The sequence below is a fragment of the Erwinia oleae genome (genome assembly GCF_000770305.1).
Classification (GTDB): domain Bacteria; phylum Pseudomonadota; class Gammaproteobacteria; order Enterobacterales; family Enterobacteriaceae; genus Erwinia; species Erwinia oleae.
On record NZ_JNVB01000032.1, the window covers coordinates 1 to 45,527 of the forward strand.

Below are 45,527 nucleotides of genomic sequence, written 5' to 3' on the forward strand. Positions count from 1 at the left end.
AATGCCGTCAGCATGGCGATAACGATTGGGGTCAGGATCAGCGCGGCGCCGTCATTGGCAAACAGCGCCGATACCGCCGCGCCAAGCAGGATCATCCAGCTGAAAAGCAGGCGTCCACGCCCGTTTCCCCACCGCGATACATGCAGCGCCGCCCACTCGAAAAAACCTGACTCATCAAGCAATAAGCTGATGATGATGATTGCGACAAAGGTGACGGTTGCGTTCCAGACGATATGCCAGACGGCTGGAATATCATTGAGATGCACCACGCCCGTCGCCAGCGCCACACCCGCGCCGAGCATGGCGCTCCAGCCGATCCCCAGCCCTTTCGGCTGCCAGATAACCAGTACAATAGTCAGAACAAAAATGGCTCCTGCCAACAGCATGAATATTCTCCGGGGATGATCGCGGCAGCGCGGATGCTTAATTTAAGCAGAGAAGCGCCAACCCGGACAGTAAACTCTGCCAGCGCTTGCCGATAACATTATGCAGGTTGTAAAGTTGTGCGCCTTTTCCCTGTGCTTGTCCTGATACTAACAATAAGCAAACCGGCATCCGCGCTGAGAAGCGATGCCTTTACCGCAAGGAATGATTTTTATGCCTGATTTTGACTGGCACCGTTTTTTTCTCAACGATCAATCAATGACTTTTCTCGCCGAAGTCGCCGTACGCGTGCTGTTTGCCTACATCATTGTTTTTATCTTTTTGAAAGTCTCCGGCAGGCGCGGCATCCGGCAGCTCTCGCTGTTTGAACTGGTGATTGTGCTGACGCTGGGTTCAGCCTCCGGCGACGTCACCTTTTATCACGACGTGCCGATATTGCCGGTCGCCATGGTTTTTATCGTCCTGCTGGTGCTCTACCGCCTGACGACTTTTTTTACATCGTTCAGCCCGCGTTTCTCGAAATGGATTGAAGGCGATGTGGTGACGCTGATTAAAGAGGGATTGTATGAGCTGAAGAGCCTGGACAATCTGAATATATCCGAAGACGAATTTTTTATGGAGCTGCGTCAGCAAGGCGTAGAACATCTGGGCCAGGTGCGGCTGGCGCTGCTTGAGGTGGATGGCGGGATCAGTACTTACTTTTACGATGCCGATGACGTCCGTCCCGGTATGTCGGTGCTGCCGCCGGAGCATCGTCAGGAGTATACGCGCGTGCCGAAGACGGGTTTATACGCCTGCAATCACTGCGGCCTGACGCAGCAGCTCAACGCGCAGCAGACGCTGGCCTGCCCGCGTTGTAAAAGCGAGCTGTGGTCGGTAACGCTAAGCACCAAACGACCGCAGTGAGCAACAGTTTTTCGTCATGCCGATCAACCTGCCGATATATTCTGCCCGGCATCGGCGGGTTGAGCCGCTTGTCATATCCTGCCGCACGGCCCGTAAACTTTCTGCACGAAAACGTTTATTACCCACGGCGTTGTGTCACTAATGAATCAAAAACGGGCCGTTTTAATTGTCTTTCAACCATCAGTTAACAACGTCGGGAGCACGTCGACGAGAGGTTTAGCAGGGATGAACCAGAAAAGAGCAACGTTAATCGGCCTGATCGCCGTTCTGTTGTGGAGCGCTGTCGTCGGCCTGATCCGCAGCGTCAGCGAAGGCTTTGGCGCCGTGGGCGGCGCGGCCATGATCTACACGCTCAGCGCAGTACTGCTGCTGTTTACCGTAGGTTTTCCTGATCTCAGACGCTTTCCTCGTGCGTATCTGATCCTCGGCAGCCTGCTGTTTGTTAGTTATGAGCTCTGTTTATCCCTGTCGCTGGGCTTTGCCAACACCGGCACGCAGGCCATTGAAGTTGGCATGGTGAATTACCTCTGGCCCGGCCTGACCATCGTACTTTCGGTGCTGGTTAACCGCCAGAAAACCAGCCTGATGATCGTCCCCGGCCTGCTGATCGCCATTGCCGGCATTGGTTGCGTGCTGGGCGGCGAGCGGGGCTTTGCCGCCGCACACATTGTCGGGAACATTAACAGCAACGTCTTAAGCTATGGGCTGGCGTTTACCGGGGCAATGATCTGGGCAATTTACTGCGTGGTAACGAAGAAAATTGCTCAGGGTAATAACGGTATTACGCTGTTTTTTATACTGACGGCGATATCGCTGTGGGTGAAATACCTCTTAAGTCCACAGCCGGAATTTACCCTGACGATAGCGACCACCATCAATGTAGTCCTGGCCGCCTGCGCAATGGGATTTGGCTATGCCGCCTGGAACATCGGTATTTTGCACGGCAACGTTACCGTATTAGCCACGGCATCCTATTTTGTCCCGGTGATATCCGCCCTGCTCGCCACGTTTATTCTCGGTTCAGCGCTGACGGTAACTTTTTGGCAAGGCGCCGCCATGGTGAGCTTTGGCTCATTACTCTGCTGGTGGGCTACCCGAGCGGCTGAAACCGGCACGTAAAATGTAAAGTCATGAAACCTCGCCGCGTGCTGTTTTTTACGGAGTACAAAAACAGCCATGGCGTGCCAGGCAGTTCTCCATCCGCGGCCAGCTGTCGGCATCTCACCCTCATATTAATTACATAATAATGATAATTATCCTCATTATCATTTAGTCTTTCTGTGCTAGCATATTGCCGCGCGACAAAAGCGCAGTGGCAAAGACCTTACTAAAAACAGTGGGTTACTAATAAAAACAACATCACAGAAAGGAAGTAGCATGCCTTTTCACATCAGAGGAACCCGTTCGCGCGCGGCAGGTTCTCGTCCCGTATTTGCCGTTTCCCTGTTGGCACTGGCCGTCCCGGCATTAATTAACCTTCAGGCGCAGGCGGCAGATGCCGCCACCTCTTCGCAGGATCTGGTGGTTAACGCCACCACCGACAGCGGAGAAGCCGTGAATGAAAATCAGGACTACAGCGCGAAGACCACCCGCGCCGGAACAAAAATGCTGCTGACGCCGCGTGATGTGCCGCAGTCGGTGAGTATCATCACCAAACAGCGCATGCAGGATCAAAACCTTCAGACCGTGGGCGACGTGCTGGCGAATACGACCGGCGTGTCCGCCAACGTCGTGGACAGCGAGCGAAACGGCTCCTACTCACGCGGTTTCTATATCGATAACTACACCTTTGACGACATTCCCACTACCGTTTCGGAAGCCTGGAACTTCGGCGATGCCGGTGGCGATACCGCCATCTATGACCGCATCGAAGTGGTGCGCGGCGCGACGGGCCTGATGACCGGCGCGGGCAACCCGTCGGCGTCCGTGAATATGGTGCGCAAGCACGCCGACAGCCGCGCATTCACCGGTAACCTCAGCGCCTCTTACGGCAGCTGGGACAAGCAGCGCTATGTGGCGGATCTCTCCGCGCCGTTGAATGATGCGGGCACCGTGCGCGGCCGCGTGGTGGCAGGCTATCAGGATCAGGATAGCTGGCTGGATCGCTACCATAAGAGCAAAAAATTCCTTTACGGCGTGCTGGATGCGGACGTCACGGAAAACACCACGGTATCGCTGGGCTACGACTACCAGCGCAGCGCCACGGGCAATCCGACCTGGGGCGGCTTACCGACCTGGTACAGCAACGGTTCGCGCACCAGCTTCGATCGCAGCACTAACCCCTCGGCGGACTGGACGCACTACAACATTAACTCGCGCAAGGTTTTTGCCAACGCCACGCACAACTTTGATAACGGCTGGACGGCGCGCCTGAACGGCACCCATGCGGAAACCGATTTCGATACCAAGCTGATGTACTCCTTTAATTTCCCTGACGCGGCCACCGGCGAGGGTCTGCAAGGCTACGGCGGCTGGTTTAAAGGCTCGCGCCGTCTCGACTCAGTGGATACCTTCGCCAGCGGCCCGGTGGAATTATTCGGTCGTCAGCATGAGCTGCTGGCGGGCGTCAGCTACAGCCGTCAGCGCAATCTGTATTACAGCGCCTCGAACTCGATTGACGTTACCGATATGGGTGATATCAATCACTGGGACGGCGATATTATCGAACCGGCCTGGAGCGATTTCGAGAAATCGTCTGACGACATGATCAGGCAAAAATCGGCCTACAGCGCCGCGCGCTTCTCGCTGGCCGATCCGCTCTCGTTGATTGTTGGCACGCGCTACACCCAGTGGAGCACCGTCGGCAGCAGCGGCAAAATGAGTAAAAACAACCTGACGCCGTATGGCGGACTGGTTTATGACATTGACGACACCTGGTCCGCCTACGCCAGCTATACCTCAATCTTCAAGCCGCAGGATAAGCGCGATCGCAGCGGCAGCTATCTGAAACCCGTTACCGGCAAGAATTATGAGACCGGCCTGAAATCGGACTGGCTGAACGGCCGTCTGACGGCAAACGTCGCCGTGTTCCGTATTGAACAGGAGAATGTCGGACAGGAAGATGGCAGCAGCTTCGTCGGCGGCACCAGCGAACAGGCCTATAAAGCCGCGAAGGGCGTGGTCAGTAAAGGCGCGGAGTTTGAGCTGAACGGCGCACTCACGGACAATCTCCAGATGACCTTCGGCGCAACGCGTTACGTGGCAAAAGACGCCAACAACGATCGCTTTAACAGCCAGCTTCCGCAAACGCAGTTTAAGCTGTTTACCCGTTACCGGCTGCCAACGCTGCCGGAACTGACGCTGGGTGGCGGCCTCAACTGGCAGAATCGGACTTATCAGGACGTGACCGGGCCGGAAGGCGCCACGCGCATCTACCAGAGCAGCTATCCACTGGTTAATCTGTTTGGCCGCTACCAGGTCACCAAACAACTGGCGGTGCAGGCGAACCTTAACAACCTGTTCGACCGGACTTACTATTCCACCCTCAGCGACTATGAAGTTTATGGCGAGCCGCGTAACTACTCCGTGAGCCTCTCCTATAATTTCTGAGGGCTGCCTCTCCGGCTATCTGACGTTCACTCATTCACCTCGCCGCTGACTTTTCAGCGGCTTTTCCCCTTCGCCACACATTTTTTTGGCAATATTTCCGTTGCTGATTCGTCTACCTCATTACACAGACTAAAACACACAACGAGGAGCGTTAAAGATGAGAGATTTTGAACTGCATGAGCACGGGCGCGGTCGCCATTTTGGCGGACGTTCAGTGGCAAAACCGCTGCTGATTGGCGTGGTGCTGTTTGTGGCGCTGGGCCTGCTGGTGATGTCGCTGTGGAATGCGCTGCTGCCCGCGCTGCTGGGCGTAAAGAGCATCGGCTTCTGGCAGGCGCTGGGCATGCTGATCCTGTGCCGTATCCTGTTTGGCGGGCTGGGTTTGCGTCCCGGTATGTTTGGCGCGCGTCGCCGGATGCATGAACGCTGGATGCAGATGACGCCGGAACAGCGTGAACAGTTTTCCCGGCATCGTCATGATGGTTTCAGGCATCGCGGTCATCACCGTCGCCGCGACTGGCCGCACGCCCATGAAGAACAGGCCCGGCCCGAACGTCCGGCGGAAGAGCACGCCCCTAAAGCGCCGGACGCTGAGTGACGTTAATGGTGGAAGACTCTCTGGTGATGTCGGCGCTCAGCGCCTGCCGTTCACGGCTTCAGGCTTTTATTCGCGGCCGGACGGCCACGCGGGCCGATGCCGATGACATCTTACAGGACATCACCGTTCAGTTGATGAAGGTGGAGCAGCCGGTGGAGAACGTCGCCGCCTGGCTGTTTCGCGCCGCGCGCAACGAAATGATCGATCGCGGACGTAAAAAACGCGAGCTGCCGTTTTCCGACTTCTTCGCCAGCGACGATAGCCTGCCGGAAGAGGAGCTGTCGGAGATCCTTTTCGGCGAGGCGGAAACCCCGGAAGAGGCGTATCTGAGCGAGTTGTTCTGGGAGGAGCTGAGCGACGCGCTGGCAGCGTTACCGCCCGCGCAATACGAGGCGTTCGTTAAAACCGAGCTTTACGACTACAGCGTTAACGCGCTGGCGCAGGAAACGGGCGTCAGCGTGCAGGCGCTGTTGTCGCGTAAGCACAAGGCCGTGCGCTATTTGCGGCTCCGCCTGCGCGCGCTCTATGAAGAGATCGTTGCGGACTGAATACGTTCCGCCAGCCAGCATTAATAGCTGACGATGGTCACCCAGTTGGCGTCGCGTCCCGACGGGGCTTCTCCGGCGTGAACGAGTTCACCGCTCTGCGTATTAATGGCATAGCTACTCACCACGCGGCTTTTCTCGCCACTGACCACCAGCCAGCGTCCATCCGCCGTTACGGCCATGCCGCGAGGCTGCTTCTCAACCGGCCAGGTGCCAGTCAGCGTCAGCCTGCCGTCGTCCTGTGCAATTCGGTATCCGCTTACCGTACTGCTGGTGCGTTCTGATACGTACAGAAAGCGATTATCCGGCGTGATGTTAATATCGGCGGCCCAGATACGCGGCGTGGTATCGCTGAAACCAGCAGGACGCTCAACGCCATGCTGCAACTGATATTTTTCCGCCACCGCGCTGGGATAGTCCGCAACTTTCTTTAAAGCGCCATCACTCAGACGCTGGAACTGAGTTATAACGCCACCCATTTCACCAATGTTATAAAGAAAGCGGTTATCAGGCGATAACACCGAGTGGCGCGGGCCATTTTTTTCTGCTGTTTTTACAAAGCCAGCGGCGATTGGCGTTAATTTTCCGTCCGACTGCAAATTAAGCTGCAATACGCGATCGGTACCCAGCGAGCCAATATAAACGGAGCGGTTGGTCGCGTCGGTAATAATTGAGTGTGCGGCATGGCCGGTTTGATATTCCGCGATACATGGCGATGCCACGCTGCCGCTTTTATTGATGCGGTAAACATGCGCGACGCCGCCATCATAGGAGGCGGCCAGTAAAAAGCGCCCTTTTTTATCGATGCTGATATAGGGATAGCTCGCGGCCGCAGGGGTTTCTGTCGCTGGCGTCAGCGCGCCCGATTTTGAATCAATACGCCAGCCAGCAATGCGCAACGGCTGGCTGCGTATCGCAGCATAGAGGTGCCGTTTATCCGGCGAGACGACCATTGGCATGACTTTGCCGTTGGCATTTGTTCGCCCCGAAAGTTGCAGAGCGCCGTTTTCCTCGTCCAGCGTATAGCGGGCGATAGTCCCGTCGTCTGCTTCCGAGACGTAAACAAACGTCCGGGCCAGTGAAGGTGTGCTGAATAATAATCCCCAACAGACAATTGAACCGCAAAGAGTAAAATTATTTTTCATTTATTACCCCTGGAATTAATGTTTCCTGATTAATGAGATTTTTAAAACATTTTTAATCAACTCAACGGCAGGAACGCCCTGATATTTGAATAACTTTTTGAAAAAGTAACCGACTCCTGCGAATGCCCCGTCAGAAATAATGCGCACAGCCTTAAATTAATGGTGAGAGTTCAGTGGAATGCCAGTTTATGGTGTAAAACTTTGAGCCATGTGGCAGTTTTTTTGGCTTTTACGTTGTCGCGTTAATAAATACGTTAACCGGCATCTTATAAACGGTAAAAAAAGAGCGTCATAAAGCAATATTCAGATGAAAGCAGCACGCGAGGCGTGTTTTTTTGCCGCACCTCTCGCAAAAAGTTTATAAACCGTTTGACCTTGCTGAATGGCGGGTTATTGTGAACACACAGTAATACTGGACTGTATTTAAAAGGATTTTTACTCATGAAGGGACGCAATCACCCTCCCCTGAAGCTGCATTTGGGCCATCTGTCCGCTTCGGTCGATACCTGCGGCCAGGCCACTGGCGAGCCCATGCGCTGGTATCAACGACTTCTGAATATGTCGCCATCAGAGCGGGCGACACCGTTCGATACTTTTTATGGAGTGCCGCGAAATGCGCGGTCATCCCACTGGCGACCTCATAATATGCCGGCCTGCTGCATAAATTTTTGAAACCCGCAGGCGAACAACAGCCAACAATACTGGCCCCTTTAACGGTAAAGAAGATGCCAGCCAGATCGCCGGCAAAATCTACTTTACGCGATTCCCTGAGGCACAAAATACGGAAAGCAGTCCCGACAGACAGGGTGCCTTGCCGTTGCCACAGAGACGAGCGATGAGGCATCGGGCTGTCAGCCGTATAGCGATCAGTGTGAAATAAATCTTAACAGGCGACATGCGCAAGAGATCGGTCTTATGGGGGCTTCCGCCTGATGATCAACATGGAGAGCGGGCAAGCGCGCACTAAAACAATTAACACCATAAAAACAATCATATATGTTGTTATTTCGTCATTCTTAATGACATATATATTCACTACGATGCCTCAGGAAACTGATTAAGGCATTTCTCATAATGTGAACAGATGTATCTGAAACAGGCGGTTTTGCTTGATTACTTTACCCAAACATTTAGGATAATTTATGCATGCCGGAGGTAACAGATCTGGATGCCTTATATACGCTTAGCCTCTTTCGCAAAAGAAGCAGTCCGTTACGGAAGAAATTGCTCCAGATATAGGTGATGAATCAGGAAGGAATTTTATGGTTAACCGCATAACCATTCTGTCGTCTGTTGAAAGCGCCTCGCTTTTATTCTGGAAATTCAGCGGGAAAGAAGACCTTTCCCGGCCTTTCCGCTTTAAAGTCGATTTGCTGAGTGAAGACTTTACTCTCGACCGGCAGGCCATGCTGGGGCAGAACATGGTGGTGATTGCCCCTGGGTTGTGGGGTCATGAACGCTGTTTCTCCGGCAAAGTCACCGCCGTTTCCCTGCGTTCAGAAGAACTGGACGGCGCCCGCTACGCTGTTTATCAGGTCATTCTTGAGCCCGACTTCTGGCCCATGATGCGCGACCGCAACTTCCGTATTTTCCAGCAGCAGCGCGTTCCGGATATCGTCAGAACGCTTTTCTCTGAATATAACGTCAAGATCGAAGACAGGCTCACCCGTAGCTATCGGCTGTGGGACTACTGCGTACAGTACGCGGAAAGCAGCTTTCACTTTATTAGCCGGCTGCTGGAGCTGGAAGGCATCAGCTATATGTTCCGTCATGATAAAGACGGGCACACCCTGGTGTTAATGGATGATTATTCTCATGCGGAGGCGTTTGTCGGCTATGAGACGATCCCCTGGCATACGCAGGCCAGCGGCGGTGCGGTGAACGAAGAAGGCATCAGTCAGATGATGCCGCGCCACGTAGTGACGCCCGGCCTCTACAGCACCGACGATTACGATTTCCGTAAACCCAATGCCTGGATGCTACAGGCGTTACAGAATCCGGTCTCGCCCACGCCGGGGAAAATTGACGTTTACGACTGGCCGGGGCGCTTTGTAGAACATGGCGAAGGGGAATCCTACGCACGCATTCGCCAGCAGGCCTGGCAGGCAGAACAACAGCAAACGCAGGGAACGGCCACGGCGACCGGCGTTGCACCGGGGCATCGTTTTACCCTGACAAATTCGCCCAACCCCGCCGACAACGCAGCCTGGCTCGTCACAGGCGCGCGTTATGCTTTCGAAGAAAATCAGTATGCCTCCGGCGATGCCGGCACCGCGCAGCACCGCATCCACTTTACCGTGATCCCTGCCGCAACGCCGTTTCGGCCGAAAACGGTCACTGACTGGCCGCGTACTTATGGACCGCAAACAGCCCGCGTGGTGGGGCCGGCAGGGGAATCGATTTGGACGGACAAATATGGCCGCGTGAAGGTGAAATTTCACTGGGACCGTGAAAGCCGTGGAGATGAAAACAGCTCATGCTGGGTACGAGTTTCCAGCGCATGGGCAGGCCAGGGCTACGGCGGCGTGCAGATCCCGCGCGTCGGAGACGAAGTGGTGGTGGACTTTATTAACGGCGAGCCGGACAGGCCGATCATTATCGGGCGTGTCTATAACGAAGCCAGTATGCCGCCCTGGGCGCTTCCGGCAGCGGCGACGCAAATGGGCTTTATGAGCCGCTCGAAAGATGGCTCGCCGAATAATGCCAACGCGCTACGTTTCGAGGACAAGGCCGGTGAAGAACAGCTCTGGCTTCACGCCGAACGCAACATGGACACCGAGGTTGAAAATGACGAAACCCATGACGTCGGCAGCAATCGCACCAAAATCGTTGGTAAGGATGAAACCAGCCATATCAAGCAAAACCGTACACGCACGGTCGATGGCAACGAAACCGTCACCGTGGGTCAGGATCGTAGTAAAACCATTAACGGCAACGAAACCACCACGGTACAGCAAAATCGTACTGAAAGCGTAAAGGGCAATGAAACCCTTACCGTGGAGCAGAACCGTGATGAAACCATTACCGGCAACCATACGACAACGGTAAAAAGCAACAATAACGGCCGCGTCGAGGGTAACCAGACATTGGCGGTGGTGCAGGATCGTACCCGCACCGTGCAGGGCAATGAAAAGGTCAGCGTGCAGCAAAACCGCACCGTGCTGGTTACCGGCAACCAGAAACTGGGCGTGACCGGTAACCGCGATGTCACCGTCAGCAGTAGCGAAGCGCATACGGTGGCGCAAAAACAGGAAGTCAACATTGGCGCCGGGCGTACGCTGAGCATCACCGGCGGCGATACCCGTTTCACGCAGGGCAGCGTGGCGGACAGCGCAACCGACACCTTCCATATTAACGTCGGGGAAAGCGGTATTATGATCGGCAACGGCAGCGTTGAAATCACCGCAGGCGGATCGACCATCACCATTAACGCAGCAGGCGTAATGGTAAACGGTAAGAAAATCGAGCTTAACGCCTGACAGGGAGAGTGAATGAACGCCGCGAAAAACCCTACCGAAAAAGTGATGAGCGAGCTGGAGCTGAGCTGGCTGGATGCCAGCGAAGAGGCGGCAGATAGTCGGCTGTTTATCTGGCGCGTTCCGGCAGGAGGCGAATCTCTGCTGGATGGTTTTCTCGCGCTGCAACAGCATCCGGAAGGTCGCACGCTGCCGGATCTCTTTCTGGGGCTGACGACACCGTTCGAAACAGGCTACGGCTACAGCGAAGCGCTTGGACGTGAATTTGTCGAGCACTATGAAGCCACGCCAGATGTCGCTGGCTGGCCTGCCGAAAGCTACCTGCCCTGTTATTCTCCCGGACAGCTGAGCAGATTATTACAGTGCTTCGCGGAACAATTTACCGACGATCTGCGCTATCTGGTGCTGGTTCTCAAGCCTTCTGCCGTAAGCGATGAACATGCGCTGATGCGCTGGCTGAATGGCTGGCTGACGCAGGGCGAACCTGCACCGCGATTGCTGCTGATCGACACGCTCGAACAACCGGTGTGGCAGCCTCTGTATGAGGCACACACCCGCCAGGTGCGGCTGATTGTGGATGACATTGACGGGATGAAGGTGATGCATCAAACCGCGCAGCAGCAGACCGATCCCAACCCTGACCGTTTGCTGTTCCGCCGTTACCTGGCAGACGCCATGCTACTGTTGGAGAAAGGCAGCGCCGGACAGGTTGCCGCACGCGGCGGCCTGGCGCTGGCCATCGCCCGACAGCGCGGCTGGCCCGATCAGCAGGCGATGATGCACAATCTGATCGCCGGTGGCTGGCTGAAAGGTAATGACCACGCGCAAGCGGTAGAGCACTACCGGCAGGCACAAAATATCTCTGGCGACATCACCGAGCCGGCCGTTAAAGGCCAGCTGCGCACACAAAGTACATTTGGCGAGGCGGGAGCGTGGTTCGCGAAGAAAGATTATATACAGGCTGCGAAAGCCTATCGCCAGGCGGCGCGTGAAGCGCAAACTATCCCGCATGCGGTGTTTGAAATCGAAGGCTGGCGGATGTCCGGCTTTTCGCTCTGGCTGGCAGGACACAGACCGAAGGCAATGGAAGAGTATGCGCGCGCTATTCAGGCGGCAGAAAGCGTGCCGCCGTCGGAGCGCGGACAGACGACGCTGCCGCTGGTGTTTCAGGATCTGTTACGCGCTTATGACAAACGCCGCACCGAGGCGCTTGAAGCCTGCGCCGCGCGCTGGCAAAAGGACAGGCAGCGGCTGATCGCAGAGGCAGAAGCCCGTTTGCCGGTACGGCCTGACAGCGCTCAGGTGCAGCAGACAGAACATCACCTGCAACTGTCTCTCGAAGCGGCCTTTATTGCCATCCGTGAAGAACGCGAGAAGCTTATTCAACACGGCGATGAGAGTTTCCATCGCACTATTCAACTGGCACGCAAAACCTTGCACCCGCACTGGAACGGCCTGCCGGATATCGCCCATCCCTTTGATGCGCCCCCGGGTGAATGGCAAAGCCTGCCCGCGTGGGGAACGACTGACGCATCGTTATTCGATAATGCAGGAAGCAATACGCTATGAAGAGTCGCATTATTATTATTATCGTTGTCACGCTGCTCGCGCTGCTGTTCCTGAGTTTCTCCGATGGCGAACTTGCCACCGAAGTGCGGACATTCCTGCGCGCGCTGCTGCGTGCGATGTTCTGAGGCGGCAGCGATGCACTCCGGCGCTCACTTCGATCCACAGCTCGGGCTGGATATTCACACGTATCCATGGCCGTTGCCCACGCCCCATATCGGCATTGTCTTCGACGTGTTCGATTATTTGCCGCTGATTGGCACCACGGTGCACGTCAATGGCATCAGGCGCGCCAGCGCCGGCACGGGCGGAATGGCGGTGCATATTCCGGTAGGCGGGATGTGGATCCCGCCGCTGCGAGCGCCGGGCGGCCCGCAAATCGAAGACGAACTGTTTATGGGCAGCAAAACCGTCTCCGTCGACGGCGAACCCTTTTCGCGCATCGGGATGCCGGTGCTGAGCTGCAATATTCTCGGCATGATCCCGCCGTTTCGATTGAAACGCGTTGCCAAACCGAAGCCGCTCTCGCTGACCCTGCCGCTGACCTTTAACCTGGCTATCCCGAACAATGTGATCGTGGGCGGCCCGCCAACCATTAACCTGATGGCGCTGCTAATGCGCGCCGGGTTAAGCGGTCTTGGCAAGGGGCTGAAAAAGCTAAAAAAAACGCCGCAGTGGCGCCTGTTCATGCGCCGATTTCGGCAGATTCGCAAAAAACTGTTCCGCAATATGGACCCCGGATTCCTGAAGTGTCGGGTGCTGCGCGCCGAGCCGGTGGATATTCGCGACGGCAGCGTCAGCCTTGAACATCAGGATTTCCTGCTGCCCGGCCGCCTGCCGCTGGCATGGAACCGCACCTACTCCTCCGCCGACCTTGATGTTGAAGGGCTGTGCGGTTACGGCTGGTCGACGCCCGCTGACATCCGCCTTGAGGTGATGGCCGATGAGCAGATCGCCCTCCTCACCCAGCCGGAAGGCATGACGCTGTTCGCCACGCTGCCGCAGTTGGACGGGCGGGAGCACGCCATTTCAGGGCTGCCGGACGGTAGCCGACTGTGGCGTGAGACCCGTGATGGCAATACGGCCTGGCGCGTGGAACAGGAGAGTGGCTCGCAGATCTGTTTCAGCGGCAAACAGGGTGGGCTGAAGGTGCAGGCGCTTGTCGATCGTAACGGCAACGGCTGGCGATTCGACTGGAACGGCAGCGAACTGGCGTGCCTGCGCGAGTTTACGCATGAAGGCGTGACCGGACGCGAGATCCTCGTTACGCAGCAGGGGAACCGCCTGCATGCCCTGCGTCTGCATAATACGACAGACGGCGAGATCACGCCGCTGACCCGCTATGAATATGATGCTGACGGACAGCTCAGTGCGGAAACAGATGCGCTGTCGCATCCGCGACGTTTTTATTATCAGCAGCGCCATATGGTCAGCCATATCGATCGCAACGGGCAGGGCTTTCACTATCAGTACAACGAGGCCTGGCAGGTGGTGCATGCCTGGGGCGACGGCGGCGTGTGGGACTACCACTTTGCCTTGCACGACCTGCTCGGTGAAGTGGAAATCACCGACTCGCTGGGTCATATCTCGCGCATTACCTTTGATGAAAATGGCCTGCCGGTATCGGAAATCGATCCGATGGGCGGCAACACGGTATTCCGTTACGATGACTTTGGCCGCACGGTTGAAGTGACCGCGCCGGACGGCAGTACGCACCGCTGGGACTACGATGAACAGGGGCGCATGATCGCCGAATATCAGCCCGACGGCAGCGTCATTCGCGGCACCTGGGACGACGCGGGCGAACTGGTGTCAGTGACCGATCAGAAAGGCGCGAACTGGCGCTCGGAATATGATGCGCGCGGCAATCTGCTGGCAGGTATCGACCCGACCGGCGTGGCCGCCCGCTACGGCTACGACCGCTTCGGCCAGCTCAGCGACGCAGAGGTGCCCGGTTCACCGCAGGCGCAGTATGCGTACGATCGCTTTGGCTTTCTCGCGGCCGCCATCCATGCTGGCGCGGGCACAACACGCTTCCAACATTCGGCACGCGGCACGCTACTGGCGCGGCTGGACCCCGGCGGCGGCGTCACCCGCTACTACCGGGACGTCAAAGATCGCCTGGTAGCGACCGTCGACCCCGCGGGCAGCGAAATGCGCATCGCCTGGGATCGGGAAGACCAGCCGCTGAACGTTACCGACGAGCAGGGCCGCGTCACCCGCTTCCGCTATTCCGGCACCGGCATGCTTACCGCCTGTGAGACGCCCGACGGCGCGACGCTGGGTTATGAGTACGACCCGGAAGATCGCCTGCTGGCGGTGATCAACCAGAACGGCCAGCGCTGGCAACTGACCCGCGATGCGCTGGGCCGGGTGACGACAGAGCGCGACTATTATGGTCAGGCAACACATTACGGGTGGGACAGGGGCAGCCGCCTGATCCGCCGCGAAGACCCGCTGGGACGCGAAGTGCGCTACGGCTATGACAAAGCCGGACGACTGCGCGAGCGGCGCAGTGGCGATACGTTGCAGGCCACGTATCACTACGATCCCTGCGGACGGATGGTGCTGTGCGAGAACCCGTGGCGTCGGCTGACCTGGCGCTACGACGAGGCGGGTCGCGTACTCACGGAGGAGCAGGACGGCTTCCAGCTTCGCTATGGCTACGATGCGCGCGGGCTGACAGTCGGCCGTGACAGCGACAGTGGTCACCGGGTGCGCTACGGTTACGATGAGCATGACCGACGGGACAGCGTGCAGCTTAACGACGATGTGCCGATACGTTTTACTTACGACGACGCCGGACGCCGTACCGGCGAGCAGCTTTCCGACGCGGTGACGCGCAGCTTCAGCTACGATCGGCTGGGACGACTGACCGGCCAGCAGGTGCTGGAGAATGATTTACCGCTGTTCAGCAGCGGCTTCGTTTATGACCGCGCCGGCAACCTGACGTTGCGCGAGGACAGCCTGTGGGGCGACGATCGCTATGCTTACGATCCGATCGGTCGTCTGACCGCCCATACCGCGCCCGATGGCGTGGTGCGCCGTTTCGTGCAGGACGCGACGGGCAGCCATCTGCAAACGGAAACCCGCGGGATGAACGACAGCGCGGACGGCTGGTTCCGAGAGGGTATTCATCACGGCGTGCGCTACGTGTTTGACCGCGCCGGGGAGCTGCGCCAGCGCCGTGACGTACAGAACGGCGGCGAAAAAGAGGATTTTGTCTGGGACGACAACCGCCAGCTGGTGGCCGTGCGCAAAGGCGACTGCCTGGTGCGCTATGGCTACGACGGACTGGGGCGACGCGTATTCAAACAGACCGCCACGGAAACGCGCTGGTTTTACTGGCAGGACGACGCGCTGGCGGGCGAAACGGTCACCGCCACCGGCGCGCCGCTGGCAGCGCTGAGCCTGTTCGACACCGGCGGCAGGCTGGCGCGGCAGAAAGCCCAGGCGGCGCTGTTCGGCGGCATGCGCGAATATATCTGTTACCCCGGCGGCTTCCGGCCGCTGGCGCTGCTGACGCAGGACGCGGGCGAAAAGCAGAGCTGGCACTATCACTGCGACCCGAGCGGCGCACCGGTGCGGCTGACCTCGCCGGCGGGTGAAATCGTCTGGTCAGAGAAAACCGGCGTCTGGGGCGAAAAAGGCGCGGCTCACGCCAGCCGCATCGACAATCCGCTGCGCTTCCAGGGGCAGTATTTTGACGCCGAAACCGGCCTGCACTATAACCGGTACCGGTACTATGATCCGGCCATAGCGGGCTATATCAGTCAGGATCCGATTGGGCTGGCGGGTGGGTTGAATGTTTATGCTTATGGGCCGAATCCGTTGGGTTGGGTTGATCCGCTGGGGTTGAGTGAGGAAGTAATAGGCAGTGAGAATAATCCATTCCACTCCTCGCGGGCTGCTCGCAGGGAGGCTATGAGACAAGCTGGAATACCAACCAGTCAGCAACCAGTGAGCCAGTCAGTAAATAGTTCGGGACGGGAATATTTATATGAAATGTCAGCACCGGGAGGTGGCACTGGTTTTTCTTCTGTGCAAGAACAAACGATGGATGTTAGTCATCCAGATAAGCCACACTGGGAAGCTGGCCGTGTAAAAATTGATGACGCAGGGAACATTCGTATAAACAAATATGGACGTCCTCAATTACGCAACGGTAAAGGTAAAGCGTACTATCGGAAAACCGGAGGTAAATGTTAATGACAATTTCCACATATAAAAAATCACTTCTATTCAGAAAAGCTCAAGGAAAGGTTCATCATGATAATTACAAAAATAAAATAAATTATTTTCTTGGTGAATATATAGATGATAATTATTTTTTGGGTCTGGAGGAGACGGACAAAATTATCGATCACTTACGTGCTCTTGACCAAGGTGAAAAAAAAATTATTGTAATAGATACCATCTCTGAGTTGGTGGATATTCTTAAAGAGAAAACTGGCAATCTCCCCTTCTATTTACTAATTGATGAAGAATGGAAATTCTGCGGCGCGTATAAAGTAATCAGCAATGTAAAATACAATTATAGTTTTGATTTTGACAAATATGCCAGTGATGAAATAAGAATTATTTCATTAGACTTCACTTTTCAGATCAAAATTGATTATGATTCTGCTGACATAAATTTTATATATATTGAATATGAATTTAAATAGCTGTGGTAGATACCGATGGATTTTTGCCAAATCATAGCGCGCTGCAATCTGCTGACATGTATCGACTCAACCAGTATCGCCGCCCGCTACGGCTACAACGGGCCGTTTTACTGGCAGCGCAGGCTGGCGCGGCAGAAAGCCCGGGCGGCGCTGTTCAGCGGCATGCGCGAATATATCTGTTACCCCGGCGGCTTCCGGCCGCTGGCGCTGCTGACGCAGGACGCGGGCGAAAAGCAGAGCTGGCACTATCACTGCGACCCGAACGGCGCACCGGTGCGGCTGACCTCGCCGACGGGTGAAATCGTCTGGTCAGAGAAAACCGGCGTCTGGGGCGAGAAAGGCGCGATTCACGCCAGCCGCATCGACAACCCGCTGCGCTTCCAGGGGCAATATTTTGACGCCGAAACCGGCCTGCACTATAACCGGTACCGGTACTATGATCCGGCCATAGCGGGCTATATCAGTCAGGATCCGATTGGGCTGGCGGGTGGGTTGAATGTTTACCAGTATGCGCCGGATCCGGTTAACTGGGTTGATCCGTTGGGGCTTTCTGGTTGTAATACCTCTAAAAGTTTTTCTAGAAAAGATAAAATCACACAACGGTGGGTTGATAAATTATCAGGTAAAAAACCTAAGGATGTTGATGCGTTCTTGACTAGCCACGGTTGGACTAAACATTACCCTCAGGCAGGAAGACCCGATGCGATTCAACATACTCAATATGTACGCACTACTAAATCTGGGGCAACATATAAGCTAGATTATCACCCGGGAGGAAATGCAGGTCAGCCTAATATCCATGGCAATGATTACTGGAAGGTATATAGGGTTAAGAATGGTGAAGATATTGTCTTTGGAAGGATAGGTCATGGTGAATTTAAAAATTACGATCTAATAAAAGATTCTCCAGTTTACATTGATGGTGCATTAAGAAATGGTGGGTTTTAATATGATAGACTTTAATGCTGAAATAATATCTGGTTTTTCCCTAGGAAATGTCAGGCTGAATGAAAACATATCTTCATATACGAATGAGATATATTCTTGCTTTGATGTTGAGGTTAGGAGCTACTCTATCCCTGATGGGAGTAAAAATAATGCATACATACTAAATAAAACTTTAACGATAGCGACCAATCATGATGGTTTTGTGTTTTCAATAGGTTGCAATCAAGAATATAAAGGAAGGTATAAAAATATATTACATACAGGGCAATCTATGAAAGAGATTATTGCTTTAACTGAAAGACTACGCATATTTAATGGATCCGTAATCATTGATGATGATTTTGGTTTCTCGCTTATATTGCCATCACCTTATGATGAAATAGCAGATAGTATCGAGAATATACCTAATGATATAATATTTAATCAAATATATGTTTCAGATTTTTCTATGTGGCGTTCAGGTCACTAATGAGGTTGGGTTTTACTCTATTAACAGTAGCAAGCTATTTCAGAAAAAACACCAGAGATGATGATTATGATCCTGTTACTTATAAAGACATAATGCAGCTTATTAAGCTGAGAGCACATCAAAAGATCATTTACTCTGGTATTATTAGTTAATATAGCGCACAACCTACGGCTACGACGCCTTCGGCCGCCGCAGCTGGAAGCGTGACCGCTTCGGGGTGACGCATTTTGTCTGGGACGGCAACCGGCTGCTGAGCGAGGTGCGCGGGTCGCGCAGTTACACGTGGGTGGATGTATGAAGATGAGAGCTTTGTGCCGCTGGCGCAAATCAGCGCGACGGCGGGTGAGCCAGCTGAAACGGCGGATATATGCTGTTATCACACAGACGCGTCGGAGTTGCCGCTGGAGCTGACCCGGGTCAGCGGTGAAGTTGGTAGATATTCCTAAAGAGAAAACTGGCAATCTTCCCTTCTATTTACTAATTGATGAAGAATGGAAATTTTGCGGCGCGTATAAAGTGATTGATAATATAAAATACAATTATATTTTTTATTTTTAAAAAATACATCAGTGATGAGATAAGAATTATTCCATTAGACTTCAATTTTCAGATAAAAATTGATTATGATTCTGGTGACATAAATTTTATATATATTGAATATGAATTTAAATAGCTGTGGTAGATACCGTTGGATTTTTTCCAAATCATAGCGCGCGGCAATCTGCTGACATGTATCGACCAACCAGTTTCGCCGCCCGCTACAGCTACAACGGGCCGTTTTACTGGCAGCCCAGGCTGGCGCGGCAGAAGGCCCGGGCGGCGCTGTTCGGCGGCATGCGCGAATATATCTGTTACCCCGGCGGCTTCCGGCCGCTGGCGCTGCTGACTCAGGACGCGGACGAAAAGCAGAGCTGGCACTATCACTGCGACCCGAACGGCGCACCGGTGCGGCTGACCTCGCCGGCGGGTGAAATCGTCTGGTCAGAGAAAACCGGCGTCAGGGCGAAAAAGGCGCGGCTCACGCCAGCCGCATCGACAATCCGCTGCGCTTCCAGGGGCAATATTTTGACGCCGAAACCGGCCTGCACTATAACCGGTACCGGTACTATGATCCGGCCATAGCGGGCTATATCAGTCAGGATCCGATTGGGCTGGCGGGTGGGTTGAATGTTTACCAGTATGCGCCTAATGCTCAGATGTGGTGTGATCCATTAGGTTTAATTAATGAGTTTGGAATTGCGGGCTACGGAAGCGCTTTACATGTAAAAGACGGACTGACAGCACATGAGTTACTACAAAATGCCTGGTTAAGAAATAATGGTGCAATTTCTGGTAGGATGTCCGGAATTGCGACATCTAACCCGGCAATAGCTTTGCAAGAAAATATGATGCATAAAACGATATCAAAACTGCAAGCGAAGTATGGCCTACATAATCCAAACTTTTTGAAGAGCCAGACTGCGCTACAGAATATCAACATGAATACTGCGATAACTCGTAGAGGCATTTACGAAGATCTCGTAAGTAGTAGGGGATGGGAATCTAAAAATGCTAAATTTTTTGCCACTAAGGTAGCAATGGCTCTTAGAGATGAAGCTATAAACTTCGCCAATGAAAATGGGTTAATAAAATGCAAAAAATGAAACTGTTAGCTACTATTGATAACTTGGATGATGGGAATATCATTGGAAGGATTGGAGGTAACATTCCTGATATATTTCAGGATAAATTAGAGCAGATAAAACTTATGAAGTTCTATTTGACATTCCAGTCTCCTGATAACCCATTAATCTTTGTAACTGTTTTTGTTCCTGAAGACTATGAAGATATGATTAATAACAATATTTATCCAAATTGCTCGGTGAAAGTTTTTTTACATGAACCGTCGAGAGAAAGTAACAATGCGGACTATACTATCGAGCATATTAATAAAAGTAATATTGTAGGTTATAATGAGGCAGGAGATGATGAGTTTGATTTTATTACTAAAGCTAGCGCGCCTTCCTTAGTACAAGATGAAAGCTATTATTACGAGAATCTCGAGAAAGATGGTTTTAATTTCTGGATTCAAATTGATGAAGATTTTTATCCAAATGGTTTAATCGATGGAAACTATATATTCGGATACGGTGCATTGTATTTGTATAGAAAAAACATGGATGAAAAAATTGTGGCAGGTTTTTGGCAATATTCGTAAATATAATAACATTAATAAAATTTAACGATATTAATTTTTAAACATATTTCATTATGTATGCCAATGACGATGTATTAATAATATCTCTCTAAAGTGACGCCGGATGACGTACCGGCAAGCAGCTTTCCGACGCGATGACGCGCAGCTTCAGCTACGATCGGCTGGGGCGACTGACCGGCCAGCAGGTGCTGGAGAATGATTTACCGCTGTTCAGCAGCGGCTTCGTTTATGACCGCGCCGGCAACCTGACGTTGCGCGAGGACAGCCTGTGGGGCGACGATCGCTAGGCTTACGATCCGGTCGGTCGTCTGACCGCCCATACCGCGCCCGATGGCGTGGTGCGCCGTTTCGTGCAGGACGCGACGGGCAGCCATCTGCAAACGGAAACCCGCGGGATGAACGACAGCGCGGACGGCTGCTTCCGTGAAGGCATTCATCACGGCGTGCGCTACGTGTTTGACCGCGCCGGGGAGCTGCGCCAGCGCCGTGACGTACAGAACGGCGGCGGAAAAAAGGATTTTGCTGGAATATGCAAAGACAAAGAGTGGCGGAAGATCACAGGAGTCGAACCTGCCCGGGACCGCTGGCGGCCCCAACTGGATTTGAAGTCCAGCCGCCTCACCGGAGACGACGATCTTCCTTTGGGAAGCGGCGCTGATTATAGCATCGTCGTCGCGCTGAAATCAGCTTTTCTGTCCGATCGCACGCTGCACGGCGGATTGTCCTGCCCGTGTACTATCGTGTCCGTTTTTGGCCTTCTTACCTGCACCCTTCCCTGCGATGCTTGAGTTATCTTAAATCAGGCAGGAGTCCAGAAATGTCCCGTACCGTACTTTTAGTGATTGACGCGCAGCAGTCCTTCTATCATCGTGGCTATCGGGAAACGCCCGAAGCGCCCGCCTTTGAACGCAGCCTCGCGGCGCTGATTGCGGGCTGCCAGACGCGCAACGTGCCGGTGGTCGATGTTTTTCACGTAAACGACAGCGGCCCATTTTCGCTGGCCTCCGGGCTGGTGCAGCGCCTGCCTTTTCTCGACCATCAGCCCGTGAAGAGCGTGCAAAAGCATGTGCACAACGCGTTAACCGAATCGGGTCTTGAACCATGGCTACGGGAGCAGCAAATCGACCATCTGATCATCAGCGGCATCTGTACCGAACAGTGCTGCGAAACCACCGCTCGCGTGGCGTCCGATTCAGGGTTTACGGTGACGTTTGTTACCGAAGCGACGCTGACGTTTCCGATAACGCACAACGGTATTACGCTGAGCGTGGCGGATCTACGTCACCGTACCGAAAGCGTATTAATCAACCGTTTCGCCAGCATTCGCAGCGTGGCGGATTGCCTTAAGGAACTGAGCTGATATGACCTTTCCGGTCTGGTTTTTAACGCTGCCCGGCGTTATGACGCTGGATATCACTGGCCCGGCAGAAACGCTGATGCAGGCAGGCGACGCGTTCAGTTTGCGCTATATTGGCCCGGACGAAAACGTGCTTACCTCCACCAATATGGTTATTGGCCGGGTTGAACCTTTACCGGAGAGCCTGCCCGCCGGCAGCCTGCTGGTGGTGCCGGGCGCGGCAAACTCCGCTATCGCCTTAGCCACGCCGCAGGCCGCCATTGCACGGAACTGGCTGATGCGCCAGCAGCCCGCGATTCACGCGGGAGATGTCACGCTGATCTGCATCTGCTCCGGCACGCTGTTGGCGGCAGAGAGCGGCCTGCTGCATGGCGTGCAGTGCACCACGCACCATAACATTATCGACAGGCTGAAAAAGGCCGAACCGGCAGCGATCGTCAGGGAAAATCGGATATTTATTGAAGATCGCGGTATCTGGTCGAGCGCGGGGATTACCGTCGGCATCGATCTGTCGCTGCACCTTATTCATCGTCTGTGCGGCGCGCAGGCCTCGCTGAGCGTCGCGCGCGAGATGGTGGTGTGGTTCCGCCGCTCCGGCGACGATCCTCAGCTTTCGCCATGGCTGCGCTATCGCAATCATATCAATCCGGCTATCCATCGCACGCAGGATCTGCTGCTGGCGCAGCCGGAGCGGGACTGGCCGTTGGAAGAGGTCGCCCACCGCGTTCACGTCAGCGCGCGACACCTGACGCGGCTTTTTCGCCAGCATCTGGGCATCAGCGTGCGGGAGTACCACGAGCAGCTCAGGCTGGCCATTGCCCGCCAGCGTCTTGAACAGGGAGAAGGCGCAGAGCGGGCCGCGCTGTCGGCGGGATTTTCATCATCACGTCAGCTCAGGCGGGCGCTGGAGCGATGGCACGCCTGAGCTGACAAGGCGCCGCCGTTCATTTCCTTGTTACAGGCGGTGGTTTTTTCGCGTCTTCAGCTCACCAGCCGCCGCGTATCCATTTTCTGTAACGCGACCGATAACAGCAGGCTGCCTGCCAGCGTAATGGCGAAGACCAGCGGGATATCGATCAGCGGGCGGCTGGTATGATCGAGGCCATGCGTGCGCATAAAATGGATAAACAGCGCATGAAAGCCGTAAATCGGCAGGGAATGGCGGGAAATGGTCGCTAAAAACGGTAAAGGCCGCTGATTAATGCAGTTTTTAAACAGGATAAGCAGGCTGACAGCCGCAACAAACACCGCCGGGCCGCAGTAGAGATACCAGGTATCGGCGAAGGCGCCGTTTATCGCCATCTGTTTTTTCGTTCCCAGCGCGATGGCGGCCACACAGGCGATAAACACGACGACAGCCAGCCCGCTTACGCCACGCCAGCGCGTGTTCATCATGCCAATCGCCCGGCCAAACAGCGCATAGAGCACGTAATAAAAACTGTCGCCGCTGATGTAGAGGTTGACAGGCAACCACTGGAACGGGCCGACCGATTTCTCAACGGTGTTCGGGTTTGCCAGCACCGCCAACAGCAGCACAATAATCGCGAGATAGCCCGCACTGACCGGCTTAACCTGAATCAGTGGCGAAAGCAGATAAATGGCGATGATGGCGAAAAAGAACCACAGGTGATAGAACACCGGCTTCTGCAAAAGATGCCTGACAGAAAGGCCCTCGCTGATCGGCGTGAGCCAGGTAATATAGGCCAGCGCCACCGCACTGTAGAACAGCAGGCAGAGCACGATACGCAGAAAATGCCGTCCCTGCGCGCTGCGTTCGCCAAAGAACAGGTAGCCGGAAATCATAAAAAAGATCGGCACGCAGACGCGCGAAGCAGAGTTAAGCAGATTAGAGAGATCCCATGTATGCTCCGCAACCGCCGGGGCGTTCGTCACGTACCAGGTCGTAGTGTGGATCATGATCACCATCAGGCAGGCCACGGCACGTAAATTATCTATCCAGCCAATCTTTTCCGTCATTTTTTCCTCTGTTTCCGTGCCAAAACGCGTAATGAGGTTAACCGCGCCGGACAGGTTCAACAACTTTTCACATCACATTTCGGACAGCGCCTGCCTCGCCAGTACCGCTGTCGGCGAATTGCGCGTATTATTGTTAAAAATCAACTGACGCTACTCCCGATGAAAGATTCCGCCCCGCTGCTCGATAAGCTCAAACAGCATCTCTCCGTAAAAGCGAAAAAGCCGCTTTATCAGCGATTCGCCGCGGTGATTAAAAGCGAAGTGCGCAGCGGCGCGCTCCGTCAGGAAGATATTCTGCCGAGCGAGCGCGAGTTCAGTCAGTATCTGGAAATTTCCCGCATTACCGTGCGTAAAGCGCTGGCCGAGCTGGAGCAGGAAGGCGTGGTGAAACGCGCGCGAGGCTACGGCACGCAAATCGTCAGTCAGATGGAGTATTCGCTCAAAGAGCCAAAGGGTTTCTCGCAGCAGGTGGTGCTTAAAGGGAAAACGCCGGACACGGTGTGGATTAATAAAAGCATTATCCGCTGCACAAAAGAGATCGCGGGCTGGCTGAAGCTGAAACCCGGCAGCGAGGTCTTTCTGCTCAAGCGCATTCGCTACGTGGACGAACAGGCGGTTTCCATTGAAGAGTCCTGGGTACCCGCCGCGCTGATCGCTCACGCGGACGATATCGGTATCTCCCTGTATGACTACTTCCGCCAGCACAACATCACGCCGGTGACGACGCAGAGCCGCGTCAGCGCCCGCATGCCCGATGAAGAGATTCTGGCGCTGATCGCTCTGCCGGATAACGTGCCGGTGCTGGTAATCAGCCAGCTTGCCCTTGACGCGCAGAGCGCGCCGCTGGAGTACAGCATCAGCTACTGCCGCAGCGACATGTACACCTTTATCGCCGGGTAGCGTTACGCCGCCACAGCCCGGCCAGATCTTCTTTTTTCGGCGCGCAGTCCCCGCCGCGATGCGCCACCACGTAAGATGCCACCGCGTTTCCCAGCGTTACCGCCGCCGCCAGCGACCAGCCGGACGCCAGCCCGGCCAGCACGCCGCCCGCGTGGCTGTCGCCCGCGCCAATGGTATCCACCACCTCGGCAGGGAAAGCGGGCGCCCAGCCGGACTCGCTCATCGAAACATAACCCGCGCCTTCGCTGTCCAGCCGCACAATCAGCGGGCTGCTGAAGTGCTCGCGCCAGCAGGCCAGCAGCTCAGCGCCGTCCGCCAGCGCGCCCGGCAGACGTTCGCCAATCAGCGCCGCCTCCTGACGATTCAGCGTCACCACAGGATTCAGCGCCATCAGCCGATGGAAAAACGCGTCGGAGAGATCGGCCAGTCGCGGGCCGAAATCAATAAACAGCCGTACGCCGCGCAGCGTCTCCAGCCAGGCGAGCAGCGTTTCGCCGCTGGCCGCCGTCAGCTGGTAACCGGAAAGGTAAATCCAGCTTCCTGACGGCAGGCTGAGCTGCGCGAGCATCGCGGCATCCCACTGATTTTCCACGCCGCTGACCGAGAGGAAGGTTCGCTCGCCGTCCGGTTCCACCAATGCCAGGCACCAGCCGTTATCGCCTTTGTCGGTGCGCAGCGGCGAATGGATGCCGTACTCCGCCATTTTTTGGGTGATGATTGTGGCCCAGGTGCCCTGCCCGATCGGCAGCGCGTTGGTGGCCTGCACGCCTAAACGATGCAGCGCAATCGCCACGTTGAGCGCGCAGCCGCCCACGTTGACGCCCTGCTGATGCAGTTCGATATCGCTGCCGCGATGAGGCAGCGAATACGCATCGGCGATCACATCAACCACGGCGGCGCCCATCACGCAGACCGCATCGCGCGCGCTCAGCGAATCAGGATCGGGAAGCGTGACCATATGCCTCCTCACGTTGCTGGCGGAACAGCAGAAACGCGCGGCTGTAGCGGCTGAAATCAAGCTGATTCACCGCGTCGAGCTGCGCTTTAAGCTGTGGATCAATCGCGTCCACGCCGTGCAGCGCGCCGCAAATCGCCACCGCCATCGCGCCGATGGTGTCGGTATCGCCGCCCAGGTTGGCGCAAAGAATGGCGCAGCGCGTGGGATCGGTTTTCGCCAGTTCAACCATGGCAATCGCGGCCGGAACGGATTCAATCGTGGCGGTACCTGCGCCGATCAGCTGATAAACCTGCTCCATCGCCTGTTCCACGCCGGCAGCGCGCTCGACGGTGCGCAGCGCCAGTTCAATGCGCGCCGCCATCGACGGGCTGAAAGTGGTAACGCGTTTTTCCTGCGCGGCCTTCGCTATCGCGGGCAGCTGATCCCGGATGCGCGACCAGCTCACGCCCTCCACCGCCAGCGATACCGCCCAGGCAATGGTCGTCGCACCGGCAATAGCCACATCCGCCTTGTGCGTCGGGCTGGAGGCCCGTTCGACGTCGTCGATGAAATCGCTCAGGCTGCACGGCGGCACCAGGCAGCCGAGCGGCGAAATGCGCATCGCCGCGCCGTTGGTCAGGCCATTATTGGCCAGTTCAGCGATCGGCGTGCCGCTCTTCAGCGCGTTAAGCGCGATTTTAGAGGTTGGCCCCAGCACGTTTTTATTGAAGGCGTCGAAGCTTTCCGCCCAGTTCAGAATATTGCGTCCAATCACCTCCGGCTCTATTGCGCCGTCGCAGCTGATAATGGCATCGGCCAGCGCCAGCGCCATTGAGGTGTCATCGGTAAACTCCGCCTCGTTAAAATAGCAGGCCGCGTTGTTCTCCGCCGGGCCGGGCAGAAAGCGATCTATCCAGCCAAAATGCTGCTTCACGCGTGAGCGCGGCCACAGTTCGGAGGGCATGCCCATCGCATCGCCCAGCGCCTGGCCATAAAATGCGCCGAGAATGCGGCTCTCTTTCGTTACTGACATCTCTTTTCCTCTATTTTTCACCGCTGGCTGATGCGGCCAGCGGGCTGAGTTCGTCGCTTTTTTTCCGGCCGTCGCGGAACAGCGCCACGAACGCAATGGTGATAATGATGATCATCACGCTGCCGAACAACCACATGCCCGCCCAGTTAAAGGTCAGGCCGTTTTGCGGCTGCGGATACTGAAACATCTCCTGCATCAGGTAGCCGCCCAGCCGGTAGCCCAGCAGGCTGCCGACGCCCTGACAGGCCAGAGTGATCAGCCCCTGCGCGGCGTTGCGCATCTCCACCGGCGCTTTTTTATCAACATAGATGTAGGCGGTAACGAAGTAGAAGTCGTAGCTGACGCCATGCAGCAGAATGCCCATAAACAGCAGGCCGTAGGTCAAGACGTTCTGGTCGCTGCCAAAGACAAAGAACAGGTAGCGCAGCGCGGCGGTTACCAGCCCCAGCAGCAGCACCTTGCCGATGCCGAAGCGCTTGATAAAGAACGGCAGTGCCAGCAGGAAGAAGATTTCAGAAAGCTGGCCCAGCGTCATCCAGCCGGTAGCGTGCTTCAGCCCGACTTCGCTCAGGAAGCCTTCGGCAAAAATGTAGTAGAAGGCCAGCGGCATGCTGAACAGAAACGAGCTGACAAAAAAGACCAGGAAGCTGCGGTCTTTCAGCAGGTGCAGCGCATCCAGCCCCAGCACCACGCGCAGGTTGAATTTTCCGGTACTTTTCGGCTCCGTTGCCGGCAGCGTCAGCGCAAATACGCCCAGGACGGCGGAACTGCCCGCCCCAACCAGCAGCGGAATATTGCTGGCGGAGATGTCGCCGAAACCGAGCATCGGCGGCAGAAAGCCGCAGACAATACCGGAGGCAATCCAGCCAAGCGTGCCCAGCACGCGGATGCGTGGATAGTCGCGCTCCACGTCGCCAACGTGCGAAAACGCAATGCTGTTGGTCAGCGCGATGGTTGGCATATAAGTCAGCGAATAGAGCAGCATCAGGGCGAAGAATGGCCCGAAGCTCTCCTGCTGCGCGGCGAAATACATCAGCACCGCGCCTGCCAGCATGAGCACCGACAAGACCTTTTGCGCCTGGAAAAAGCGGTCAGTCAGTGAACCGACCAGAATTGGCGACATAATTGCCGCCAGTGAAGTACAGGCGTAACACCAGGCAATTTCGACCGGCGTAAATCCTTTGCTTTGCAGTAAGGCCCACAGCGGAACGAACCACGCTCCCCAGATGAACCATTCGACGAACATCATAAATGACAGGCTGGCTATTTTATTTTTCATTTGGGTGTTCCCCTGGTGTAGGTACGATCAAAGAGTACCTTTACGTAATACCTTTGCAATACCAAAAGCCCGAATTTTAGTGCTGAATCGCTTCTTTACACGGTAAAGCTACATCAGAAGGACATACTACGTCAGAAGAGCGGAGGTGGGCATCGGGCAGAAAGCGGAAGAGAAAATCAGAAGGAAGAAAAAGGTGGCCGGGCCACCTTACGGGTTATCACTCAACGGCGATGGGCTTCTCATCCACGGCCGGCTTTTCATCCCCCTGAAGCTGCTTCACGCGTTGTTCAACTTTCTGCACCGCGCTGGCGTCCTTCAGCAGCGTATAGGTCAGCGTGAATGCTTTGCTTTCGCCGGGTTGTATTTGCTTCACCCGCCCCTGCTCTTTCTCAATCGTCACCGGATAAGCATAGTTGGTGCCTGGCTCAATACCGGTGACGTAGCCCTGCTTCAGGGTGTCGGTATTTTTCCACATTGTCAGCAACGGCAGCTGGTGCGTATCAAACTCGATTGACGCGCCCTTATCACTTTTACTGTTGATCACCGCCGCCAGGGTTTTGCCGTTTTCATCCGCTTTTGGCACCAGATTGAACACCATTTCATCGAAATCTTTGGTGGGCGCGGCGTAAACGTTCCAGTCATTCAGCCCTTTTTTCGCGTAGTCGTTAAAGGGCGAAACCGATTTTAACGGCGCAATGAAACGGGCATTTTTTTCAAGGATCGGCGTACTAAAGTTGCTGTGATAGATGATCTGATAGTCGTGCGGGTAGTCCGCGCGGTTTGTCAGCACATCGTGAATCGTGAAGGCGTCCGCGCCCGGTACATAGCGCAGCTCCGTCCACGTTTCCAGGTTGGCTTTTTTAAAGGTATTCTCTTTTAACAAACCACGGATGCGGATTTCATGAGGCGCCTTGTCATCAATCGACACCTCCACTTTCGATGCGGGTGTGTTGCCTGCCTTGCCGTGCAACGTGTAGATTACGCCGTCTTTGGTCACCGGGTGACCCGTCCATTCATAACCGCAGCGCACCATCATCTCATTGAAGCCTTCCAGCCAGCCCAGGCCGTTGCGGCTTTCAAGATTGATATAAGCCGGATTGACCACCTCATTGACCGGCGAATCCCAGCCCAGCCGCACGCCATGACCGCTAACGTGCAGCAGATCCATCCCGCGCGTTGGGCTCAGCGCGATAGTTAGCCCATTCTGGCTGACGATCGTCAGCACCTTGCTGCCCTCCTGTTTACCGCCGTGCAGGATTTTTTGCTCAATGCTGAAGCTTTCACCTGACAGCTTCAGCGCTTTACTGCTGGTCTGCCAGTTTCCTTGCTCCGTGCCGCTTTCAGCATCGGTCAGCACCCAGTTTTGGGCCATCGTCTGCCCGCTGATGGTCAGTAAAACAGCCCCTGCTATTACGCTTTTTTTCATCATTTTCGTCCTGTAGCTGAATTGATTTAGCTTGCGGGAAGAAAGAGTACAAATACGGTTTAAATTAAAATGTGACAGCTATCACCCGCACGATTATTTGGCTGTTTCAATCAGGAAAACCGGCTGTCGCGCACTAAAATTTGTCTTACGTAAAAATTTTTCAAAAAAATATGTGACTCAAATCGGTAAAATGAGCGTTTTGCTTAAAACGATTCAGCCTGGCGTCGTGCCCCCTTCTGACCAAACATCGGGCTGACTAACGCACGGTCAGAGGGTATACTGACGCCCACTTTTTATAACTACTCGTATCGCGTGCGGATCCAACATGCAAAAGTTTGATACCAAGACCTTTCAGGGACTGATCCTGACCTTACAGGATTACTGGGCACGCCAGGGTTGCACCATCGTGCAGCCGCTGGATATGGAAGTGGGTGCGGGAACCTCTCACCCGATGACCTGCCTGCGCGCACTTGGCCCGGAGCCTGTCGCCGCCGCCTATGTGCAGCCTTCCCGCCGACCGACCGACGGCCGCTACGGCGAAAACCCCAACCGCCTTCAGCACTATTACCAGTTTCAGGTGATCATCAAGCCGTCGCCGGACAATATTCAGGAGCTTTACCTTGGCTCGCTGAAAGAGCTGGGGCTCGATCCTGGCATTCACGATATTCGCTTTGTAGAAGACAACTGGGAAAACCCGACGCTGGGTGCCTGGGGTCTGGGCTGGGAAGTGTGGCTGAACGGCATGGAAGTGACGCAGTTCACCTATTTCCAGCAGGTTGGCGGCCTGGAGTGCAAGCCGGTGACCGGCGAGATTACCTACGGTCTGGAGCGCCTGGCGATGTACATCCAGGGCGTGGACAGCGTCTACGATCTGATCTGGAGCGACGGCCCGCTGGGTAAAACCACCTACGGCGACGTGTTCCATCAGAACGAGGTCGAGCAGTCTACCTATAACTTCGAACATGCCGACGTCGATTTCCTCTTCATCTGCTTTGAGCAGTATGAGAAAGAGGCGCAGCACCTGCTGGCGCTGGAAAAACCGCTGCCGCTGCCCGCTTACGAGCGCATTTTGAAGGCGGGCCATACCTTTAACCTGCTTGACGCGCGCAAAGCGATCTCGGTAACCGAGCGTCAGCGCTATATTCTGCGTATTCGTACCCTGACCAAAGCCGTGGCGGAAGCCTACTATGCGTCTCGCGAGGCGCTGGGCTTCCCAATGTGCAATAACAAGAAATAAGAGGCAGCCATGACTGATAAAACTTTTCTGGTGGAAATCGGCACCGAAGAGCTGCCGCCGAAGGCGCTACGCAGCCTGGCCGAATCTTTTGCCGCCAACTTTACCGCCGAACTGGATGCTGCGGGCCTGACGCATGGCGACGTTCGCTGGTATGCCGCGCCGCGCCGCCTGGCGCTGAAGGTTGCCGACCTGAGCGACGCACAGCCCGATCGCACCGTTGAAAAACGCGGCCCGGCGGTTTCCGCCGCCTTTGACGCCAGCGGCGCGGCAACTAAAGCCGCTGAAGGCTGGGCGCGCGGCTGCGGTATCACCGCCGATCAGGCCGACCGCCTGAAAACCGACAAAGGCGAGTGGCTGGTGTATCGCGCGAACGTGAAAGGCGAAAGCGCGCGTTCATTGCTGCCCGCGATGGTCAGCACCGCGCTGGCGAAACTGCCGATCCCAAAACTGATGCGCTGGGGCGATTCGGACGTGCAGTTCGTGCGGCCGGTGCATACCGTTACGCTGCTGCTCGGTGACGAAAGCATTCCTGCCACCATTCTGGGTATTGACTCTGCGCGCACGATCCGCGGCCACCGCTTTATGGGCGAGCCGGAATTCACCATCGACAGCGCGGATCACTATCCGCAGATCCTGCTGGAACGCGGCAAGGTTCAGGCCGATTTTGACGCGCGTAAAGCGCAGATCAAAGCGGATGCCGAAGCCGCAGCACGAAAAATTGGCGGCATCGCCGATCTGAGTGACAGCCTGCTGGAGGAAGTGGCCTCGCTGGTGGAGTGGCCGGTGGTGTTGACCGCCACTTTTGAGGAGAAGTTCCTGGCCGTGCCGGCGGAAGCGCTGGTATATACCATGAAGGGCGATCAGAAATACTTTCCGGTTTATGACACCGCGGGCAAGCTGCTGCCACACTTCATTTTTGTCACTAATATCGAATCAAAAGATCCACAGCAGATTATCGACGGTAACGAAAAAGTGGTGCGTCCGCGCCTCGCCGACGCAGAATTCTTCTTCAATACCGACCGTAAAAAACGTCTGGAAGATCACCTGCCGCGTCTGGAAACCGTCCTGTTTCAGAAAGAGCTGGGCACGCTGCGCGATAAAACCGACCGCATTCAGGCGCTGGCTGGCTGGATTGCTGGCGAGATTGGTGCCGACGTCAATCACGCTACCCGCGCGGGTCTGCTTTCTAAGTGCGACCTGATGACCAACATGGTATTTGAGTTTACCGACACCCAGGGCGTGATGGGCATGCACTATGCGCGCCACGACGGCGAAGCGGAGGATGTGGCCGTGGCGCTGAACGAGCAGTATCAGCCGCGTTTTGCCGGCGACGATCTGCCGTCCAATCCGGTGGCCTGTGCACTGGCTATCGCCGACAAGATGGACACCCTGGCCGGAATTTTCGGTATCGGTCAACATCCGAAAGGCGATAAAGACCCGTTTGCGCTGCGCCGCGCCGCGCTGGGCGTGTTACGCATTATCGTTGAGAAGAACCTGCCGCTCGATCTGCAAACCCTTACCGGGGAAGCGGTTCGACTGTACGGCAGCAAGCTGAGCAACGGCAAGGTTGTTGATGAGGTGATCGATTTCATGCTTGGCCGCTTCCGTACCTGGTATCAGGAAGAGGGGCACAGCGTGGATACGCTTCAGGCCGTGCTGGCCCGTCGTCCGACGCGCCCGGCGGATTTCGACGCCCGCATGAAGGCCGTGTCGCACTTCCGTACGCTCGACGACGCCACCGCCCTGGCGGCGGCGAACAAGCGCGTTTCCAACATTCTGGCGAAATCAACCGAACCGCTGAACGACAGCGTGCAGGCGTCGCTGCTGAAAGAGAACGAAGAGATCAAACTGGCGACCTACGTCTCCGCGCTCAGCAGCAAACTCGCACCGTATTACGCTGAAGGCCGTTATCAGGAAGCGCTGAGCGAACTGGCGCAGCTGCGTACCGCCGTTGATGATTTTTTTGAGAAAGTGATGGTGAATGCGGAAGACAGCGAGGTGAGAATTAACCGCCTGACGCTGCTGTCGAAGCTGCGCGCGCTGTTTTTGCAGGTGGCGGATATTTCACTGCTGCAATAACGCAGTGAACGCCTGTAAACACAAAACCCGCCGTCTGGCGGGTTTTTTATCGCTTGCCGTTTCGATTGGGCTGGCGACGGCCAGTTAGTGGGAGATCTGCGCCAGTTCATCTTCCGTAAGGCCCGTCATTTTCATGATGACATGACGATCAAGGCCGTTCAGCATCATGGAACGTGCGATTTTCAACGCTTCCTGTTTGCGGCCTTTTTCAATACCCTGCTCAATGCCCTGCTCAAGGCCCTGTTTAAGTCCTTTTTCGATGCCCTTCTGTTCCAGTTGCTGTGCGATGGTCATCAGTTCGTCCTCATGTTGTGGCACACGCTGCGCCAGGTCATGTACAAAGGCTTTGGCGTCTGTCGCTTCGCCAGCCAGTATGAGGTAGTTTATCAGCGAAATCAGCTGCTGTCCTGTGAGGTGTTCAGCCAGTAAAAGCGTTGACAGCCTGTCCAGGAGCTCTGCAAGATCGCGTTGGTGAATGTGCTTTTGCAACAGGGTAAGTACCGCCATGCTGCGGTGATGCATGATGTCGTCGTCAGGAATAACCGTTACGTCTACCAGCGGAAAGTCGTGGCTATAAAGTCTGGCAGCCAGCGCCGGCTCATCAAAGTTATTCAGCCAGTTGGTGGTATAGGGATAAGGGCTGCGTTTGCCGTTATAGAATAATACGGGAATGACCAGCGGCAGCTTTTTATGCCCGGCATCAAGGTGGCGCTGCATGGCTGCCACCGCATAGCGTAAAAGCCTGAAGGCCATATGCCTTTCAGGCGTGCTTTGATGCTCAATGAGCACATGGATATAGCCGTCTCCGCCCGCCGTTTTCAGGCTGTAAAGCACATCGCTGTAATAAGGACGAAGGCTCTCTTCTATAAAACTTCCGGATTCCAGCTTTAACGTATCAAGATCGCACAGCGCCCGCAGTGTCTCTGGCAGATGAAGATTCATAAAGTCCCGGGCAGTCTCAGGATGCGTTAAAAACTGTTTGAATACCGCATCGTGCGGCGTTGGCGTGGCATTTTTCCTTTCAGGCATTTTCCGTTGCCTCCCTGGCAAGCGCGCTGTGTCATCGCATCATATAATAAGCTCTGTCCGCCTGAACAGACAGTTGGGGCGGGAATGGCTATGCAGATTAACAAGCGGCAGGAAAAGTATCGACGACTAAAAACACAAAACCCGCCATCAGGCGGGTTTGATTTTATGCCAGCAGCTCACGGCTGAGGCAGGGATTCATCTGGATTAACTGCATTAACTTCTGCGCGCTGCGTGAAGGGCGGGTACGCTTCGCTTCCCAGCTCTTCACCGAAGAAACACTGACGCCCATTGCCAGGGCAAACTCATCAATTTCCATACCGGTAATTTCGCGGATGCGCTTCGGTTCGTGAACAACCACATCATCTTTAAGTGCCGGGGCCGCCTGAATAACTTCACGCGTCAGGATAATGTGTTCCAGGCTGGACAGCAGCTCGGACATTGGATCTTTGGTTTCCATATAGCACTCCTCATAAAAATCACAAATGTGAACAACCAGAGGGAGAACCTGACACTCAGGCTCATAATGCTGGCAGACTTCGGCCGCTGAGAAGCTCTTGCAAAAAGGTCAGAGAGACAGCGCAGGAAACGCCAGGGATCTAAGTTATAGATCAAACTTTGCGCTTTGCGACATATTTTTTGAATCTTTTTCGATCTTGCTTCTGGCGGGTGAAGAGCGCCCTTTCGGTCATGCTTATTGTAAGTATAGCCAGCCCGGCGCTGAAAGGGAGAGGGTGATAAATTTTCAGCATCGGCGACCCTGAAAATCGGCATCATTAACACGCCGGACGCCGTTTTTTCATATTCTTAATGAACGCGTTAAACTATTCTGTATTCGCGGCGTGGGCCGCTGCGTTAACTGCATTTTTATTAACAGGAGTTATTTCTCATGATGACAGGAATTTCTCGCGGCTGGACGCGCGTGCTGGCTCCCTTTGTGGCGCTGATTCTGGTCTTTCAACTGGCGGGCTGCGGTGATAATGAAGCCGATCAGCGCAAAGCCTTTATCGATTTTCTGCAAAACACCGTTATGCGCAGCGGCGAACATTTGCCGAATCTGAGTGAAGATCAAAAGAAAAATTTTGGTCATTACGTCAATGACTACGCCATCATTTATGGCTTTTCGCAGCAGATTAACCGGGCGGTGGATTCAGGTATGAAACCGGTGGTGGATGCGCTGTCGACCATCCGCACACCGCAGGACTATCTTACTCAGCGCGATGTGCTTCGTCAGGCCAGTGGTTCGCTTGGCGTGCTGACGCAGCAGATTCAGGCGGCGAAAACGCAGGCGGACGGCAGCAAAGCGGGACTGAAACAGCCAGACGATCTGAAAACCGTTTACAATAACGTCTATAACAACGTCGTGACGCAACCAGCTTCCGCGCTGATTACCACGCTGCCTGCTCTGCAAACGCTGAGCCAGGACGCGGTGCAGGCCGGTGACTTCTTGCAGCAGCAGGGCGCACAGGTAACGTTTAACGGCCCGCAGGTGCAGTTTCCGACGCAGCAACAGGCCACCCAGTACAACGTATTAATGAATAATCTTTCCGCGAATGTGCCTGCATTAAGCCAGGCGCAGCGCGCGCTTCAGGGCGAGTTCCGTTAACCTGCCCGCTCTAAAGGCAGCCGAGCCTGCGTAACTTTGTTACACCGCTCGCTGCCTTTCCCTTCTTAAGGCCGACTGCCCGGCATCTTATCGTTAAAAAATTGTGATCTTATTCACATTTTTACTATAAACACTTCATTTAGAATTGTGACCCAAATCACGTACAAGGCGTTGAATTGGTTATTAATTCGCCTTTGTCTTTTTTTTACACGCTATAAATGTGATCGCCGTCACTAAATAACCCCCTCACCGACCGGCTATTAGGTGATATACGTCACATTTTTAAGCGTGACTACGCAGCGTCATATTCGCGTGGTAGAGTCCGCGTGCATACAGTAATACGGATGGTTTTTACCGTCAGCGTTCAAACAATAAATCAGCGCGCTCTCTTATTTTTAGCGCGTGTCAAATAAGGGGTGTGTTTTTATGTCCTCATCAGATATCAAGATCAGGGTTCAAAGCTTTGGTCGCTTTCTGAGTAACATGGTGATGCCAAATATCGGGGCGTTTATCGCCTGGGGTATTATCACCGCGCTGTTTATTCCTACCGGCTGGCTGCCGAACGAAACGCTGGCCAAGCTGGTCGCGCCAATGATCACCTACCTGCTGCCTTTACTGATCGGTTATACCGGCGGCCGTCTGGTTGGCGGCGATCGCGGCGGCGTGGTGGGCGCAATCACCACGATGGGCGTGATCGTGGGCGCTGATATGCCCATGTTCCTTGGCTCAATGATCGCCGGGCCGCTGGGCGGCTGGGCCATTAAAGCCTTCGACCGCGTGATCGACGGTAAAATCAAAAGCGGCTTTGAGATGCTGGTTAACAACTTCTCAGCCGGTATTATCGGTATGCTGATGGCGATCCTCGCCTTCCTGGCTATCGGCCCGCTGGTGGAAGGTCTGTCGCATATTCTGGCGGCTGGCGTAAACCTGATGGTGCAGAACAACCTGCTGCCGTTGACCTCGATCTTCGTTGAACCGGCGAAAATTCTGTTCCTGAATAACGCCATCAACCACGGTATCTTCTCGCCACTGGGTATCCAGCAGGCCAGTGAAGCCGGCAAGTCTATTTTCTTCCTGATTGAAGCGAACCCCGGTCCGGGCATGGGCGTGCTGATGGCCTACATGTTTTTTGGTCGCGGCAACGCGCGTCAGTCTGCGGGCGGTGCGGCCATCATCCACTTCCTGGGCGGCATCCACGAAATTTACTTCCCGTATGTGCTGATGAACCCACGTCTGCTGATCGCGGTGATCCTCGGCGGCATGACCGGCGTATTCACCCTGACGCTGCTGAACGGCGGTCTGGTATCACCTGCTTCGCCTGGTTCGATCCTGGCCGTGCTGGCAATGACGCCAAAAGGCGCCTACTTCGCCAATATTGCAGCCATCGTGGCGGCGTTTGCGGTTTCCTTTGTGGTTTCGGCCATTTTGCTGAAAACCAGCAAGGTGAAAGAAGAGGACGATATCGAAGCAGCGGCGCGTCGCGTGAGCGATATGAAAGCCAAATCGAAAGGCCAGACCGGTACGGCGCCCGTTGCCGCCGCAGACGGCATGAACGGCGACCTGAGCCACGTGCGCAAAGTTATCGTTGCCTGCGATGCCGGTATGGGCTCCAGCGCAATGGGCGCAGGCGTGCTGCGTAAAAAAGTGAATGATGCAGGCCTGACCAACATTTCTGTGACCAACACCGCCATCAACAATTTGCCTGGCGATGTGGACCTGGTGATCACGCACCGCGATCTGACCGAACGCGCAATGCGTCAGGCACCTCACGCGCAGCACATCTCGCTGACCAACTTCCTCGACAGCGGTCTCTACACCGATCTGACCGCGCGTCTGGTGGAAGCGAACCGCAGCGCTGGCCATCGCGAAAAAGTCACCGCCACGCTGAACGACAGCTATGACAACAGCCAGGAACACCTGTTTAAACTGAGCGCCAGCAACGTATTCCTCGGCAATCATGCTACCGATAAAGAGCAGGCCATTCGTTTTGCCGGTGAGCAGCTGGTTAAAGGCGGCTACGTTGAGCCAGCGTATGTGGAAGCCATGCTGGATCGCGAGAAGCTGACGTCAACTTACCTGGGTGAATCTATCGCTGTGCCGCACGGCACCATTGAAGCAAAAGATCGCGTGCTGAAGACCGGCGTGGTGTTCTGCCAGTATCCGGAAGGCGTACGCTTCGGTGACGAAGAGGACGACATTGCCCGCCTGGTAATCGGTATCGCCGCCCGCAATAACGAGCACATTCAGGTGATCACCAGCCTGACTAACGCGCTTGATGACGACAGCGTTATCGCTCGTCTGGCAACGACCACCGACGTGCAGGAAGTGTTGGACCTGCTCTCCGGCAAACAGCCAGCGTAACGCAAGGTTATTGACCCACAGGGCCGGGGATGCCCGGCCTTTTTTTCGGGTCGGGTTTGTCCGGCCCTCGATCGTTAATAAGGGAAAGTTTATGAAAGCATTACATTTTGGCGCCGGTAACATCGGCCGCGGTTTTATCGGCAAACTCCTGGCCGATGCGGGCATTCAACTGACCTTCGCCGATGTGAATCAGGTGGTTCTCGACGCGCTGAATGCCCGTCACGAATACCCGGTGCGCGTGGTGGGCGAGCAGGCTCAGGTTGAAACGGTTAAAGGCGTTAACGCCGTGAGCAGCGCCAGCGATGACATCATTCCGCTGATTGCCGACGTTGATATCGTTACCACGGCGGTTGGCCCGCAGATCCTCGAGCGCATCGCTGGCGGCATCGCGAAAGGCTTAGCCAAACGCAGTGATAGCGGTAACACTCGCCCACTGAATATCATTGCCTGTGAAAACATGGTGCGCGGCACCACGCAATTAAAAGGTTTTGTGCTGAAGGCGCTGCCTGAACAGTATCACGCCTGGGTTGAGGCCAACGTCGGCTTCGTGGACTCCGCCGTTGACCGCATCGTACCGCCTTCCGAAGCGGGCACCACCGACCCGCTGGAGGTTACCGTAGAAACCTTCAGCGAGTGGATCGTCGATAAAACACAGTTTAAAGGTGAGCTGCCGAACATTCCCGGCATGGAACTCACCGATAACCTGATGGCGTTTGTTGAGCGCAAGCTGTTCACCCTGAATACCGGCCACGCCATCACCGCCTACCTGGGTCAGTTAGCGGGCCATAAAACCATTCGCGAAGCGATCCTCGATGAGAAAGTGCGCGCGGTGGTGAAAGGGGCGATGGAAGAGAGCGGCGCGGTGCTGATCAAGCGCTACGGCTTTGACGCCGACAAGCATGCGGCCTATATCCAGAAAATCCTCGGCCGTTTTGAGAACCCGTATCTGAAAGATGACGTGGAGCGCGTGGGTCGTCAGCCGCTGCGTAAGCTGAGTGCGGGCGATCGCCTGATCAAGCCCACGCTGGGCACGCTGGAGTACGCGCTGCCGCATGACAACCTGGTTACCGGCATTGCCGCCGCCATGCACTATCGCAGCGAGCAGGATCCGCAGGCGCAGGAGCTGGTGGATCTGCTGTCACGCCTTGGCGTGCAGGATACGCTGGCGCAGGTGTCCGGGCTTGATGCCAACAGCGATACCGTTGCTGCGGTAGTGAAGGCATACGACGCTATGGCATAATGCCAGGCTCAACGGACGAGCAGAGCGGGTATGGCGACAGCGCCGTACCCGCTTCGGCACTGCTAAGCAGGTCAAAGAACGATATGCAGGCTCTTATGGAAAAACCTCAGGCTTTTGAGAATCGGGTACTGGAACGCCTGAACGCGGGTCGTTCGGTCAGGGGTTTTCTGATTGCGGCGGTTGAACTGCTGGCAGAGGCGGTTAATCTGCTGGTGATGAAGGTGTTCCGCAAGGACGATTACGCCGTAAAATATGCGGTAGAGCCGCTTCTGCTGGGCGACGGCCCGCTTGGCGAACTGCCGGTGAGACTGAAGCTGATCTATGGCCTGGGTGTTATTAGCCGCGACGAATATGAAGACGCCGAGCTGCTGTTGGCGCTGCGCGAGGCGCTGAACGACGACGGCACCGACTACCGTTTTACCGATGACGAACTGCTTGGGCCATTCGGCGAGCTTCACTGCGTGGCGGCGTTGCCTCCTCCTCCCGATCTGTCCATTGACGATATAAATCTGCGCGCCATGCTGCAACAGCGCTATCAACAGATGGTGCGTTCCACACTGGTGCTCTCTCTGACCGAGCTTATCTCCCGCATCAGCCTCAAACAGGCCTTCAAAAAGTAGTCTCCGACCTTTCCCTCTCCCCGTCGCTTTCGTGTATCCTTGCGGCAACGAATCACTGCACGGTTAATCATGATGAAAGAACAAGTTCAGGCAGAAATTAAGACGCTGAGCGATAAGCTGGATGCCTTAACGCATAAAGAACCGCAGCTGCTGGAGTCCGGCAACGCGGAAAAACTCGGCGAACTGCTGAAGGAAAAAGAGAAGCTGATCGCTGAGATCGACCGCCTGCGCGGCGTGCGTGAAGAGAAGCTGAGCAAAGAAGCGCAGAAGCTGAAAAAGATGCCGTTCAGCCGCGCTATCACTAAAAAAGAGCAGGCCAATCTGGGCGCGCTGAAAAAAAGCGTTCGCGGCATCGTTGTGGTTCATCCAATGACCGCGTTAGGCCGTGAAATGGGCCTGAAAGAGATGACCGGCTATGCGAAAAGCGCATTCTGATCCGATAGCGTCCGCTGCTGCCAGGCAGTGAAAGCGACACGGTTACACAGGTACATGAAGGTCAATGGCCGCCGGGCAAATCTTTACCCGGCGGTCGACATCTTCACAGAGCAGTGAGCCTGTTCATCTTCAGGTTGCCAACGGCGCCAGTGATGTTCGGTTCATCCAGGGTTTGTAGGAACAGAGTGGTCATCCCTTCCCTTCTTTGTCGCTCAATCAGGGCGTTACGCTTTATCAATATGCCCTAAATCCCGTTCGGGAAAACAGATATCACGCACCCGCTGCTTCAGCTCCTTCACTTCCGGAAAACCGCCATGGGTTTTGCGATCCCAGATAAGCTGCCCGTCGATGGCAATCTGATAAATGCCGCCGGTACCCGGAATCAGGGTAACCGAGGCCAGGTCGGTGCTGAAGGTGTGCAGCAGTTCCTGCGCCATCCAGCCTGCACGTAGCAGCCAGTTGCACTGGGAACAATACTCAATGGTTACGGCGGGAGAGGTTTTCATGACGTGTCTCCTAAAAAAATCTGACTCTCATCTTCGGGCGACAAAACGGGGGCTGTCAACGTCCATGCAGATTGAATTGTGAATAAATTATGGAGGCAGTTGATATAGGTAATCAATATTATTATCATTCTCATTTGCAAGCATGAGTCAGGGATCGACATTTATAACGCGCAGCAGGCGCATACTCTTCTTTTAGCGGTTTTTACGCCAGCGGCAGCAATGTATGAGTCGATACTAATAAAGAATAAAGGCTTACTAAAATGCGTAAACTCTTTTCCTCACAGGGAATTGCCCGTACCACGGTGCTGTTCGGCACGCTGGTGACCTCTGGCTATTCCGTCGGGGCTGAAACAGCCGCCAATGCCCTCCCGGCGACCACAACCTCCGGCAAACCGCTAAACGTTTCGGGTAAAAAAACACATCCGTCTGAACCGCTGATGGTGGTGACGGCCCCGCAACAGGTAAAAGAAGCGGGTAGTAAAACCACCGTCACCGCCGAAGAGATGCAAAATAAAGGCGCCAATGATTTTGGCTCTGTTATGCGTTACGAGCCGCTGATCAGCGCCACCGGAACCAGCGGCGGCTCTTCGGCTGGCAAGAGCGGCTTCGACCGCAGTGGCTACACCGGCTACAACATTCGTGGTCTGGAAAGTAACCGCGTCGGGCTGGATGTGGATGGCATTCCACAACCGGCCGCGACGGGGCGAAGCTATGTCGGACGTGCCGGACTGAACACATTTGGTATCGGGCGCGATTACATCGATCCTTATATGTATGGTCAGGTTGATATCGAATCGGGCGCCACGTCAACGTCAACGGCGAATAATGCCATCGGCGGCGCCGTCTCCTTTATGCCTAAATCGGCGGATGACTACCTGACACCGTACAAATCAACTTATTTTGGTTATCGATCAGATTATGACTCTGCCAACCGTAGCTGGCACAACGGCATTACCGCCGCTGCGGGTGATGAAATCCTGCGTGGCGTCTTTGTTTACAGCCGCCGTGACGGCCAGCAGACCCGTAACAACAGCGGGACGATTGATGCGTATCCGGCTAACTGGCACTCCAACGCGATGCTGGCCTCCGGTATCTGGCAGCCGAACGACGCGCATAAGCTGACCGGCACCGTCGACTATTATGATAAGACTAACCATACCCACTACGACGCCTGGGACAGCAGCGGCAACACCATCTGGGGCACCGCGCAGCAACAGAGCAACACCCGCCGTTGGGGAATCAGCCTTAAGGATGAGTGGACGCCTGCCAATGCCTACATCGACAGCCTGACTTCGCGCGTGTTCTGGCAGCAGACGCAGGCGCACGACAATACCTTCATGCCATCCAGCGCCACGGCAATGGAGCGGGTCTATTCCGATTACGATGTGGATACCCTGGGCTTTGACACTCAACTGACAAACAGGCTCGGTCGTCATGAGCTGAGCGGTGGCCTGAATGGCAGCATCAGCGACACCAGCCGTCCGTTCCGTCAGGCGCCTCCGGCCAGCCAGTACAGCGTGATCATGCAGCCTGACGCCGACAGCCGCACTTACGTACTCGGTGGCTACGTACAGGATAAAATTCACTTCGATCTCAACGGTCATGATTTCAGCGTGGTGCCAGGCGTACGCGTGGCGCATCAGTCAACTCAACCTGAAAACCTGAGCAGTCTGACCACCGGCAGCAGCGTGCTGACTGAAGAGCAGCTAAAAACGCTGTATGGCAAAGAGAATAGCGACACCCAGCTCCTGCCGTCACTGAGCGTCAACTACGACATTACGCCAACGCTGATGACCTGGGTGATGTACAAGCGCGGCGCTCAGTTCCCTAACGCCAGCCAGCTGTATGGTTCCTGGAACCTCGGTTCAAGCTATGCCGGAAGGCAGCAGTACGCACTCATCGGCAACAGCGATCTGAAAACCGAAACCAGCGACAACTACGAGTGGGGGCTGAAAGGGCAGCCCGTGGAAGGCGTCTCGCTGAACGCGGCGATGTTCTATAACACCTATGAGAACTTTATCGCTTACACCCGCTATACCCGCACCGGTAATCCGTCGATGTTCGGCAATGTACCGTCGAATATCTACACTATCTATCAGGCTGAGAACCGCGATAAGGCTTATATCTATGGCGGCCAGGTCAGCACTAAACTGAACGTCGGCACCTGGTTTGAAGAAGTCAACGGCCTGAGCGCTACCTTCGCGCTGGGCTACAGTGAAGGGAAATCAAAATCCCGCTACTCCGGCGACAGCTATGTCGACCTGGACAGCGTGGCGCCGGTAAAAGCGATTGTTGGCGTGGCGTGGGACGATCCGGCCAGGCGTTATGGCACAGCAGTAACCGCAACCTTTGTGAAAGGCAAGCGCGCCACCGACACCAACCGCGAAAGCTACGCCAACGACGGCTCTGCTCTGACGGATTCCTCCACCGAATATATGCGCGTGCCGGGTTACGGTATGGTGGACATGACGGCTTACTGGCAGGTGGCGAAACATGTCCGGGTGAACGGCGGCATCTATAACCTGACCGACCGTAAATACTGGGATTACCTGAGCAGCCGTAACCTGACGGAAAGTACCAATCAGGATGCTTATGATAAAGCGCTGGCAGTGATGCCGGGCCGCACCTTCCAACTGGGTGTCAATATCGACTTCTGATCGTAACGCCTTTTAATTGACCACACGCTGCCCTGCATATTTCGCAGGGCGCAAAGGAGAGCAAATGGAGATGAGTAGCCTTTACCAACGTTATCAGGCGCTGAAGGCAGAGCAGCCGAAAACATATGCCCGCGACCTCGCTGGTCTGCTTGGCGTCAGTGAAGCGGAGCTGACCCAGGCCCGCACTCAGGATGATGCGGTGGCGCTGAGGCCTGATTTCACCGCACTGTTACCGGCGCTGGAAGCGGTGGGCGAAACGAAATCCATTACCCGCAACGCGTATGCCGTGCATGAGCAGGTAGGACGTTATGAAAACTTACATCTGGGCGGACATGCCGGGCTGATCCTTAACCCACGCGCGCTGGACCAGCGCATTTTCCCTTCGCAATGGAAAAGTGTGTTTGCGCTGCTGGAGAAAACCGCGCGCGGCGATCGCCACAGCATTCAGATTTTCGATGCACACGGTGACGCCGTCCTGAAAATTTACGCCACGCCAGAAACCAATATGGCGGCCTGGCAGGCGCTGCTGGCAGCGTTCTCCGTCAAAGAGGCTTCTGCGCTGGCAGTGAGCCCGGCCCTGCCGGTGACGTATAACGAGCAGCCTGACCCCGCGTTGATTGAACAAGAATGGCACGCCATGACTGACGTACACCAGTTCTTCGGCCTGTTAAAGCGTCATAATATCTCCCGACAGCAGGCATTTCGCGCTGTTGCCAGCGATCTGGCGCAGAAAGTGGATAACAGCGCGCTGAGCGAGCTGCTGAAGCTGGCACAAAACGATGGCAATGAGATCATGATCTTCATTGGCAACCGTGGTTGCGTGCAGATCTTCACTGGCGTGGTGGAGAAGCTGATGCCGATGGAGAACTGGCTGAACATTTTCAACGCAACGTTCACCCTGCATCTGATGGAAGATACCATCGCCGAGAGTTGGATAACCCGCAAATCAACGGCTAACGGTACGGTGACCAGCCTGGAACTCTTTGCTGCCGACGGTACGCAGATTGCCCAGTTGTACGGTCAGCGCACCGAAGGTGAACCGGAACAGGCCCGCTGGCGCGAACAGATTGCCATGCTGACAGGCGAAGGAGCTGCCGCATGAAAGCGTGGCTGATAGCATTGCTGACGCTGCCTTTTTCGCTGATGGCGGAACAGCGTATAGTCTCAATTGGCGGCGACGTGACGGAAATCATCTACGCGCTGGATGCGCAACAAAGCCTGGTGGCGCGTGATTCCACCAGCCAGAAGCCTGCCGTGGCCATCAAACTGCCCGACGTTGGGTATATGCGCCAACTGAATGCGGAAGGGATCCTGGCGATGAAGCCCACACTGGTGATTGCCAGTGAGCTGGCTAAACCGTCGATTGCACTACAGCAGATTGAGCAGGCTGGCGTAAAGGTGGTGACGGTGACGGGGGAACCTTCACTGAGCGCCATCCATCAGAAAATTGCCACCATCGCCCGCACGCTGCACCGTGAAGAGCAGGGCAAATCTCTTGAAGCCAAAATTGACAGCCAGCTGACCGGCGCGTCGAGCAAGCCGCTGCCGGTTAAGGTGCTTTATATCCTTAATCACTCCGGTATGAAGGCGATGGCCGCCGGAACGGATACCGCCGCAGATGGTGCGATCCGCAGCGCAGGTTTGCAGAACGCCATGGGTAACATTCGACACTATCAGGCGCTGACTCAGGAAGGCATTGTGGCGAGCGCCCCGCAGCTGGTGGTAATTGGCGAGGATGGGCTGAAGGCGATGGGTGACGAAAATAAAATCTGGCAGTTGCCTGGTCTGGCGCTGACGCCGGCGGGAAAAACCCGCAGCATGCTGGTGGTGGATGAGATGTCGCTGCTGGCCTTTGGCCTACAGACCCCGGGCGCAATTGCCAAACTGCGCAAAGCAGCGGAAGCCGTAGCGCAATGAAAACGGTGAACGTGCAGCGCGGGTTGCTGGTGATGCTGGTACTGATGCTGGCGATGGTCGTGTTGGCCGCCAATATCGGCGCGATGCGACTGTCACTGCCTGTTGTCTGGCACGCCCCGTCTGACAGCATGATCCGGAAGATCTGGTGGACTATTCGTTTGCCGCGCGTTCTCCTGGCCGTGCTGGTGGGCGCCGCGCTGGCGCTCTCCGGCGCAATGATGCAGGGTCTGTTTCGCAACCCTCTGGCCGATCCCGGCCTGATGGGGATTAGCAGCGGTGCGTCGCTGATGCTGGCCTTTTCCATTGTTATTCCTGTGACGCTGCCCGCCGCGCTGGCGCTGTGGTGGCCGATGCTGGCCGCTTTTGCGGGCAGTATTGTGGTGACGGCGATCATTTTTATCCTCAGTCGCCACAGCAGCACCACTCTCTCCCGGCTGCTGCTGGCCGGAATTGCCATTAACGCTCTTTGCGGTGCGGCGGTTGG

Annotated in this window: 37 protein-coding genes, 1 tRNA gene and 3 pseudogenes; 30 read left to right on the forward strand and 11 right to left on the reverse strand. The window is 55.4% G+C overall.

What is annotated here, in order from left to right; genetic code table 11:
* Window positions 1-386, reverse strand: a 386-nt coding sequence (locus GS12_RS11855) for an ArsB/NhaD family transporter (protein ID WP_034947181.1), incomplete at its 3' end; no start/stop codon positions are given.
* 211 nt (window positions 387-597) lie between these two features.
* Between GS12_RS11855 and GS12_RS11860 the strand changes: the two genes are divergently transcribed.
* The 5 genes from GS12_RS11860 (at window position 598) to GS12_RS11880 (ending at window position 5,985) form a co-directional block, all read left to right on the forward strand.
* Window positions 598-1,290, forward strand: coding sequence for a DUF421 domain-containing protein (locus GS12_RS11860; protein ID WP_034917997.1), 693 nt, complete (start codon window positions 598-600; stop codon window positions 1,288-1,290).
* A gap of 225 nt (window positions 1,291-1,515) precedes the next feature.
* A complete protein-coding gene (yddG, locus tag GS12_RS11865) occupies window positions 1,516-2,409 on the forward strand; it encodes an aromatic amino acid DMT transporter YddG (protein ID WP_034917999.1) in 894 nt (297 codons plus the stop codon).
* 258 nt (window positions 2,410-2,667) lie between these two features.
* Window positions 2,668-4,839 (forward strand): ferric-rhodotorulic acid/ferric-coprogen receptor FhuE, encoded by a 2,172-nt coding sequence (gene fhuE, locus GS12_RS11870; protein WP_034947184.1) that lies wholly within the window; start codon window positions 2,668-2,670, stop codon window positions 4,837-4,839.
* Window positions 4,840-4,996: 157 nt separating this feature from the next.
* A complete protein-coding gene (locus tag GS12_RS11875; RefSeq protein ID WP_034947187.1) occupies window positions 4,997-5,437 on the forward strand; it encodes a hypothetical protein in 441 nt (146 codons plus the stop codon).
* A gap of 5 nt (window positions 5,438-5,442) precedes the next feature.
* Window positions 5,443-5,985, forward strand: a complete 543-nt coding sequence (locus GS12_RS11880; protein WP_034947242.1) for an RNA polymerase sigma factor — start codon at window positions 5,443-5,445, stop codon at window positions 5,983-5,985.
* A 20-nt stretch (window positions 5,986-6,005) separates the two neighbouring features.
* On the opposite strand, the gene GS12_RS11885 is transcribed toward GS12_RS11880, so the two are convergent.
* Window positions 6,006-7,127 carry a lactonase family protein gene (locus GS12_RS11885; RefSeq protein WP_052118440.1) on the reverse strand — a complete coding sequence of 374 codons (1,122 nt, stop codon included), beginning with the start codon at window positions 7,125-7,127 and terminating at the stop codon, window positions 6,006-6,008.
* A 1,262-nt stretch (window positions 7,128-8,389) separates the two neighbouring features.
* On the opposite strand from GS12_RS11885, the gene GS12_RS11890 reads away from it, so the two are divergent.
* The 11 genes and pseudogenes from GS12_RS11890 to GS12_RS25305 all read left to right on the forward strand — a co-directional run bounded on the left by GS12_RS11890 (window position 8,390) and on the right by GS12_RS25305 (window position 20,737).
* Entirely contained in the window at window positions 8,390-10,606 is a 2,217-nt protein-coding gene (locus GS12_RS11890) for a type VI secretion system Vgr family protein (RefSeq protein WP_034947190.1), read from the forward strand.
* Between the two features lie 12 nt (window positions 10,607-10,618).
* On the forward strand, window positions 10,619-12,172 hold the full coding sequence (locus GS12_RS11895; RefSeq protein ID WP_034947193.1) for a hypothetical protein: 1,554 nt from the start codon (window positions 10,619-10,621) through the stop codon (window positions 12,170-12,172).
* Window positions 12,169-12,297 carry a hypothetical protein gene (locus GS12_RS25140; RefSeq protein ID WP_152601399.1) on the forward strand — a complete coding sequence of 43 codons (129 nt, stop codon included), beginning with the start codon at window positions 12,169-12,171 and terminating at the stop codon, window positions 12,295-12,297. Before GS12_RS11895 ends, GS12_RS25140 begins: the two co-directional genes overlap by 4 nt.
* Before the next feature lie 10 nt (window positions 12,298-12,307).
* The gene (locus GS12_RS11900; RefSeq protein ID WP_084089683.1) at window positions 12,308-16,378 is read left to right on the forward strand and encodes an RHS repeat-associated core domain-containing protein; all 4,071 of its coding nucleotides are present in this window, start codon (window positions 12,308-12,310) and stop codon (window positions 16,376-16,378) included.
* The gene (locus GS12_RS11905) at window positions 16,372-16,836 is read left to right on the forward strand and encodes a hypothetical protein (protein ID WP_152601400.1); all 465 of its coding nucleotides are present in this window, start codon (window positions 16,372-16,374) and stop codon (window positions 16,834-16,836) included. Before GS12_RS11900 ends, GS12_RS11905 begins: the two co-directional genes overlap by 7 nt.
* A 120-nt stretch (window positions 16,837-16,956) precedes the next feature.
* Window positions 16,957-17,388: pseudogene (locus GS12_RS24810) on the forward strand (RHS repeat-associated core domain-containing protein); the annotation flags it as partial.
* Window positions 17,389-17,785: 397 nt separating this feature from the next.
* Window positions 17,786-18,253 carry a hypothetical protein gene (locus GS12_RS23335; protein WP_072016882.1) on the forward strand — a complete coding sequence of 156 codons (468 nt, stop codon included), beginning with the start codon at window positions 17,786-17,788 and terminating at the stop codon, window positions 18,251-18,253.
* A gap of 157 nt (window positions 18,254-18,410) precedes the next feature.
* Window positions 18,411-18,684: pseudogene (locus tag GS12_RS25300) on the forward strand (hypothetical protein); the annotation flags it as partial.
* 361 nt (window positions 18,685-19,045) lie between these two features.
* Window positions 19,046-19,473: pseudogene (locus tag GS12_RS24315) on the forward strand (RHS repeat domain-containing protein); the annotation flags it as partial.
* A 410-nt stretch (window positions 19,474-19,883) separates the two neighbouring features.
* On the forward strand, window positions 19,884-20,450 hold the full coding sequence (locus tag GS12_RS11920; RefSeq protein ID WP_200884519.1) for a hypothetical protein: 567 nt from the start codon (window positions 19,884-19,886) through the stop codon (window positions 20,448-20,450).
* Window positions 20,451-20,584: 134 nt separating this feature from the next.
* Window positions 20,585-20,737 carry a hypothetical protein gene (locus GS12_RS25305; protein WP_160279915.1) on the forward strand — a complete coding sequence of 51 codons (153 nt, stop codon included), beginning with the start codon at window positions 20,585-20,587 and terminating at the stop codon, window positions 20,735-20,737.
* A 258-nt stretch (window positions 20,738-20,995) separates the two neighbouring features.
* Here GS12_RS25305 and GS12_RS11925 read toward each other — a convergent pair.
* A tRNA-Sec gene (locus GS12_RS11925) sits at window positions 20,996-21,090 on the reverse strand.
* Window positions 21,091-21,267: 177 nt separating this feature from the next.
* On the opposite strand from GS12_RS11925, the gene GS12_RS11930 reads away from it, so the two are divergent.
* The gene (locus GS12_RS11930) at window positions 21,268-21,810 is read left to right on the forward strand and encodes a cysteine hydrolase family protein (protein WP_034947199.1); all 543 of its coding nucleotides are present in this window, start codon (window positions 21,268-21,270) and stop codon (window positions 21,808-21,810) included.
* A 1-nt stretch (window position 21,811) separates the two neighbouring features.
* Window positions 21,812-22,732 carry a GlxA family transcriptional regulator gene (locus GS12_RS11935; protein WP_034947201.1) on the forward strand — a complete coding sequence of 307 codons (921 nt, stop codon included), beginning with the start codon at window positions 21,812-21,814 and terminating at the stop codon, window positions 22,730-22,732.
* A 56-nt stretch (window positions 22,733-22,788) separates the two neighbouring features.
* On the opposite strand, the gene GS12_RS11940 is transcribed toward GS12_RS11935, so the two are convergent.
* Complete coding sequence (locus GS12_RS11940) at window positions 22,789-23,784, reverse strand: acyltransferase (RefSeq protein WP_034947254.1); 996 nt, start codon at window positions 23,782-23,784, stop codon at window positions 22,789-22,791.
* Between the two features lie 159 nt (window positions 23,785-23,943).
* On the opposite strand from GS12_RS11940, the gene GS12_RS11945 reads away from it, so the two are divergent.
* Complete coding sequence (locus GS12_RS11945; RefSeq protein WP_034947204.1) at window positions 23,944-24,684, forward strand: GntR family transcriptional regulator; 741 nt, start codon at window positions 23,944-23,946, stop codon at window positions 24,682-24,684.
* Here GS12_RS11945 and GS12_RS11950 read toward each other — a convergent pair.
* The 4 genes from GS12_RS11950 to GS12_RS11965 all read right to left on the reverse strand — a co-directional run bounded on the left by GS12_RS11950 (window position 24,671) and on the right by GS12_RS11965 (window position 29,359).
* The gene (locus GS12_RS11950; RefSeq protein ID WP_034947207.1) at window positions 24,671-25,642 is read right to left on the reverse strand and encodes a PfkB family carbohydrate kinase; all 972 of its coding nucleotides are present in this window, start codon (window positions 25,640-25,642) and stop codon (window positions 24,671-24,673) included. The two genes, GS12_RS11945 and GS12_RS11950, sit on opposite strands and share 14 nt — an antisense overlap.
* Window positions 25,620-26,654, reverse strand: coding sequence for an ADP-ribosylglycohydrolase family protein (locus GS12_RS11955; protein WP_034947210.1), 1,035 nt, complete (start codon window positions 26,652-26,654; stop codon window positions 25,620-25,622). The genes GS12_RS11950 and GS12_RS11955 overlap by 23 nt, the downstream gene beginning before the upstream one ends.
* 10 nt (window positions 26,655-26,664) lie before the next feature.
* Complete coding sequence (locus GS12_RS11960; protein ID WP_034947213.1) at window positions 26,665-27,933, reverse strand: nucleoside permease; 1,269 nt, start codon at window positions 27,931-27,933, stop codon at window positions 26,665-26,667.
* Window positions 27,934-28,150: 217 nt separating this feature from the next.
* Window positions 28,151-29,359, reverse strand: a complete 1,209-nt coding sequence (locus tag GS12_RS11965; RefSeq protein ID WP_034947216.1) for an aldose 1-epimerase family protein — start codon at window positions 29,357-29,359, stop codon at window positions 28,151-28,153.
* A gap of 325 nt (window positions 29,360-29,684) precedes the next feature.
* On the opposite strand from GS12_RS11965, the gene glyQ reads away from it, so the two are divergent.
* Together glyQ and glyS are read left to right on the forward strand one after the other, a co-directional pair.
* Window positions 29,685-30,596, forward strand: coding sequence for a glycine--tRNA ligase subunit alpha (glyQ, locus tag GS12_RS11970; protein WP_034947219.1), 912 nt, complete (start codon window positions 29,685-29,687; stop codon window positions 30,594-30,596).
* 9 nt (window positions 30,597-30,605) lie between these two features.
* On the forward strand, window positions 30,606-32,675 hold the full coding sequence (glyS, locus tag GS12_RS11975) for a glycine--tRNA ligase subunit beta (RefSeq protein ID WP_034947222.1): 2,070 nt from the start codon (window positions 30,606-30,608) through the stop codon (window positions 32,673-32,675).
* 84 nt (window positions 32,676-32,759) lie between these two features.
* Here glyS and GS12_RS11980 read toward each other — a convergent pair whose 3' ends face one another.
* Both GS12_RS11980 and GS12_RS11985 read right to left on the reverse strand, forming a co-directional pair.
* On the reverse strand, window positions 32,760-33,704 hold the full coding sequence (locus GS12_RS11980) for an Rpn family recombination-promoting nuclease/putative transposase (protein ID WP_034947225.1): 945 nt from the start codon (window positions 33,702-33,704) through the stop codon (window positions 32,760-32,762).
* Between the two features lie 163 nt (window positions 33,705-33,867).
* Window positions 33,868-34,161 carry an HTH-type transcriptional regulator gene (locus GS12_RS11985; RefSeq protein ID WP_034918053.1) on the reverse strand — a complete coding sequence of 98 codons (294 nt, stop codon included), beginning with the start codon at window positions 34,159-34,161 and terminating at the stop codon, window positions 33,868-33,870.
* A 429-nt stretch (window positions 34,162-34,590) separates the two neighbouring features.
* Here GS12_RS11985 and GS12_RS11990 point away from each other — a divergent pair, with 429 nt between their 5' ends.
* From GS12_RS11990 to GS12_RS12010, 5 genes are all read left to right on the forward strand, one after another.
* Window positions 34,591-35,307 carry a DUF3053 domain-containing protein gene (locus tag GS12_RS11990; RefSeq protein ID WP_034947228.1) on the forward strand — a complete coding sequence of 239 codons (717 nt, stop codon included), beginning with the start codon at window positions 34,591-34,593 and terminating at the stop codon, window positions 35,305-35,307.
* A gap of 426 nt (window positions 35,308-35,733) precedes the next feature.
* Window positions 35,734-37,668 carry a PTS mannitol transporter subunit IICBA gene (locus tag GS12_RS11995; protein ID WP_034947230.1) on the forward strand — a complete coding sequence of 645 codons (1,935 nt, stop codon included), beginning with the start codon at window positions 35,734-35,736 and terminating at the stop codon, window positions 37,666-37,668.
* 91 nt (window positions 37,669-37,759) lie between these two features.
* Window positions 37,760-38,908 carry a mannitol-1-phosphate 5-dehydrogenase gene (gene mtlD, locus GS12_RS12000; protein WP_034918057.1) on the forward strand — a complete coding sequence of 383 codons (1,149 nt, stop codon included), beginning with the start codon at window positions 37,760-37,762 and terminating at the stop codon, window positions 38,906-38,908.
* A 95-nt stretch (window positions 38,909-39,003) separates the two neighbouring features.
* Window positions 39,004-39,528: an MltR family transcriptional regulator gene (locus GS12_RS12005; protein ID WP_326929890.1), complete on the forward strand. Its 525-nt coding sequence runs from the start codon at window positions 39,004-39,006 to the stop codon at window positions 39,526-39,528.
* Between the two features lie 72 nt (window positions 39,529-39,600).
* Window positions 39,601-39,963, forward strand: coding sequence for a YibL family ribosome-associated protein (locus tag GS12_RS12010; protein ID WP_034918059.1), 363 nt, complete (start codon window positions 39,601-39,603; stop codon window positions 39,961-39,963).
* 224 nt (window positions 39,964-40,187) lie between these two features.
* On the opposite strand, the gene GS12_RS12015 is transcribed toward GS12_RS12010, so the two are convergent.
* Complete coding sequence (locus GS12_RS12015) at window positions 40,188-40,469, reverse strand: SelT/SelW/SelH family protein (RefSeq protein ID WP_034918060.1); 282 nt, start codon at window positions 40,467-40,469, stop codon at window positions 40,188-40,190.
* Between the two features lie 260 nt (window positions 40,470-40,729).
* On the opposite strand from GS12_RS12015, the gene GS12_RS12020 reads away from it, so the two are divergent.
* The 4 genes from GS12_RS12020 to GS12_RS12035 form a co-directional block, all read left to right on the forward strand.
* Window positions 40,730-43,126 carry a TonB-dependent receptor domain-containing protein gene (locus GS12_RS12020; protein WP_034947233.1) on the forward strand — a complete coding sequence of 799 codons (2,397 nt, stop codon included), beginning with the start codon at window positions 40,730-40,732 and terminating at the stop codon, window positions 43,124-43,126.
* 70 nt (window positions 43,127-43,196) lie between these two features.
* Window positions 43,197-44,228 (forward strand): hemin-degrading factor, encoded by a 1,032-nt coding sequence (locus GS12_RS12025; RefSeq protein ID WP_034947258.1) that lies wholly within the window; start codon window positions 43,197-43,199, stop codon window positions 44,226-44,228.
* On the forward strand, window positions 44,225-45,043 hold the full coding sequence (locus GS12_RS12030; protein ID WP_034947236.1) for a heme/hemin ABC transporter substrate-binding protein: 819 nt from the start codon (window positions 44,225-44,227) through the stop codon (window positions 45,041-45,043). The genes GS12_RS12025 and GS12_RS12030 overlap by 4 nt, the downstream gene beginning before the upstream one ends.
* Window positions 45,040-45,527 (forward strand): FecCD family ABC transporter permease (locus tag GS12_RS12035; protein WP_034947239.1); only part of this gene is annotated, 488 nt, incomplete at its 3' end. The genes GS12_RS12030 and GS12_RS12035, both read left to right, overlap by 4 nt.

Coding starts and splice junctions, on each gene's coding strand:
- GS12_RS11990 (WP_034947228.1), top strand. CDS start 34,591: ATGATGACAGGAATTTCTCGCGGCTGGACGCGCGTGCTGGCTCCCTTT.
- mtlD (WP_034918057.1), top strand. CDS start 37,760: ATGAAAGCATTACATTTTGGCGCCGGTAACATCGGCCGCGGTTTTATC.
- GS12_RS25305 (WP_160279915.1), top strand. CDS start 20,585: ATGACGCGCAGCTTCAGCTACGATCGGCTGGGGCGACTGACCGGCCAG.
- GS12_RS11995 (WP_034947230.1), top strand. CDS start 35,734: ATGTCCTCATCAGATATCAAGATCAGGGTTCAAAGCTTTGGTCGCTTT.
- GS12_RS11960 (WP_034947213.1), bottom strand. CDS start 27,933: ATGAAAAATAAAATAGCCAGCCTGTCATTTATGATGTTCGTCGAATGG.
- GS12_RS11940 (WP_034947254.1), bottom strand. CDS start 23,784: ATGACGGAAAAGATTGGCTGGATAGATAATTTACGTGCCGTGGCCTGC.
- GS12_RS12025 (WP_034947258.1), top strand. CDS start 43,197: ATGAGTAGCCTTTACCAACGTTATCAGGCGCTGAAGGCAGAGCAGCCG.
- glyQ (WP_034947219.1), top strand. CDS start 29,685: ATGCAAAAGTTTGATACCAAGACCTTTCAGGGACTGATCCTGACCTTA.
- GS12_RS11890 (WP_034947190.1), top strand. CDS start 8,390: ATGGTTAACCGCATAACCATTCTGTCGTCTGTTGAAAGCGCCTCGCTT.
- GS12_RS23335 (WP_072016882.1), top strand. CDS start 17,786: ATGATAGACTTTAATGCTGAAATAATATCTGGTTTTTCCCTAGGAAAT.
- GS12_RS11980 (WP_034947225.1), bottom strand. CDS start 33,704: ATGCCTGAAAGGAAAAATGCCACGCCAACGCCGCACGATGCGGTATTC.
- fhuE (WP_034947184.1), top strand. CDS start 2,668: ATGCCTTTTCACATCAGAGGAACCCGTTCGCGCGCGGCAGGTTCTCGT.
- GS12_RS11955 (WP_034947210.1), bottom strand. CDS start 26,654: ATGTCAGTAACGAAAGAGAGCCGCATTCTCGGCGCATTTTATGGCCAG.
- GS12_RS12010 (WP_034918059.1), top strand. CDS start 39,601: ATGAAAGAACAAGTTCAGGCAGAAATTAAGACGCTGAGCGATAAGCTG.
- GS12_RS12015 (WP_034918060.1), bottom strand. CDS start 40,469: ATGAAAACCTCTCCCGCCGTAACCATTGAGTATTGTTCCCAGTGCAAC.
- GS12_RS11950 (WP_034947207.1), bottom strand. CDS start 25,642: ATGGTCACGCTTCCCGATCCTGATTCGCTGAGCGCGCGCGATGCGGTC.
- GS12_RS11880 (WP_034947242.1), top strand. CDS start 5,443: ATGGTGGAAGACTCTCTGGTGATGTCGGCGCTCAGCGCCTGCCGTTCA.
- glyS (WP_034947222.1), top strand. CDS start 30,606: ATGACTGATAAAACTTTTCTGGTGGAAATCGGCACCGAAGAGCTGCCG.
- GS12_RS25140 (WP_152601399.1), top strand. CDS start 12,169: ATGAAGAGTCGCATTATTATTATTATCGTTGTCACGCTGCTCGCGCTG.
- GS12_RS11930 (WP_034947199.1), top strand. CDS start 21,268: ATGTCCCGTACCGTACTTTTAGTGATTGACGCGCAGCAGTCCTTCTAT.
- GS12_RS11900 (WP_084089683.1), top strand. CDS start 12,308: ATGCACTCCGGCGCTCACTTCGATCCACAGCTCGGGCTGGATATTCAC.
- GS12_RS11935 (WP_034947201.1), top strand. CDS start 21,812: ATGACCTTTCCGGTCTGGTTTTTAACGCTGCCCGGCGTTATGACGCTG.
- GS12_RS11875 (WP_034947187.1), top strand. CDS start 4,997: ATGAGAGATTTTGAACTGCATGAGCACGGGCGCGGTCGCCATTTTGGC.
- GS12_RS11860 (WP_034917997.1), top strand. CDS start 598: ATGCCTGATTTTGACTGGCACCGTTTTTTTCTCAACGATCAATCAATG.
- GS12_RS12030 (WP_034947236.1), top strand. CDS start 44,225: ATGAAAGCGTGGCTGATAGCATTGCTGACGCTGCCTTTTTCGCTGATG.
- GS12_RS11985 (WP_034918053.1), bottom strand. CDS start 34,161: ATGGAAACCAAAGATCCAATGTCCGAGCTGCTGTCCAGCCTGGAACAC.
- GS12_RS12005 (WP_326929890.1), top strand. CDS start 39,004: ATGGAAAAACCTCAGGCTTTTGAGAATCGGGTACTGGAACGCCTGAAC.
- GS12_RS12020 (WP_034947233.1), top strand. CDS start 40,730: ATGCGTAAACTCTTTTCCTCACAGGGAATTGCCCGTACCACGGTGCTG.
- GS12_RS11965 (WP_034947216.1), bottom strand. CDS start 29,359: ATGAAAAAAAGCGTAATAGCAGGGGCTGTTTTACTGACCATCAGCGGG.
- GS12_RS11920 (WP_200884519.1), top strand. CDS start 19,884: ATGCAAAAAATGAAACTGTTAGCTACTATTGATAACTTGGATGATGGG.
- GS12_RS11945 (WP_034947204.1), top strand. CDS start 23,944: ATGAAAGATTCCGCCCCGCTGCTCGATAAGCTCAAACAGCATCTCTCC.
- yddG (WP_034917999.1), top strand. CDS start 1,516: ATGAACCAGAAAAGAGCAACGTTAATCGGCCTGATCGCCGTTCTGTTG.
- GS12_RS11885 (WP_052118440.1), bottom strand. CDS start 7,127: ATGAAAAATAATTTTACTCTTTGCGGTTCAATTGTCTGTTGGGGATTA.
- GS12_RS11905 (WP_152601400.1), top strand. CDS start 16,372: ATGTTAATGACAATTTCCACATATAAAAAATCACTTCTATTCAGAAAA.
- GS12_RS11895 (WP_034947193.1), top strand. CDS start 10,619: ATGAACGCCGCGAAAAACCCTACCGAAAAAGTGATGAGCGAGCTGGAG.